This window comes from Streptomyces sp. AC627_RSS907 (assembly GCF_019049165.1).
The window spans coordinates 1-46052 of record NZ_JAGMUE010000288.1; the positions used below are offsets into that span (position 1 = coordinate 1).

Below are 46052 nucleotides of genomic sequence, written 5' to 3' on the forward strand. Positions count from 1 at the left end.
TGGGACGGCCGGACGGAGTGCCGGCCGGCGGGGCGGGGGCGGGGCGGGTGGAGGACATGGACCGTTCGACTTCCGGGTCGGAGGAGTGGGGGCTGCGGGAGGTGGGCGTCACACCTGTGCCATGCCTCCGTCCGCGAAGAGTTCGACGCCGGTGACGAAGCCGGCTGCGTCACCGGCCAGGAAGACGGCGGCCTTCCCGATCTCACGCGGGTCGGCGATGCGCCCTGTGGGGTTGCCTTCGCCCATGGCCCTGATGAGCGGGGCCACCGCGTCGGCCCCTTGGGCCTGCTCCGCGGCTCGTCGCAGGCTCGGAGTGTCCACGGCCCCGGGGCTCAGGACGTTGATGCGGATGCCGGAGCCCTTGATGTCCTGGATCCAGGCACGGACGAGACAACGGACGGCCGCCTTGGACCCGCCGTAGAGACTCATCCCCGCGGGCGGTCGTACGGAAGCGGTCGAGCCGATGACGACGATGGATCCGCCGTCCCGCAGGAGTGGCAGCGCGGGCTGGACGGTGAAGAGCACGCCCTTGACGTTGACGTCGAAGGTGCGCTCGAACTGGTCCTCGGTGATGTGTCCCAGGGGAGCGTGCGCGCCGATCCCCGCGTTCGCGACTACGACGTCCAGGCGGCCGTAGTCCGACTCGACCTCCCGGTACACGCTGTCCATGGCCGCGAGGTCGGTCACGTCGGCGACGATGCCGGTACAGGAGCCGCCGACCTGTCCGACCGCCCGGTCCAGGTCGGACCGGTCGAGATCGGTGATGACGACCTGGGCGCCGTGGGCGGCGAACTCCTGGGCGATGCCGAGGCCCACCCCGGAAGCGCCACCGGTGACGACAGCGACCTTGCCCCTTAATGTCATGTCCATGATTACTCCTGCGTCGTGGTGTGCCGGGACGGGCCGGCTGGTGCTGTGGTGTGAAGGTGAGGGCTCCTCGTGCGCGGCGTCTCGCGGAGAGGCGCGGCGGGTCGTGTGATCGCCGCTCCAGGGTGCGGGCGAAGCCGTACGGCAGGGGAGGCCGATGCTCTAGAGTGGAAGCGGAGGAGCCGCCGTTTAATAAGTGGAGGGCTCTCCACTTCGAGACACTCTAAGTGGAGGCTTCCCCGCTTGGCAAGCCGCGGCCGTTCCGGGATCGACGGGAGTCCGCTCATGACGAAGGAAAAAGGACGCCTCCTGCGGGCGGACGCTCAGCGCAACAGGGACAAGATCCTTGCCGCGGCGGTACGGGTGTTCGCCGAGGAGGGTCTCGACGCGCGTATGGAGCGCATCGCCAGGGAAGCCGGGGTCGGCTCGGGCACCCTCTACCGCAACTTCCCCACCAGAGAGGTCCTCATCGAGGCCGCCTACCGCAACGAACTCGCCAAGCTCTGCGACGCCGCCCCCGACCTCCTGGCCACCCTCCCGCCCCGTGAAGCGTTGCGCGCGTGGATGGGCCGCTTCATCGACTACGCCACCGCGAAGCTGGGCATGGCCGATGCCCTGCGCGCCCTGGTCGCGGCAGGGGTCAACCCCTACGCGCAGAGCCACGAGATGATCCTCACGGCGCTCACCTCACTGCTCGACGCCGGCACCCGAGCCGGCGTCGTCCGCAAGGACATCGGCGCGACCGACATGTTCGCCGCCCTCACCGGCATCGCCCTGGCCTCGGGCAGGCCCGAGCAACGGGAGCAGGCCGAACGCCTCCTCGATCTCACTCTCGACGGCCTCGGCGCAGGCACCTGAGCGATCGACGGCACCACCCCTGGCCTCGCAGGACACCGGGCTTCGTTACGCTTGCCGTGATCACGGGTTCTCCGACGTGACGCACTGAGTGAGGCGGCGGTCTTCGCCGGGCATGAGAGGCATGTGATGGGAGCGCCGCCGCGCGACAGGATCGCCGACCGGATCGATGCGGCGAGAGATCGGTTGTTCGTCGGCAGGGAAGCCGAACTGGGTCTGCTGCGCGAGGCCCTCGCGGGAGGGCCCGACGCCCCTTCCGTGCTGTACGTGCACGGCCCCGGAGGCATCGGCAAGTCGTCGCTCGTCCGGCAGTACGCCAAGGAGGCCGCCGCCGCCGGCCGAGCGGTCGTCCACGTCGACGGACGCGTGGCGCTGGCCGCTCCCCAGGCGTTCGAGAAGGCCGCCGAGACGGCCGCGCGTACCGCGCGGGCGCTGCTGCTGATCGACACCTTCGAGTACTGCCAGAGCCTGGAGACCTGGCTGCGCGACGAGTTCCTGCCGGGTCTGCCCGCCGACGTCCTGGTCGTCGTGGCAGGCCGGCACGCGCCCGACGTGAGGTGGTCGGCGGACCCGGGGTGGGCGGGCGTGCTCAAGGTGGTCGCCCTCGACGACCTCAGCCCGGACGAGGCGGAGACCTTCCTGGAAAGACGCGGGATCGACCCCGCCCGGCGCGGTGCGCTGCTCGCGTTCGCCGCCGGTCATCCACTCGCCCTGGTGCTGGCCGCCCACGCGTCCGCCGAGCTCGACCTGCCCTCCTCTCAGCAGTGGGAGCCCTCCCCCGAGGTCGTGGCGCCGCTGCTGCGCGACATCCTGGGCGAGTTGCCCGGCCACAGGCACCGGCTCGCACTCGAGGTCTGCGCGCAGGCGCACGTGACCTCCGAGGCACTGCTGCGCGCCATGGTCGGTGACGACGCGCCGGAACTGTTCGCGTGGATGCGTGGGCAACCCTTCATCGACCACTGCGCGGAGGGTGTCCATCCGCACGATGTCGTCCGGGAGGCGCTCGCGGCCGACCTCAGGTGGCGCGACCCCGAGCGGTTCGACCAGCTCTACCGGCGCCTGCACCGCCATCTGCTGGAGCAGGTCGGCTCAGCCTCGCCCGGCAGGCTGCTCCAGGACGTGGGCTCCCTGCAGTTTCTCTACCGGGGCGCCGGACACATGGCACAGAGCCATGCGTGGTACACCCCGGGACTGGTGGAGGACCATCCGTACGTGCCCTCGGACGAGACGGACGTCCTCGCGCTCGCCGAGCGGGGCGAGGGCCCGGACGCGGTCGGTCCGGTCCGCTACTGGCTCGCGAACCGGCCGCAGGACTTCCGGGTGCAGCGGCTGCGCGGTGCCTCAGCCGCCGTGGCGTTCTCGGCCTGGTTGCGTCCGGACCCCTTCCAGGGACGCGAGCACGATCCGGTCGCCGAGGCGGCGTGGCAGCACGTGAGCGCGCACGGCGCTCTGGCCGCCGGGGAGCACATCGTCCTCGGCCGCTTCCACGTGTACCCGCGCCAGTACCAGCGGCCCTCACCGGTGATGGACCTGATGCTCTGGCGCATGCTGGGGGAGCTCCTACGGGACTCCGACCTGGCCTGGTCGTTCATCGTGCTGCGTGACGACGGGTTCTGGGACGCCCACATGACCTTCTGCGACATGGCGCCCCTGAACCGGCCCGTCATGATCGGCGGACACCCCTACCGGCTCTTCGCCCACGACTGGCGCGAGGTGTCGCCCAGGGACTGGCTGACCGAGAAGCAGCGGACGCTCCTGACCGGCACGGACGACGAGTCCGACGCCACCGCCACAGTCCGGTCCCCGGCACCTGCGCCGTCATCGCCGGAGTTGACCCGGCCGGAGTTCGCCGCCGCGGTCCGCTCGGCCCTGCGCGACCTGCGGCGGCCGCGGGCGCTGGCAGCGAACCCGCTCAGCCGCAGCCGGCTCGTCGCCGACCACGGCATGTCCCTGCGGGACGTGCTGTCCCACGCCATCGCAGGCCTCGTCACCGGACGCGGCGGCGACAAGGCGCACCAGGTCGCCACCCTCGCCTTCCTGGAAGGGGCACCGACCCAGGAGGCGGCGGCGCGGCGGCTGAACATGCCGTACAGCACCTACCGCCGGCACCTGACGACCGCGACCTCGCGCATCGAGGAGAGGCTGTGGCAGCACGAGCAGACGGGTCTGCCGCTGCTCCCGCCCTGATACGACGCGACACGGTCACGGACGGCTGTCGGCCTCCGGCCGCAGCACCACCTTGCCCATGGTGGCCCGGGTCTCCAGCGCCAGGTGCGCCTCAGCGGCGCGGGAGAGCGGGAAGGACTGCACGACGGGACGGAAGCGGCTCCGGGCCGCCCAGTCGAGGGCGGTCTCCTCCAGTCGGCGGATGCCACCGGGCAGTGCGAAGAGGGAGGGTCCCACCACCAGTTGTGACGTGATGCCGTACTTCTCCAGCTCCGCCTCGGTGAACGTGGTGAAGTGTCCCTCGTCGGACGCCCAGCCGTAGTACAGGTGCCTTCCCCCCGGGCCCAGCGACTCCGCGGCGCCCCGGCCGAGACGGCCGCCCACCCCGTCGAGGACCACGGTGGACGGTCCGCCCAGGAGGGCCTCGCCGAGGCGTCGTTCCCAGTCGGCCCGGGTGTAGTCCACGGCACCGTCGGCGCCCTGCTCGAGCACCGCCTCGGTCTTGTGCCGGCCGCCGGCCAGGCCGACCACCTTGGCACCCGCCTGCCGCGCCGCCTGGACGAGCAGGGTCCCCATCCCGCCGGCCGCGGCGGTCACCACCACCACGTCCCCGGCCGACAGCGCCGCTTGCTCGAGGACGCCGACGGCGGTGCGACCCGTTCCGATCATGGCGACGGCGGTGGCGTCGTCCACGCCGTCCGGAACGCGGTGCAGGGTGTCGGCGGAGGCGACGGCGTGCGTCGCGTAGCCGCCGTTGCGTTCATGGCCGAGGTAGGCCACCACCCGGGCGCCGAGCCAGCCCGCGTCGACCCCGGCACCGACGGCGTCCACGATGCCCGCGGCCTCCCGGCCCGGTGTCATCGGGAGACGGGGCAGGGCCATCCCCATCTCTCTCCCCGCGCGGAGCACGGTGTCCATGAGGTGCACGCCGGCCGCCGTCACGGCGAGACGGACCTCGCCCGGTCCCGGCGAGGGAGTCCCGACCTCTTGGTACACCAGCGTCTCCGGGGAACCGAAGACGTGCTGCCTCACTGCGTACATGATGTTCCCTTTCCGATGTCCTGCCTGGTCCGCGGGTATGTCAGTGGTCCCGCCCGGTCAGCAGGGACAGGACCTCCTCGGCCGGGTTCATCGCCGCGATGTGTGCTGCCGCGCCCTGGGCGGCGGTCCGGTAGGAGGGCTGTTCCAGCACCCATGCGACGGCGGTACCGGCCTCGTCCGCGGCGCCGATGACCTCCGCGGCGCCGAGGGCGGCGGTCCGTTCGGCGTTCAAAGGCTTGTCCAGCCCCAAGGGCCAGATCACCATCGGCAGTCCCGCGCCGAGCACCGACAGCACCGTGCCGGCGCCACCGGAGGAGACGACCACGTCCACGCCCTGGAGCAGAAGGCCCATCGGTACGAAACCGGTCACCTGGACGCCGTCGCCCTCCACCGGCAGCGTCTCCCCCTCGGCCGACGGCGGCAGCGCGACCACCACGTTGACGTCCTCGCCGGCGAGCGACGCGACGATCTTCAGGAGGGCCTCGGAGTCGTCGATGACGGTGCCCAGGGTCACCAGGACCCGGGGGAGGTGCTCACGGCCGGGGAACGACGGCCGGCGCCACTGCGGGGCCGCCTCGGACTCGTGGGCCTCGGGCCGGATGGTGACACGGTCCGCCGACGGCTCCCAGTCGTCGCGCTGGAGACAGGCGGGCCAGGGGTCCACCGAAGCGGAGGGCAGGGTCAGGGAGATGCCCCGCTCCGCGGCGCGTGTCACGGCCGTCGACCGCATCGCCTCGGCCAGGGGGGCCTCCAGCGCGATGCCCACACCGTGGGACACCCACTCCACTCCCAGCTCGGAGGCGGCCAGCGGGCCGAGGAAGTCCGCCGTCTCGGCGATCACCAGGTCGGGGGCGAACGCGCGGGCCGCTGCCAGCGCCTCGTCGGCGCCCAGGTCGACCCGGGTACCGCCGAAGAACTCGCCGGCGGTCGCCGGGGACATGTCGGTGGTGGCGTCCCTCCCGGTCCGCCGCTGGAACTCCATCAGGGTCGCCTCCAGCGTGGCCCCCGCCGGGAGGACGGGAGCGGGCGCCACCACGGAGTCCAGGGACGGGTGCGTGAGGAACGCGGTCGTGTGGCCGGCCCGGCGGGCGGCCCTCTCCAGGGGAAGCAGCGGCAGCAGGTGGCCGTAGGCCGGGGTACCGGAGAACAGAATGCGCATGGAACACCTTCGACAGAGCGGTCGTCGGGCCGACGAGAAACGTGCCACGGCGAACGGCGTGGCAGTGCCCGCGAAGGTCCGGCCGTCACGGACCGGGGCCGGAGCCGGACCTCGCCCTCCCATCCTGGGGGGCCGTGACGGCCGCGAGCCCTGCTGCGGGCCGCTCGGAGATGCTCACTTCCGCCCAGGCCCGCCACCGGGCCGGGTTCACACGAGGGCCGCGAACTGCCGTGACTGCAGGACCAGCTCGCCGGCCGAGTCCCAGACCTCCGCGTCCTCGATGACGTGGTCGTCCCTCAGCGCCTTGGTGCTGGTGCGTACCTGGAGCCAGCCGGGAGCGGGGTAACCGCGGATGTGGGCCGTGAGCTGGACGGTCGGGAGCCACCCGACACGGCCGAAGGCGAAGGAGATCGGCGGCAGCGCGTGCACGGCGACCAGGAGCGCCAAGGGGTCCGGCTCACGCCCGTCGGCCAGTCGGAACCAGCCGTCGAAGTGTCCGGTGCGCGAGGGAGCACCGAAGGCCCAGCCGGCGCACTCGGGCGCCAGCCGTATGTCCATCCCGGCGAGGTGGCCGCGGTGTTCCGCCCTCCCGCCAGGGGTGTCGTCGCGGCTGACGCAGGCCGAGGGCGGGGTGATGACGGGCGGCAGCGGGGTGTCGGCGGCCGCCTGGGAGGCGAGGGCTCCGTGCGACACGAGGGCGCGCATCCGCTCGATCTCACGGTCGTCCTCCGTCCGCTGGGTCAGCGAGACCTGGCTCGTGGTGAAGCGGCTGCCGCGCTGGATGACGTCGGTGCGTACGCGGACCGGACCCGGGCGGGAGGCGGTGAGGAAGGAGGCACTGACGGAGCTGGGGAAGAAGCGCTCCGCGCGCACGGCCGTGGCCGCCGCCGTCGCGCGGGCGGCGACGGCCAGCAGGATTCCCCCGTCGATGCCCTCGGCCGTGCCCCAGACCGGTGGCAGATGACTGTCGAATGTCCCCGGCGTGTCCGCCCGTCTGACGACGGATGTGGCCGTCAGGAAATCGGTGCTGTTGGCGCTCTCCATCTGTTGCACCTCGGGATGGTATGAGCCCGGCTGCACACACATACCGAGGTGAACACCGAATGATCATCGTGTGGGCAGAGTCCGGCGGTTCCGGCGGGGCGCCGCCTTGCCCAGGGGGCGGAGGTGTGCAGAGCCCCCTTGGCCGTGACGAGTGAGCAGGGGTGAGCGGAAGTTGGCACAGGTGTGAGCGTCACCTGGCATGGACGTCGCAAACAGAAAAAGGCGGGCACTTCACCTCGCGCCCGCCTTCCGGTATGCCTTCGGTGACCGAGGTCCGGCACCCTCGGACGCTGCTGCTCCGGGCGGCACGCGGAGGGTCCGGGACCCGCTCCATCTGCCCAAACGTGGTCCGGGCCCCGGCGGCCGGCACCTCCGGCGGTTACCGTCGGTCATCGAAAGGTTTCGCGTCCGTCCGTCCCGTCAGCGGTCCCGTCCCCAGCCCGGAGCGGAACCGCGGACGGAAAGGGCGCGGCCCTTCCTCCTATAAAGTGATCGATCTGTACGACGCTCATGCGGTCCTGTGTGCGGCGAGGCACCGCGCGTGCGGGCCGAGTACGGACGTTCAGCGTGACGGTGTCACCGAAGCCGGTCAGTCACGTCGCGTGACACAAGTCGTGTGCTGCCTGGCTGACGGTGCGTCATGGGGGAGGGGCGGCGTGGGATCGACCGTGCTCCACGAGCGCACACAGACACCGAGCCGCACGGGGCGGGCAGCCCAGCGCGGTGCACAGTGAGGAAGGACAGGAACGGAATGGCGACGGAAGACTCCGCCTCCCGCTCCGCCGGCGAGACCTCTCGCCCGCATGCTCCGGTCCGGCGCGGCCGGTTCGCCGACAAGCTCGCCACGGCGAGAATGCACAACTTCGTCGGCCGTGAGGAGGAAGTCGAACTCTTCCGCCGGGCTCTGCGGGGAGAGCCGTCCGCGCCGTCGGTCATCGTCCTGCACGGACCGGGCGGCATCGGCAAGAGCGCGCTGCTCCAGCGCTACGCGGTCGAGGCCCGCGGCGCGGGCCGGCCCGTCGTGTCCGTCGACACCCGCACGATCTACCCCTCCCCGACCGCCTTCGAGCAGGCGGCGGCCGGTGCTCTGTTCCAGGACGACTGCGTCCTGCTGGTGGACAGTTTCGAGCGCTGCCAGGACATGGAGGAGTGGGTGCGCAACCGTTTCCTTCCCCGGCTGCCCACCGGCGTCCTGGTGGTCCTCGCCGGCCGGCTGCCCCCCGACCCCCTGTGGCGCGCCGACCTCGGCTGGCGCGACCTGATGAGGGTCGTCCCGCTCCCCGAGCTGGACGCGGACCAGGCGGCGGCACTCCTGGCGGGACAGGGCGCCGACCCGACCGCGCACGGGGAACTGCTCAGCTTCGCGGGGGGCAATCCGCTGGCTCTGCGGCTGGCCGCCGAGGTCGCCGCTCACGGCACCACGGACGGCACGGAGTGGGCACCGTCCCGCACGGTCATCGAACAACTGCTGTCCCACCTCGTCGGCGAGCTGCCCTCTCCCGCCCACCGCCGCGCCCTAGAGGTCTGCGGCCACGCGCTGGACACGACCGAGGACCTGCTGCGGGTGGTGCTCCCGGACGAGGACGCCACCCAGTTGTTCGCGTGGCTGCGGCAGCTGCCCTTCGTCCGCTCGGGCCGGTTCGGGGTGTACCCGCACGACGTCATCCGTGACTCGCTGGACAGCGACTTCCGCTGGCGGGACCCGGACCGGTACATGGCGATGCACCGGGCGATCCGCCGTCACCTCGTCGAGCGCATCCGCAACGCGCCCGAGCGAGAGGCCCTGAGGGCCACCGGCGCCTACAACTACATCATCTCCAGGGCCCCGTGGATCCGGAAGTTCCACGGCAGCCGTGACGAGGGGGGTGCCTACGAGGACACGGCGCGTCCCGAGGACGCCGCCGAGCTGGTCCGCATGGCGCGCGAGACCGAGGGCGAGCAGAGCGCGGCCGCGGTCGAGTACTGGCTGGCCAGGCAGCCCGAGTCCTTCAAGGTGCACCGCCGCTACAGCTCCAACGAACTGCTGGGCTTCATGGCGTGGCTGCGCGTCGAGTGGCCCGACGAGGACGTGCGGCGGGCCGATCCCGTCGTCGCGGACGCGTGGGACGCCGTCAGCGACATGGCCCCTCCGCGCCCCGGGGAGCACATCGGTGTCGCCCGGTTCATGGTGCACCGGCACACTCCGCACCGCCCGTCCCGGGCCTGGGACCTGGTCCACATGCGCATCATCTTCGAACTCCTGCGAGCGAGGCACTGCGCGTGGTCCTGTGTGGTGATGGCGGATCCCGGCTTCTGGGAGCCGCTGATGACCTACATGGACATGTTCCAGCCGCTGGGCCGGTCCGGACGGACCCCGGGACTGTTCTGCCATGACTGGCGTTCCGTGCGGGTCGACGAGTGGGCCGAGGGCATCGACGTCCGTCTGCTGAGCGGACCTCCGGACAAACCCGCGGAGGAGCCCAGGGGCGTCAGTGTGGCTGTGACGCGCGAGGAGGCCGACGCGGCCGTCCGTGAGGCGTTGCGGAACTGGCTCGACCCCGACGCGCTCGCCGTCAGTCCGCTGCTGAAGTTCCGGATCATCGAGGCCGATGACGGGCCCGAGGCGGTGGCGGCCCTGCAGGAGGTCCTGAACAAGGCCGTCCAGCGGCTGGAGGCCAACCCCCGCACCCGGCACCTGCACTCCGTGCTGACGATGACCTTCCAGTCGTCGCTGACCCAGGAGGCCGTGGCCCGCCGGCTCAACATGGCGTTCAGCACGTACCGCCGCTACCTGACGCGAGCCGTCGACGAAGTGCGGGAACGGGTGTGGCTGTGGGAGACACAGGGACACCTGCCCGACTGACCAGCGGACGCCGGCCGGGTGCGCGGACCACTGCGCACCCGGCCGGCAGAGGCCCCCTCCCGGACGCCGTCACCCGGCGCCGTCGCCGCGGGGTGTCACCAGGCCGCAGTCGTAAGCGAGCACCACGGCCTGCACCCGGTCGCGCAGCCCGTACTTGTCCAGGATGTGCGCGACGTGGGTTTTCACCGTCGTCTCGCCGATCCCCAGTTCCCGCCCGATCTCGGCGTTCGACAGCCCCCGGGCCAGCGTGCGCAGGACGTCGAGTTCCCGTGCCGTGAGGGCGTCCAGACGCGGGGGTGGTGAGGGAGCGGTCCGCGACGGCATACCGGCGAAGCGGTCCAGCAGCCGCCGGGTGACACGGGGAGCGAGTACGGCGTCCCCGGTCGCCACCATGCGGATCGCCTCGACCAGGGAGTCCGCCGGCCCGTCCTTCACCAGGAAGCCGCTCGCCCCGGATCTCAGCGCGTCCACGACGTGCGCGTCCAGGTCGAAGGTGGTGAGGATGATGACGCGGCTGGACGGGTTGTCGCGGACGATCAGCTCGGTGGCTTCCACGCCGTCCATGGTGGGCATCCGGATGTCCATGAGGACGACGTCGGGGGAGACACGTTCGGTCTCCGTGACGGCCTCCCGGCCGTCGGACGCCTCCGCCACGACCTCGATGTCGCCCTCGGCCTCCAGGATGAGCCGGAAGCCCGTCCGGATCATGGGCTGGTCGTCGGCCAGCAGTACTCTGATCGGCCGCATGGGTCTGAGTTCCCCCGTCAGGGTGTCGTCGGTCGGATCATGACAGGTCGAGCACGGCGTGCACACAGTAGCCGCCCCCGGGCCGTGGCCCCGTGTGCAGGGTGCCGCCCACCGCGGCGATCCGCTCACGCATGCCCACCAGGCCGTGGCCGGCGCCGGGCGCGACCGCCGCGGCGTCCCGTGGTGCGGGCGCGGGGCCGGCCGGGCCGTCGTCGCAGATCCGGATGGTGAGCCGCTCCGGCCGGTCCTCCCAGACGAGGTGGACCCGGACACGGGTCGGACCGGCATGCTTGAGGGTGTTGGTCAGCGCTTCCTGAACGACGCGGTAGGCCGTCAGGTGCGTACCGGCGGGCAGGCCGATCGGTGTGCCCGACACGGCGAAGGCGACGTCCAGGCCGGTGGCCCGTACCGAGTCGACCAACGAGGGCACGGCGTCGACGGTCGGCTGCGGCGGCTCCTTGGAGGGATCGCGTCCCTCCTCCTCTTCCTCGTCGGTACGCAGCACGTCCAGCAGCCGGCGCAGCTCCGTCACGGTGTCCCGGCCGGTCTGTTCCACCGCGGCGTGCAGTTCGTGGGCCTTCTCCGGGGTGCGGTCCTGCACGCGGTCGGCCGCGATGGTCTGCACGACCATGAGGCTCACGTTGTGCGCGACGATGTCGTGCAGCTCGCGGGCGATGCGCGCCCGCTCGTGCATCACCGCCGCGCGTGCGTTGGCGGCCTGCTCGCGCTCCAGCGCGGCGGCGCGTTCGAGGGCTTCGTCGCGGATCGCCGTGCGGGCTCTTGCGAGGCGGCCGAAGGCCCAGGCCGCCAGCAGGAGCACGACCACGGTGGCACACGCGGCCAGCCTGTGCCCCGCCGGCGCGAGCAGCGCCTCGGTCAGTGCGTAGAGGGGCACGAACACACCGGCGACGACGGTCGTGAGCCAGGGTCCCCGGCGTACCGCCGTGAGGAACACGGACGCGGCGACGGCCAGGTAGGTGGGACCGATCGAGGTGCCCTGCGGCCCGGCCACCTGCGGTACGTAGGAGAGCCCCTGCAACGTGGCCGCCGCCGAGGCCGTGATCAGCAGACTGACCAGGGGGGCGCGGCGGTGCACAGCGAGCGGCGCCGCGGTCAGCAGGACGAGGACGAGCCACCGGGTGTCGGGTGCGTGCAGCACCTGGTCGTCCGCCGGGATGATGCGGGGAAGCGCCAGGCAGCCGCCGATCGTCAGGAGGGCCAGCCCCGCGTCGGTCACCGCGGGTGGTATGCCGTGCCCGGTCACGGACCTGATCGCTCTCATGGTGCAACAGTAGGGCGGCTTCGGGGCCGGGCCGCCGTACGTGGGGTGGAGCCGGCCCGCCGCCTCTCGTTCCTGCTGCCTCCTCCTCAGGAGGGAGACAGCAGGAACCGCGCGGGTACGGACCCGCGCCGCCGGCTCAGCCGGCCGTGGGGTCCGGGGCGGGACCGTCGACGGCGAAGCGCTGCCGCAGGGCGGCCAGACCACTGGCGTAGAGCCCCTCGACGAGTGCCTGGGCGCCGGCGGCGTCCGTCGCGTCCTCCTCCGACTCCGCCGACCACTCGACGAACGCCTCGTCCGTGTCCACCACAGGCAGCACCCGCAGCGTCGAGACGCTGCGGCGGACCGGGAAGGGATGCTCCACCAGCGCGTAGGTGAAGGTGCGCCGCGCGTCGTCGAGGGCGGTCAGGCGCTCCAGGACCTCGGTGTCGCCACCGGCGAACCGCAGCCGTCGCAGCGCCCCGACCGAGGCCGGGCCGCCTTCCTCCAGGACGCTCGAAGCGATCGCCGGATGCCAGAGCGGCAGGCCGTCGAAGGGACGGACGACCTGCCAGACGGCGTCGGCGGGGGCGGGAACGACAGTGCTGACATACGTGCGGGCCATGAACGTACTCCGATGTGGTGGGTGGGTCGCTGCGTGCGGGGCGTGCGGGCGGTCAGACGCCCGCGGTGGCGAGGAGGTCCCGGGTCACCGCTGCGAGGCGCCGGCGGTACTCGGGCGAGAGGGCGTCCGGCTCCGAGGGGGCCGACCGGTCGAAACTGTGGAAGTACTCACCGGTCACCCCGGCCAGTCCGGGGTCGTCCACGAGGCGGCGGGTGGCCGCGACGCCCTTCTCCAGGGGTTCGTCGGCCGGGATGCCGGAGTTCTTCGTCATGGTCGTTGCCATGAAGGTGGCGGGGTGGACGGCGTTGACCGTGATGCCGGTCCCCTCCAGCCGGCGGGAGAGGTCCACCGAGTGACTGATGAGGGCCAGCTTGGAACGGCAGTAGGCGTCCGCCTGGCTGAAGCCGCGCTCATGCTGCGGGTCGTCGAAGTCGAAGAGCTGCTGGCCGACCGAGGCGACGTTGACGATCCGGGCGGCGGCTGCCTTCCGCAGCAGGGGCAGCAGCTCCTGGGTGAGCAGGACCGGGGCGAGGTAGTTCACCGCGAGGCGCAGCTCGTGTCCGTCGGCCGAGACCTCCCTGTCGGCACTGCCGGGCCGGAAACCCACCCCCGCGTTGTTCACGAGGACATCCAGGTGGTCGTACCGGGCGGTGATGTCGGCCGCGAGACGCCGCGTGGCCGAGAGGGAGGCCAGGTCGGCGGAGAAGACCTCGCCCCCGGTGACCCCGGCCACCTCGGCGAGCCGCGCCGTGTCCCGTCCGTGGAGCAGTAGGTGGTGTCCGTCCCGGGCGAGGTCCTCGGCCAGCGCTCGGCCGAGTCCGTCGGATGCTCCGGTGATCAGGATGGTGGCCATGGCAAGGCCTCTCTGCGCGGTGGGTGGGGTGATGTCGCCCTGTCGCCGGTCAGGCGCGATTCGACGGGTGTCAGTCTAGCTCAACACCTGTCGACTATGTCGACAGGTGTTGGCCGGGGCGTCGAGCTCTCCCCTCCGCCACGCCCGTGCCCCTGGTGAGGGGGACGACTACCATGGGCTGGCCGCAGGCCGGGTGCGACCGCCGCCGTCGCCTCGCATCAGGCGAGAGCCGCAGGAGTGGAAGGGACACGCACAGTGGGACGACGCCCGCAGACCGCGGCACAACAGCCGCCCCAGGGGGCCGCCCGTAGCTGGGCCCGGCCCGCCCCCCGTGGCGACGTACGGCTGGAGGCGCTGCTCAGCGCCGCCGAGGCACTGCTCGCCGAGAAGCCCTTCACGGAGGTGTCCGTCGGCGAGGTCGCCGCCAGGGCGGGCATCTCGCGGCCCACCTTCTACTTCTACTTCGACACCAAGCACTCGCTCCTGGCCGCCCTGCTGGAGCGTGTCATGCACGACAAGCTGGAGATCGCCCTGCGCGGCTTCGGTACCACCGAGACCGACCCGGACCCCCAGCGCACGTTCGAACAGAACTACGCGGAGATCCTGGCGCTGTGGCGCGAGCACTCCGCCGTGGTCGTCGCCGCGTCGGACGCGATGGCGTCCGACGCGGAGCTGCGGGAGGTGTACACCGGGCTGCTCGGACGCTTCATCGAGCCGGCCACCGCGTGGATCGAGCAGGAGCGTGCCACCGGCCGCGCCCCCGCGGGAACCGACGCGGCGACGCTGGCCACGACCCTGGTCTGGATGAGCGAGCGCAACCTCTACGCCGCCCTCCTCGGCATGGAGCCGAAGGTGTCCGACGCGGAGCGGGTGGCCGCGCTCGCGGACGTGTGGATCCGCAGTGTCTTCGGCACGGGACCCCGGACCGCCGCCTGACGGCAGGGCGGCGGCGCGGCCGGGTGAGGCCGGTGCCGGCGTCCCCGGCCGGACGTCCCTCCGTTGCAGCGACCGGCCAGGTCGAGTGCCGCGGTGAGTGCCACCGCCAGGCCGAGGACGAGGGCCGGCATCGCCGTGCCGATCGTGTCCCCGGCCCGCCGGTGGAAGGCGAGCGCCCCGGCCGTCAGCCGGGCGATGCCGACCGCCGCACCGGTCGTCAGCGGCGGGTACCGCATGCCGGGCGCCGGCCCGGCCCCGCCGGCGACCTCCAGCACGCCGATGCCCTGCCGGCCCCCGGCCGGAAAGCCCGAGCCGCCCCGCGTCCGCCCGCATCACCGCGGCTCCCACGACGCTCGCCGTGCCCGCCCCCACGTACACCGCGCACGGCAGAAGTGCCATGACCGTCGTGACGAGACGCATCGTTCAGCCTGTCCTCTCGTGGAGTCCGGACGCCGGCCGCGGTCCGCGCGTCCGCCCCTCATCGTGGTTGCCGTACGGCGCCGGCCTCGCCCAGCGGCCGGGGTGTGCGGAAAAGGAGACCGGGCGGGGACCGGGAGCTGCTCACTTACTGGTCGGATGCGGCTCGTTCGCCGGTCATGGCGCCCGACCGCCGCGCGGGGTGCGTACGTTGTCGGTGTCCGCCAGATCCCCGTCGGCCGCGTCCGGTCGTGAAGCGGCGCCGGTTCTCCGGCCGGGGAGCTGAGCCGGCCGCCGACACACCGCACGACACGAAGGATGCAGCATGGCAACCACGCGTTCCGCCCACACCGTGTGGGACGGGAACCTCACCGAAGGCACCGGAGTCGTCGCCTTGGACTCCTCCGGCACCGGCCGGCAGCCGGTGACATGGCCCTCGCGCGCGGAGGAGGCGCGCGGCAGGACGAGCCCCGAGGAGCTGCTCGCGGCCGCCCATTCGAGCTGCTTCTCGATGGCGCTCGCGCACGCCCTGACCGAGGCGGGCACCCCGCCCACCCAGCTCGTCACCTCGGCCGACGTCACCTTCCAGCCGGGTGAGGGCATCACGGGCGTGCACCTCACGGTGGAGGGCACCGTCGCCGGTGTCGACGACGACGTCTTCGTCGCCGCCGCGGAGGACGCCAAGGTCAACTGTCCCGTCAGCCAGGCCCTGTCGGGCACGTCCATCTCCCTGTCGGCCAAGCTCGTCTGAGCCGGTCGGGTCCTTCGGCGACGCCGCGCCCCCTGACGTGGGACGCGGCGTTCCGCCCGTTCGGGCCCGGTCAGATCAGGCCCTCGCGCCACGCGTAGGCCACGGCGTGCGTACGGTTGCGCAGGCCGAGTCTGCCGAGGAGACCGCCGACGCCCTTCTCGACGGTCAGGGCAGAGCAGCCGAGGGTCCTCGCCATCTCCTCGGTGTCGCATCCGTCCGCCAGCAGGCGGAGCGCGGCGATCTCCCACGGGGACGGCGGGTCCGTCCGGGCGGTGGTGGCACCGGAACGGGACCGGCTCAGCTCGGCGGTCCGCCGCAACAACCGTCCCTGGAGGTCGGGCGGCAGGGCGCCGTCGCCTCGGAAGGCCGTCAGAGCGGCCTCGTACAGGCGCTCGGAGGAGGCTTCCCCGGACCACAGGATGACCCGCACCCGGGCGGCGAGGGCTTCCAGCAGATCCGGGTCGCTCAGGTGACGCACCACCAGGACCGAGCGGGCGTCCGCTCTCCTGCCGTGTCCGTGTAGTCGCACCGCGGTGGTGCCGTCCCAGGTGTCGGCGACGAAGACGGCCACCGTGCCGGGGGTGGCGGACGCCTGGTCGACCAGACGCACGGCCGGATGCCGTTCGAGCTGACGTGTGATCGCGGCGCGGGACACGGGATCGGTCCCGAGGACGGCTACGGGCAGACGGCCATGGGCCGCGGCCGGGCGGAGGAGGCGGACGGAACTGCGCAAGGCTGAGGTCTCCAAACGGGGCCGGAACGGTTCGTGTGGACGGCACTGCTCTCCAGGACTCGGGGCGTGCTCGCGGCCCCTGCTCGCCGGGGCAGCCGGCCCGAGCGCTCGTGAGGTCGAGTGGCCAGTGTCGGCCGGAGTGACCGGCGGTCGCCACGCCAGCCTGTGTCCAGAAGGTGCTCAGCCCTGCTCTCGCCCACCCGGGGCCGGGGAGGTCCGCGCGTGCGACGCCGTGACGGACGACCGGCTCGCGTCGGCACGGATCAGCCTCTGACCAGGATGCGGCGCAGCCAGTCGAGCCGGGTGGCGCGGGCCTGCCGGGACAGGGCGGCGGCGGGGGCGAGGAAGTCGAAACCGTGGAAGGCGCCGGCCCACACGTGCAGTTCGGCGTCACCGCCGGCCGCCCAGACACGCTGGGCACAGGTGACGACCTCGTCGCGGAGCACGTCGAGAGCGCCGACCTCCAGATAGGTCGGCGGGAGGCCGGAAAGGTCCTCGGCGCGCGCGGGGGCGGCGTAAGGGGGAACGCCGGCGGCGCCGCGCAGGCCGCCGAGGACGTGGGCCCAGGCGTCTTCGTTCGTCCTCGGAGCCCCGACGCCAGGAGGGGCGGGCCGGGCAGCCGTTGCCGTGCCGGTCCGGTCGTCGGGCATCGGCGAGAGCAGCATCTGCCCCAGCGGCCGCAGACCGAGGCGGTCGCGCAGCCGCAGGGCCAGACCCCCGGCCAGTGCGCCCGCGCCCCCGAAACCGAGCAGGACGACGCGGTCGGCGTCGACAGCGAGGTCGTGGGCGCAGGTGCTCAGCCAGGTCACGGCCGTCAGGCAGTCCTCGGACGCGACCGGGAAGAGGTGCTCCGGCACGGACCGGTGATCGACGGCGACGACCGCGGCGTTCAGCTCCCTGGCCACCCGCAGGTAGTAGGCGAGATGTGGACGTGCGGGTCCCGCGTCCATGCCGCCCCCGTGGGGGAGGAGGAGTACCGGCAGTCGGCCGGTGGCTTCCGCGGGCCGGCACACCAGCACCGGCACGTCGGGTGCGGGACCCCGCACGGACGCCCGGCGCTCCTCGATGAGGAAGGCACTGTCGCGCCGGAGGTCGTCGAGGAGGGGCGTGCCGCGCAGAGGGCCGGGATCGGCCAGGGAGGCGAGTTCGGGGTCGACGGGAGGTGTCGGGCCGGGCATGGGCGGGCCTTTCGGAGGTCAGGGGGGCGGGTGAGGGGAGCGGGGACACGCGTCCCGTGGCCCTCACGTCCGCGCCGTGGGCGGTGCGGTGTGCGGAGACTTCACTGCGGCTCGGTGTCCCGGCCGGACCGGCTGGGCCGTGCGGCGAGGACCGGACCCCAGCCGAGTTTCCCCATCCGGGTGTCGCGGCCGTTGCCTGTCGAGAGCACGGCCCCGCTGCCCGCCGCTCCGCCGGACAGGTCGACGCACAGGTCCGGTACCGCGGCGATCAGGGCGTGGCCGGAGCGCCGGAACCGCCGGCCCGCGGAACCGTCGCACGGCGCGGTGGTGACAGGGGTACCGTCGCCCACCGCCCGGGCGGGTACCCGGGCGCACAGGTCGCCCGAGCGAAGCGTGCCGCCGGTCAGGGACCACCGCTGCGCGGACGTGCCGTCACAGGCGGCGACCGTCAGCGCGGAGGTCCGGGTCAGGGTCGGGCACCCGCGCGCAGCGGTCGAGAGCAGCGGGGCGCCGTCGGCCGTGCGGGCGGGCATCACTGCCGCGGCCCCTTCCGCGCCCGACGTGAGACGCACGCCGACGCCGACGGCGCACACCACCAGGCCGGCCACGCAGGCCGCCGCGACTCGCCCGGGTCGCCCGGTGCGCGGTCCTCCGGCGGCCGCGCCGGGCGGCGGGGTGCGCGGCTCCCCGTCCGGTGCCGGTGGCCGCGTCGGCACGGTCCCCGCGTCAGCGGCGGCAGCCCGGACCAGGGCGGCCCGTGCCAGGGAAGCCCTCGACGCGTCCACCCTTGCCGGATCCGGACGCCCGGAGCCCGGACCGAGCCGTCCCTCGGGCCGTTGTCGTCCGGACGCGTTCGCCGGCTGCTGTACAGGCCTGACGGGCAGTCGTGGTGGCGGCATCTCTTCCGGTTCTTCGCGGGGCCAGGGCCCGTGGCGTGATGGCGGTGTGTCCTCGGTGGTGCACCCTGCACCCTGCACCCGGCTTCCGGCTTCCGGCTTCCGGCTTCCGGCTTCCGGCCGCCGGGCACACACCGTCCGCATGGGGCGGGCTCGCCCGGACGCGGGTGACCGTGCTCAAGCACCGTCGTGGCCGTCGGAGAGACCCAGCAGGAGGGTGCGCCCCCGCTGCGTCGAGCAGTTGACGTACAGGCCGGCGCGGCTGAGCCGTTCGTCGAGGCGGGCTATCCTCGCCTGCAGCGCCCGCCTGCTCATCGGCCTGTCCACGGGACCCAGCAGGAGCCTCAGCTCGTGACAGCACCAGGGCCGCGCCGCGAGGCACAGCATGTCCAGGAGCAGCGCCTGGGAGGACTGCCGCGGTCGCAGCGGGTGGCCGCCCGGGGCGTACACCGGGGCCCCGCGACCGGGCCTCCGCGAGTCGAGCCAGCGTCGTTCGGCGGCGATCCGGCCGGCCAGTTCCCTCGAGGGCGCGGTGCGGGACATCACGTTGGCGGCACCGGCCAGCAGGAGAGGGGCGGGGTCCGACCCCTCGGGGGTGAGGACGACGACCGCCGAGAGGTTGCTGAGTGCGCGCACGCGCTGGGCCAGCGTCTCGTCCCACCGGCCGTCCGGGACGTCGAGGACGGTGAGAGACCCCTGCCGGGCGTGCAGCAGGGTGCTGTACGCCCGTTCCGCGCCCCAGCCGTGGATCAGCGTCGGGAACACATGCTGACTGCGGAGGGTGCGGAGCAGGGCGGCCGTTCGCTCGCGGTGCAGCGAGAGGACGACGTCGACAGGGTAGGTGATGGTGTCGTCGGCCTCGTCGAAAGGTCGGAGGGACGAGGCGGGCGACAGTTCGGCAAGGGGCATGTCGATGCCTTCTGGCAGGAAAGTCGAGTGCGTGTGTGGATAGGTGGACATGCTGCGCGGCACTCGTCCCCGTGTGAAGTCACGGCCATGCTCAATAACTGCTCGGCGATGTCCAGCGGCGGGAGGCGGCGGACCGGGTTGCCGGCGCCTCACCGCGCTGCTTCCACAGAGCGGACCGGGGCGTCCGCCAGCCCCGGCGCAGCGCGGAGGTCCGCAGGGCGAAGGCGAGTACGGCGGCACACACGGCACCGGTCACGCCCAACCGGCCGGCCGCGTGGAGAGCGGCGGTACCGCCCGCGCCGACGACGGCCGGGAGGACGTAGAGGTCCTGGTCCCACCGGAGGACCGGGGGTATCTCCCCGGCGAGGACGCCGCACGCGAGACCGCCGCCCACGGCAGTCGTGACGCCCAGGGCGGCGGCCGGGAGCGGTGCGAAGCCGTGGTCCAGTGCCTTGACCGTGCCGGTCACACTGAACAGGCCCAACGCGCCGGCGTCGCAGACGGTGGAGACGGAGACCAGGCGCCGGGTGGGCCGCAGGAAGAAGACGAGGACCGCGGCCACCGGCGGCACCAGGCAGTACCCGATGTCGGTGAACGCCACCGGGGGCAGACGCAGCACCAGGTCCCGGAAGAGACCACCGCCCGTGCCCGCGGCCTCGGCGAGCAGAAGCGTCCCGAAGAAGTCGAAGTCCTTGCGGACGGCGAGGAGGGCACCGCAGAAGGCGAAGGCGAAGATACCGGCCAGGTCCAGGGGGTACAGGACGGCGCTGAAAAGGGAGTTCATCGTCGAGGGGCTCGGTTCGGCTGGTTCGGTCTGGTGTCGTACGCGGGCGGTCGCGGGCCGCCGCCCGGCTCAGCGCAGTCCGGTCGGCCGGTTGAGCGCGGCCTGCACCAGCCGGTCCACCAGCGCGGGGTAGGAGATCCCGCTGGCCTGCCACATCTGCGGGTACATCGAGATGGGCGTGAAGCCCGGCATCGTGTTGATCTCGTTGATCACGAACTCGCCCTCCTCGGTGAGGAAGAAGTCCGCGCGGACCAGCCCCTCGCAGGAGGCCGCGTCGAACGCCTCGACCGCGAGCCGCTGGACCTCGGCGGTCTCCTCGGGGGTGAGCGGGGCGGGCACGACGCCGGGCGTGGAGTCGATGTACTTGGCCTCGAAGTCGTAGTACGCGTGCGCCGAGGGCGGCGGGATCTCGGCGGGGACGGAGGCCCGGGGACCGTCCTCGAACTCCAGCACCCCGCACTCGATCTCGCGCCCGCGCAGGGCCGCCTCCACCAGGATCTTCGGGTCGTGGCGGCGGGCCTCCTCGATCGCGTCGTCGAGTCCGGCGAGGCCGTCGACCTTGGTGATGCCGATCGAGGAGCCCGCGCGGGCGGGCTTCACGAACAGCGGCCAGCCGTGCTCGCCGGCGAAGTCGACGATCTTCTCGCGGGCGGCGGAGGCGTCCCGCTCCCACTCGCGGGGCCGTATCACCACGTAGGGGCCGACCTTGAGCCCGAAGGAGGTGAACAGCCGCTTCATGTAGTCCTTGTCCTGGCCGACGGCCGAGGCGAGGACGCCCGAGCCGACGTACGGCACGCCGGACAGTTCGAGCAGGCCCTGCAGGGTGCCGTCCTCGCCGTACGGGCCGTGCAGGACGGGGAAGACGACGTCGACCTCGCCGAGGGCCTTGGGCACCGAGCCCGGTTCGCTGTAGAGGACCTCGCGGTTGGCGGGGTCGACGGAGAGCACCACGGCGCCCTCGACCGGGTCGGCGAGCTGCTCCACCGTGGGCGTGCGCCGCTCGGTGATCGCCATGCGTTCGGGTTCGTCGGCGGTGAGGGTCCAGCGGCCGTCCGTCGTGATGCCGATCGGCAGGACCTCGTACTTGGTCCGGTCGATGGCGGCGAGGACGGCGCCGGCGGTGACCACGGAGACCCCGTGTTCGCTGCTGCGCCCGCCGAACACGACGGCAACCCGCGGCTTGCGCGACGGCCGGGGGAGTGAGGAGGTGAGCTCGGCCATGGCGTGCTTCTTTCGTTGTGGAGGAGCGGATGAGGGAGGTGGAGGGGCGGAGCACGGTCCCGGACGGGACGGTCCGCGTCACAGGGCCATGTCGCGGGTGACGCCCCGGGTCATCAGGGCCGACTTCAACGCCCTCACCGCGTGGTAGGAGCGTGACTTGACCGTTCCGCTGGGAATACCCAGCTCCGCCGCCACGGTCCGGGTGCTCAGGTCGAGGAGATAGACCCGCTGCAATATCTGCCGGTGGTTCTCGCTCAGATCCCTCATCGCCTCGCGGACGATGATCTCGGCCAGCACGGAGCGGGTGGGGTCGGTCGCTTCCTCGTCGTCGGTCTCGATGTCGGTCACGGCTTCGCAACGGCTTCCGTGCGACCGGAACTCGTCTATGGCCAGGTTCTTGATGACAGTCTTCAGCCAGGGCCTGACGCGCAGTTCCCTGTCCGGCTTGTTCCGCAGCTGGAGCCAGGCCCGCAGCATCGCCTCCTGCAACAGGTCCTCGGCGCGGTGCCAGTCGCCACCGAGTTTGTGGTGGGCGAACCGCCGTAGGTCCGCGGCGTGCTGCTGATATATCTCGGCCAGGGCCTCGGACGGTTCGACATCGAATGACACATCAATTCGGGACTGAACACCTGATGGCAACTCTCTGGCCTCCTCTTGCACCCCGAAACTCCGCATGGAGATGACCGGAAGCTTCATGTCATCCCGGAATTCACTGGTTCGCCAGGCGGTGATGACGTCGGACGGGAGGTCAGTCGTCGTCGATATCGAGAACTGTGTGCCTCACGGAACGCGATATTACTGAGGGTGGCTTGCGCACACCGACGAATGAGCACTGTTTGGTCATCATGTGAGCACTACCGCGCCCCGCCTCCCCCTCGGCCCGCCAGGGGAGGCGGGGCGCGGTGGCCGACGGCGTCAGCCGTTCAACGAGGCCCGGGAGACGGGGAAGTCGAAGTAGGTCGCGGGGAACGGCTCGGCGGCCAGCGTGAAGTGCCACCACTCTTCGGCGAGGTTGACGAACCCGACGGACTCCAGCGCGGTCCTCAGCCGCAGCCGGTTGGTCGACTGCGGTTCGCCGACGCGGGGGTCGAGCGTGTGGGACAGGGTGTCGAAGCAGTCGAAGCCGGTTCCCATGTCGATGGAGTTGTCGGGGAATCTCTGCTCGGCGGGTGCGTAGCAGGGGACGAGCTTCTCACCGGGCACGTAGGGGCGGGTGGTCGCGGCCGGCAGTTCCACCAGCGTGAGGTCCACCGTGCTGCCCCGGCTGTGCCCGGACTTCGCCGCTATGTACCCGTCGGTGAAGAGGTCCGACTTCTCGACCCGCGGGTAGAACTCGTCCTTCATCAGCTCGTCGTCCAGGTCCTCGGCCCACCTGACGAACTGGTCGACGGCGCGCTGCGGCCGGTAGCAGTCGTACACCTTGAGGCTGTATCCCTGCGTGAGGAACTTCTGCTGGGCCCGCGCCAGGGCCCGCGCCGCCGCGGAGGTGAGGACGCACAGTGGCTCGTCGTAGCCGGCTGTCTTGCTGCCGATGAAATTGTGGGCGGTGTGGTACCGCATATCCTGCAGGATGGACGGTGCCACGTCCTTCAGGGCGACGAATTCGGCCGGAGCTTTTTCCTCCGTCGCGGCCCGAGCCGCACCGGGTGCGCTCACCGCCGCCACGAGAAAAGTCGAGAAAATGGCGAACAGGGTCGTGAGGCGCCGACAGGCGTTGTTTTCGGAGATCACGACGAGTCACTGAACCGTATCCGGCAGGGGAAGGCAATATCAGTCCGTGCTCGGTTTCCTCGGGTGGCCGCCTTTTCCCAACCCGGCGAAGGGAGCCAGGGAGAGGAAGATGACGAGCAGGCCGAAGAGCTCAGTCGACCGGACGAGGCCGTAGTGGCCGACGAGTATCCCGGTGGCCAGTACCGGCACGCACATCGCCAAGTAGGTGATGGTGTACACGGCGGCCATCAGCCCGGCCCGCTCGGCGGCGTGTGCCCTGGCCGTCACCAGCCGTACCCCGCCCAGGAAGGCGGGGCCGAAGCCCAGGCCGGCGATCGCCGTACCCGCGTACAGGGCGGCACCGGAGTCGGCGTGTACGGCGGCAAGGGTGACGGCCACCCCGGCGCTCAGGAGCAGCGAGCCTCCCAGGGCCGTCCGTTCCGGCGTCACCCGCCGGGTGAGCAGGACGGCCGGCACGGCGCAGGCGGTGAGCAGGGACACGATCAATCCGTTGCTCACCGACGATCCGGTGACCCGCTGGATCAGGTCGGGTCCCAGGGACAGGTGGAAACCGCCCAGCGCCCAGACGGCGACGAAGACCGGTGCGGTGAGCAGGAGGGCACGCCGGCTGGAGCGGGGTGCCCGAACCCGGGGGCGCAGCGAACGCAGGGCACCGGGCCTGCGGAACCCCGGTTCCGGGACGAAGAGGAGCCCGATCGCCTGGGCCGTCATCGCGGCGAGCAGGACCCCGTACACACTCTGGCTCCGGGCGGGGAAGAGATCCAGCAGCAGGCTGGTGCCGAGGGTTCCCGACGCCATGCCGACGAGCGGAGCGACGCTGACGAAGAGGGCGCCCCCTCGCTTCGTCACATCCAGCAGAGCGGCTCCCAGTGAACTGGTCGCGGCACCGGTCGCCAACCCCTGCAAGGTCCGGGCGAGAACCAGGGACGGCATGCCGTCCGCGCGCAGGAAGAGCAGCATGGACAGCGCTTCGAGAGCGAGGGCGCCCCAGATCACCGGACGCCGGCCGACGTGGTCGGAGAGCGCGCCGACCGTCAGCAGGGACACCAGGACGCTCAGGCAGTACACGCCGTAGACCAGGGTGATGGCGCCGGATGTCAGGTGCCATCGCGTCTGGTACTCCTGGTACAGCGGAGTGGGGGCGCTGGACGCCGCGAGGAACGTGACGAGGACGACGGACAAGAAGACCGCCGCACCGCGGCCCCGCGTGCGGTGTCCGGGGGGCCGATCCGGTCCCGTCGGTGTGCGCGCCGTCTTCTCGTTCAACTGCTGGAGCATCGTGTTCCTCCTTGCGGAGAGGCAGGCATCCGGAAAGCCGGAAGAGGAGAAGTCCCGGGTGCGGACCGGGGGAGTACGAACGCACCCGGGACGAGCAGCGCCTGCCGGTGACGCGGGTGCCGTGGACGAGGCACTCACCGACGACCGCGGAGGCGTACACGGTGGGAACGGACGTCACCGGAAGCCGGTTCAATCCACGGTGGGGCCGGCCGGCCAGGCCGAGGGGGTGCGAACCGGTACGGGACCGGAGCGCACCCCCTCGGCCACCGGGTCAGGAGTGCGTGTACGGCACGTCGGGGAAGTCCAGCCGGGCTTGCCCGAGCTGCCTCTCGTACTCGTCCGTCCAGCCGAAGGCGGTCTCGGCCTGCTTCCGCAGGTCGACGCCGGCGGCCCCGCTCCAGAAGTGGATGAACTCGCCCATGTTCATGTCGCGGACGTAGGAGCCGTTGTGCTGGGTGAACTGCTCGGCCGTCAGCCGGAAGAACGCGTCGAGTGCCTCGCCCTTGCCGTGGTCGCGCCAGATGGGCAGGAACCAGTCACGGAACCAGGCGGTGTTGGCGCGCGGGAAGTTGTCGGTCTTGACGATGGCCTTGTCGTACCAGCTCTCGGCGTCGGCGGTCAGTCCGGCTCCGAGGTAGGCGTCGTACTGGTAGATCTCCGCCCACTTGCTGTCACCCCAAAGGCCGAAGGCGGGCGATCCCTTGACGCCGTAGGCCGAGAACTCGACGATGTGCGCGATCTCGTGCGAGGTGACGTTCCGCGCCTGGGAGTCGGTCTCCTTCCAGTCGCCGAGGCCTATGTCGATCACGTTGCGGTAGTCGTGGGACGCGTCGAAGACGGTCGCGGGGTGACCGCCGCCGTACTTTCCCTTGTGGAAGACGGCGGCGAGCTGCGGGTTGCTGAAGCTGCCGTAGTTCTGCTTGGTGTACTTCCAGAGCTTGGTGACGTAGTCGTTCAGCCAGGTCTGCGATCGGTCCATGTCGTTGTCGAAGTAGATCGCGACGTCCTCGTTCTCGTGCACCTTGGTGAGGAGCTGGACGTGCTCCAGCCAGTGCTCCTGCCAGGTGGCCGGCATCCCGCTCGGCGGCGTGGTCACCTTCACCGGCGTGGTGTAGGCGGACCGGCCACCGGCGTTCTCCGCCCGCAGACGGTAGTAGTAGGTGGTGCCGCCGGTCAGGCCGAGGTCGGTGTACGCGGTGGTGCCGTTCGGTACGACCCGGGACCAGTCCCAGTCGGTGCCGTTGAGGGAGCGTTCCAGGCGGAAGGACTGTTCGAGGCGGGAGTTGTCCGACCAGCCGAGGACGGCCTGGTCGCCGGAGACGGCCTTCACGGAGAGGCCGCTCGGCGCCTCGGGGGCGTCGGCCTGCGAGTAGGGGTTGCCGGTACCCAGCAGTTCCCACTCCGCCAACTGCGTCTGCCCCGCACCGTTGTTGGCGGTCACGTCGAGGCGGAAGTAGCGGAACGACCGGTCGGTGTCGAGCGAGTACGACCTCTTCTGGTACCGGCCGGTGAAGGACTGACCGCTGCGGGTGTCGAGGTCGGTCCAGGTGGAGCCGTCGACCGAGCCCCGCAGCGTCCAGTTCTTCGGGTCCCGGTCGGGGCTGTCGTTGGCGGAGGTGACGGTGTACCCCGTGAGCCTGGAGGCGCCGGCCGGCTGGTACTGGAGCCACGTGGTGGCGTGACTCGTCAGGTACTTGCTGTAAGGGCTGTTGTCCGCGGCCTTCTCCCTTCCCTCCGCCCCGCCGGTGGTGTACTGGTCCGTGACCGTGCCGGCCAGATCGGTGATGTCGAACATCCCCACCGCCACGTCGGCGGTGTTGGAGTAGTCCGACAGCCCGTTGCCCGCGCCCACCGCGCGGACCCGGTAGGAGTACGAGGTGTCGGATCTCAGCGCGGCATCGGTGTAGGAACGCACGTCCGCACCGGCGGTGGCCAGCGGCTCGAAGGGGCCGCCCGCGACGGAGCGTTCGATCTGGAAGCCGGACTCCGCGTAACCGGTGTCGTAACTTGAGTTGTCCGCCCAGTCCAGCCGGGCACCGTCACCTTCCAGTGTGGCGGTCAGCTTGGAGGGAGCCGCGGGCACGCCGTTGCCGCCCGCCCACAGCTCCCACTCCGCGAGCTGGGAGTCCGACGAACCGTTGGTCTTGCTCACCACCAGCCGGTAGTGGGTGTAGGCCGTGCCGGGCGCGACGCCGAAGCCCCGGGTCTGGTTGCGCGCGGAGAACGTCTGATCGCTGCGGGTGTCGATGACGGTCCAGGCGGAACCGTCGAGTGACCCCTGCAGCGTCCAGTCCCTCGGGTCGCGGTCGGGGGCGTCGTTGGCGGAGGTGACGGTGTAGCGGTCGATCGTCGCCGCGGTGGTCGACTGGTACTGCACCCACATCGCCGAGCGGATGGTGAAGTACTTGGTCCTGACGTCGTTGTCGATCAGCTTCGACTCCGACTCCGCGCCGGTTTCCGCGTACTGAGCGGTGATCTTGCCGCCGTTGCCGGTGATGTCCGTGCCCGGGTCCGGCGCGGTGGTCACCGTCGCGGTTCCCTCGTCGGCGTGGACGGGCGTGGTGGCGGTGAGGAGGGTGGCGCCGACCGCCCCGGTGAGGAGTGCGGCCGTCCAGGGTCTGACGGGGGTGTACCGGCTGCCGGAGCCGGCGGGGGAGAAGCGCACCTCGGGTCCTTTCCGTATGTGCTGGCTGTGCCACTGCGGGAACGGATCAGGCAGCGCCTCGGTTTACCCGTGGCCGCTCCACTTGCCTGCTTCTCCGGGCCGGGTCGGCCGGGTTCGCAGGTCAGGGACTGGAAGGTGTCCCCCGTGAGCGATGCGGCCGGAGCGGGGAGCGGATGCCCCGGCCCGGCCGCCGGGCATCAGGAAACGGCGACGCGGTACACCCGGAACTCGACGCGCAGTCCGGGCAGGAGCCTTCCCTCGCCGACGAACACCGTCTGGTTCACCCAGGCGTACCGCTCGTCCCCTGTCTCCATACGCGGTGTGATCATGAAGTACTGCTCGCCGAAGAGCGTCGGCTCGTCCCCGCCGTCGAGGACCTTCCTGATCCCCTCCGTCATCTCGATGAGCCCGAAGTACTGGACGTAGATGGCCGCGCCGTCATGGGTGTCGAAGGTGCTGCGCACGTCGACCCGGGCGTATCCGTCGTCGCCCACGAGCAGCCAGTCGCCCCCGCCGGCCGTGATGGTCCCCCTCAGTCTGTCTCCCGTGATCCCTCCTCCCACTCCCTCGGCGACGATGCGGTCGCCGAAGGGGCCTTCACCGATGTGTTCCGTCGTGAGGTCGACGTAGAAACTGAATTCCCTGACCAGAGTGGCCATGTTGTTCCCTTCTTCAGGGGGCGCGGCGGAGTGTGTGGCGGGTCGGCGGGGAGGGCAGCACACATGGCCGTCCCGTACCCGGCGCACACATCATGCGGGTGAGGCGGGTTCCGATACGGGTCCAGAAAGTGCTCACACCCTGCTCACCGGGACGCCCACCGGCAGTCCGCGGCACAAGGCCACCACGTATCAACTGTTCGGCTGAGGTGACAACGCGGACATGGGTCGCGGACTTCGCGGCTCCGCACCCCGTGGCCGGTGCATGGTGATCACACAGTCCACGACGAGGGCACAGCCGTGAGCGGTGCCCTCTCCCTTCCGACGAGGAGATTCCATGCCGTTCCATCACCGTCCCCGGGTGCGTCTGCTGGCCGTGACCGTCGCGGCGGGTGTGTCACTGCTCACGGCCTGCGAAGGCGACTCCGACAAGGACACCGCCGCGGCCGAGGCGTCGAGCACCGTCTCGGCCACGTCCTCGCCGTCTGCCTCGGCATCCGCTTCGCCCTCCGCGCCGGCGGCAGCGGAGGACGAGGCGGCCGTTTCACCGCGGGACGAGGGCCACGCGGCCGACGAGGACTCGGCGGCTGACGACAGCGCGGCCGACGACGACGCCGCGGCGGACGACAATGCTGCCGGGGTGGCCGGGGGGATCAGCGGGACGTTCGCCAACGGGGTGGTCGAATACCTGGCGCCAGGTACGTACATCGTCAGTGTGTCCGGCAAGGACCAGCAGTTCTTCGTCTCCGACAGCACCGCCGTCTACGGGGCGGGGACGCTGTGCGGCAGCTACAGCACGCGGGCGACCACCCGGTGCTCCCTCGGCGACCTGGAGCAGGCCACCGAGAGCGGGTCGGTCGCCGCGGACGTGGTCGTCACGCAGGGCGTCGCCACCAGGATCACCGAGCGTCCCGCGCCGGACGAGGGGTAGGCCTTCGACGACCCGTACGCGACCCGGTGTGCGGTCACAACGGTATCCGCCCGGATCCCGGCTGACACCCCCTCACCCGCGCGGGCCCCGCGAATACCGGCCGGGTGGCTCGTGCTCTGCTGATCGACAAGGATCCCGCGCTCCGCGACGAGGTACGGCAGGCACTGCTGCCCCTGAGGCGCCGCCGCCGGATGAGCCGAGGGGAGACCGGGGGCGTGGGGGTCCGGCACCGGTCCCGGGCCGTCGGGCCGCCCCGCGGACCGGCACCCGCCGCACGCCGGGGGAAGCCGGCGCGCGGTGCCCCGCCGGGTGTCACCCGGACGGTGACGGTGCCGTCGCCCCGTCCGGGACGGCACGCCGAGGTTTCACCGGGGGGCGGACACCGGCGTCGGCGCCGCGGAGCAGCCGCGGTGCGGTCCCGTCCCACCGGGTCAGCGACAGCCGCACCGTGCACTGGCTGCCCTGGGAGGTGACGGTGGCGCCGAGCGAGCGGGCCAGCGCCAGGGCCGGCCGGTTGTCGGCCAGCACCAGGGCGTGCAACTCGCTGTGGCCTTGCTGCCGGGCGACGGTCACCGCCTGCCTCGTCAGGGCGGAGCCGAGCCCCCTGCACTGCCAGACGTCATCGACCAGGAGGGCGAGTTCGGCGGGGCCCGGACCGGCGTCACGGTCCGGAGGGAGACCAGGTGTCCGCTCGGTGTGCAGAACATGCGTGACGGCGATGACACGGTCCGGCTCGTCGGCCGGGTGGGTGACCCAGGTGAGGCCGGCCGCCGGCGAGGTCAGAACACGCCACTCGGCTGCCGACAGGCGTCGTCGGCCGGAGAGGTAGCGCAGGACGAGGCTCTGCCGCGAGCAGCGGGCGTGCAAGGCGTTGACGGACGGCAGGTCACCGGTGGCGGCGAGCCGCGTACGGGTCGTCGCCCCGTCCCGCAGCACGCTGGTCCAGCCGGTCGCGGTGGCCGCTCCGGCCGGACGGGCGGACGTGGCCTGAACGGCCGTGTACCCGGGTGACCATGCCGTGGGGCCGCCCCTCACGTGCCCTGCCGCTGCGGGGCGTCGGAGAACCTCGTGGCCGGGGCGGCGTCCGGGGCGGAGACGCGCCCGGGGAGCGTCCGTGGTGACGGGTGGTGCGGCTCGGGCATCCAGCGCGCCGTCACGACGACGGCGACGCCCACCGTGCACGACGCGATGAGGAAGCCCAGCCGCATGGCGTCCACGTAGGCGTCCTGAGCGAGGGCCCGCAGGCCCGGCAGGGCGTCCCGCAGGGACGGGTCGCGGGCGAGGGAGTCGAGGACACCGAAGGTGTGGGTGAGGGACTGCGCCGCCGTCTCCCGCGCGGCCGGGGGCAGCACCCCCGCGACCGCGTCGACTCCGTCCTGGTAGGCCACCGACACGGCGGAGCCGAGCACGGCCACCCCGAGTGCCGAGCCGATCTGCCGCAGCGCGTTGCTCAGCCCGGCCCCCGCGGCGGCCTGTCCGGCGGGCACGGTACTCATCGCGGCCGTGGTGGCGACGCCGAGGACGAGTCCCATCCCGAGGCCGGACGCCGCGAGGACCAGCTCGTAGATCCACAAGGGCGTGCCGGCGGTCACGAACGCCTGTGCCAGGCAGGACCCGCCGATCAGGACCAGGCCGTACGACACAGTCACCCGGACCCCCACCACGTCGCGCACCCGGCCGCTGAACGACGCCGAGAGGACGGTGCCCGCGGCGATCGGCAGCGCGACCAGCCCGAGTTCCAAGGGGGAGTACCCGCGGACACCCTGCCCGTAGAACACCATGAGGAACGTTCCGCCGGTGAGTGCGAAGTACGCCAGTGCCAGCCCCAGCGTGCCGACGGCGAAGGCGGGGTCGCGCAGCAGCCGCACGTCCACGGCCGGTGTGGCGGCACGTCGTTCGAACCAGACCAGCGCCGACAGCAGCACGATGCCCGCCCCCAGCGGCAGCAGTGTTCCCGTGGCGGACCACTCCCCGCTCTCCCCGGCGTGGATGACCCCGTACACGACCAGACCGGCGCCCGCGGCGGAGAGCACGATGCCGGGGACGTCGATGCGGGGGCGGCCCGGGGCACGGGTGCCGGGTACCAGGAGCAGCAGCAGCGCCGCACAGGCCATCACGACCGGCACATTGACCAGGAAGACCGAACCCCACCAGTAGTACCGGAGCAGCACCCCGCCCGTCAGGGGCCCCAGCGCGATGGCCAGGCCTCCCAGGGCCGACCAGACACCGACGGCCTTGGCGCGCTCCCCCTCGTCGAACATGTCGTTGATCAACGCCAGTGACACGGGAGGCACCACGGACCCGCCGACACCCATCACGGCGCGCCACAGGACCAGTTCACCGGGGGAGTCGGCGAACGCCGCCAGGGCCGACGCCACCGTGAACAGGGCGAGCCCGGCCAGCAGCACCCGCCGGCGGCCCCACGCGTCGGCCACGACACCGGCAGTGAACATGAGGGCCGCGTAGCACAGGATGTACGAGTCCAGTACCCACTGCAACTGCCCGTTGGTCGCCGAGAGATCGGCCTGGATGGTCTGCAACGCCACGTTCAGGATGGTGTTGTCCATCATGACCACGAGGAAGCAACTGCCCAGCGCGACCATGGCGAGTCCGCGTCTGTCGGCCGGGCCGCGGACTGTGGTGTGGACGGTGCCCCGGACAGGGCGGAAGGCAGGCATGGGTGTCCCGGAGTACTGGGGGGCGGATGGGGGGATCGGCGCGGCAGCCGGCGCAGCGGAGGGTGCTCAGGACTGCGGCATCCGCGTCACGTTATCCGCGAGGCGGGGCCGTCACCGCAGGTTGAACAGCAGATGGACGGTTTTTGGCACGGTGGGTGGGCACTGCCCGCTGCTTCTCCGTGCCGCAGGCCTCTGCGGCTCCCGGAGTGTGCGTCCGGCAGGTTCCCGGGGTGCGCACCCGGTGACTGCTCGCCACGTGCTCGACAACTGCTCACCAGGTGTCCGTAGTGAAGTCGCGGTCGCCTGCTCCGGTTCCGCGTCGCCGAGACTGAGCACCGGGCGCGGACGAAGCCTCGACCGCACGTAACGAGACACCCTTGGGGTAAGGAAGGTGTACCTGATGAGCAGGATGCGCAGCACGGGATGCACGGCCGGCGCCGCTATGTTCGCCGCCGCGCTGCTGGTGACCGGGGCGTCGGCCGCTTCGGCGTCCCCCTCGGCGTCCGCTTCGGCGTCCGCCGAAGCGTGCCCGAGGCCCCGTCCGACGGTGGACCCGATCTGCGTCTTCGACGGGCCCCAGTTCACCGGACTGCTCGAGAACAACCCGGTGTGGACGCCCACCCTGCCCGCCGGCAAGAACGACAGGATCTCGTCGATCATCAACGATTCCGACTACCGGCTCCGTGTCTTCAAGGACAACAACTACCAGGGGGCGTGGATCGAGATCGGCCCCCACCAGAGCTGGGTCGCCTCCGCCGAGTGGGACAACTGCATCTCCGGCTACTTCATGTACTGAGCGGACCGGGCGGCCTCCCGGCGCCGGCCCGACGACCGGACGACCGGACGACCTGACGAACCGGTCGACCGGGGAGGCCGCCCGGTCCGGGCCGGAACACGAGAGTCGGCCCGGAGCCGGTGGACCGGCTCGTCCGGTCACCGGTCGCGGGTGTCACCGGGGCGGGCCGCCGGCCTGTCCGGCCGGGTGACACCTCGGTGCGCAGGCCTCACACATATCCGAAGTTCTGCGTCCACACCGGGCCCCGCGTGGTGACGCACACACCGACGCCGATCACGTGGAACTCCCGGCGCAGGATGTTGCGCCGATGCGGCGGACTGTTCATCCAGTCGGCGACCACCTCTTCCGGCGTCGGCTGTCCGAAGGCGATGTTCTCACCGCCGGGCAGCGGGAAGCCGGCCGCGAGCATGCGGTCCGCCGGCGAGGTGCCGTCCGGCGCCACGTGGTCGAAATAGCCGAGCCGGGCCATGTCCGCGCTGTGGGCGCGGGCGGACGACCGCAGACGTTCGTCAGCGACGAGAGGTTCCATGCCGCGCGCGGCACGCTCCCGGTTCACCAGCACGGTCACCGGGTTCTCCAGCGCACGTCGTACGGCGTCGCCGCCGAGGGCGGACGCGTCCGCGGTCCGGCAGGGCCGGGGCGCGCCGTCCTGACCACGTCCGGAGGGCCCGCCCAGGAAACGGATACGCCCTTTGACGCTGCCCCACTGGGAGTCCCAGCCGTCCGCGTCATGCTCGTTCGCGCTCATCCCTTCAGCCGGTCCACCACTTCCTTGGCCTCCAGTAGGCCGGCCCCCGTGGCCTCGCGGTACTTCTTCATCGCGGAGATGTCCTCGCCGGCACGGGCGAGGGCGGCCACCTCCGCCGGCACGAGTTCGTGGTCCGGCACGTTCGCCCCTTTCAGGAGAAGGTCGATCTTCTGTTCCAGGCGCACCATGCGCCGGTCCAGCCTGCGTGCCCGGCTTTCCAGCGCCGCCATCGCGGTCATTCCCACGAGAAGCACGACAAGGGCTGTGAGGACGTCCATGTGTGGTTCTCTTCCTTCTCACCGATGACGGATCTGGCCGACGGAATGTTATCGGGCACACATGCGACACCGAGCGGGCATCACACGCGCCGGCGCCTCGGACGGTGCTCGAATACTGCTTACCGACTGCTCACCGCCGGCGGCCGAACAGGTGCGCGCTCGTTCCGACGGCCTCCTCCGTGAGGAGGAGCCCGGGTGCGGGCCGGGGTGTCGGGACACCTGCCCGCCTCCTCCGTACGGCGGACTCCGCCCACCCGCTCATCTGCGCGGCGGAGCCGCCGGATAGACGCCAAGACGGAGGAATCGGCCGCGGAACGCCGGTGGACTGGGAGGACCACTGACCGAACCGATCGAAGGTCCCCGCATGCTCGGAGCACGCAGCCGCAGAACACCCCCCGGCGCGCCCATCGGAATCGACCCCGCCCGCAGTGCCGTACGTCTCACACAGGTGACCAAGGCCTACGGCCGGGGACCGTCCGCGGTCGTCGCACTGGACCAGGTCAGCACCGGCGTCACCGCCGGCACGTTCACCGCCGTCATGGGCCCCTCGGGCTCGGGCAAGAGCACCTTCCTGCACTGTGCCGCCGGACTCGACCAGCCGACGTCCGGGGTGGTGCAGCTCGGCGGGCAGAACCTCGGGGACCTCGGGGAACGGCAGCTCACGGAGTTCCGCCGGACCCGGATCGGCTTCGTCTTCCAGGCGTTCAACCTGTTGCCCTCCCTCACCGTGGAGCAGAACATCACCCTCCCCCTGCGGCTGGCCGGAACCCGGGCCGAGACGGGGGCGTTGCACGACATCGCGGCCTCCGTGGGCCTCGCGGGCCTGCTGGACCGCCGCCCCGCCGAGCTCTCCGGGGGACAGCAGCAACGCGTCGCCATCGCCCGCGCCCTCATCACCCGGCCCGAGGTGATCTTCGCGGACGAGCCGACGGGCGCACTCGACCCCGACACGGCCGAGGAGATACTCGCCCTGCTCCGGCAGGCGGTGACCGACCTGCACCAGACCGTGGTGATGGTCACCCACGATCCGGCCGCCGCCCAGCGCACGGACCGGGTGCTGTTCCTGGCCGCCGGCCGAGTGGTCGACTCCGTCGACACACCCTCCGTGGCCCGGATCAAGAGCCTCATGAGTGAGCTGCGGAGGAGTTCCTGATGCTGCGTCTCGCCCTGGCGACCCTGCGGTCGCGCGCAGGTGCCTTCGCCGCCACGTTCACGGCCCTGCTGCTGGCGGCGGCCGTGGTGAGCGCCTGCGGGGTGCTCCTCGAATCCGGGCTGCGCTCCGCACTCCCGCCGGAACGGTACGACAAGGCACCGGTGATCGTGGCCGCGAGCCAGTCCGTGGAGCTGGAGGTCGAGTCCGCGGACGGGTCCCCCTACCGGAGCGCGCAGCCCCTTCCCGAACGGCCCCGTCTCGACGCCTCCCTGGCCGATGACATCGCCGCGCTCGACGGCGTCACCTCGGTCGTGCCGGACCGCCGTGCGACGGTGCGTCTGCTGGCCGGAGACCGCTCCGTCACCGGCGCGAACGGTGCCGTGCCCCAGGCGCACACCTGGGAGAGCCATGTCCTGGGCGGGTTCCGTCTCACCGAGGGGCACCGCCCCGAGGGCTCCCGTCAGGTCGTCCTGGACACCGACCTCGCCGAGCGGGCCGGTCTCCGCGTCGGTGACGACGTCCGGCTGATGTCGACGGCCACGCCCCTCGCCTTCGAGGTCACCGGCCTGGTGACCCTCGACGGGGGCCGGACGCCCCGGCAGTCGGTGCTCTTCGCCTCCGTGGCCGCGGTCGAGGAGCTGTCGCCGGCCGCGCGCACGTCGGTCGACGCGTTCGGCGTCCTCACCGCCCCCGGCACCCCGGCGGGGCGGGTCGCCGCGCAGATCGAGAAGACGCTGAAGGACGCCAACGCCTCCGTGTACACGGGCGACGGGCGGGGCGAGGCGGAGTTCACCGACGTGGCGGTCGGCGCGGCCACCCTGGTCGAGCTGGCCACCGCGATCGGCGGCAACGTCATGCTCGTGGCCGTCTTCGTCCTGTGCGCGACGACGTCGCTCGCCGTCCGGCACCGCCGGCGGGAGATGGCACTGCTGCGGGCGATCGGCACCACCCCGCGGCAGCTCCACCGCATGATCGCCGCGGAGTCCGCCGTGGCCGGCCTGGCCGCGGGTGTGCTGGGCTGCCCGCTCGGCGTCGGCGTCGTGTACTGGCTCAGTGGCCAGTTCTCCGGACGCGGCATCGTGCCGCCGGACTTCCAGCCGGTGGTCGGACCGCTGCCCTTCCTCACCGCGGTGACGGCCACCGTCCTGACCGCGGTGGGAGCCGCCTGGTTCGCCGCCCGGCGGGCAGCGCGCGTCCGCCCCACCGAGGCCCTCAGGGAGGCGGCGGGCGAACCCGACCGTCTGGGCCGCGGGCGGCTGGTGACCGGCGGGGTGCTGCTCGCCCTGGCGGCGTCCGTACTGGGCCTCGGCCTGGCCTACCGCACCGACTTCCTGACGCTGGTCGGAATGGCCAATTCGCTGGTCCTGCTGCTCGTGATAGCGGCAGCGGTCCTCGGCCCACTGCTGATCCGCGCCGCGACCGCCCTGCTCGCCCCGCTGCTGCTGCGCACCGGAGCCGCCGGCTGGCTGGCGGCGGCCAACTCCCGGGCGCGCGCCGCCGGGACCGCGGCGGCCATCACCCCGCTGATCCTGGCGGTGTCCTTCGCCGCGACCGTCGTCTTCACCCAGACCACCCAGCTCGACCGGTCCGCCCAGGAGATCCGCTCGGGAACGGTGGCCGACCAGGTGCTGACCTCCGCCGACGGGGTGTCCCCGGACCTGGCGCGCCGGGCCGCGGAACTGCCCGGGGTGTCGGCCGCCACCGGGATCGTCCGTTCCAAGGCCGTGGGCGTGGGCTCCCTGCTGGGCACGGAGGAGACCGTCTCCCTCACCGCACAGGGCCTCCAGCCGTCCGCCCTGCCCGCCACGATCGACCTGGACGCCCGCGAGGGCGACCTCTCGGCCCTCGCTCCGGACACGGTCGCACTCAGCACGACGGCGGCGTCGTGGCTGGGTCTGGGTGTCGGGGACCGGGCCCACCTGTATCTCGGTGACGGCACCCCCTTCACGGGCGAGGTGATCGCCGTGTACGGGCGGGGGCTCGGCTTCGCCGACCTCACCTTCGACCACGATCTGCTGCTGTCGCACACCACCGCGGGCGTCGACCAGTCGGTACTGGTCCGGTCCGCGTCCGGGGCCGGCGATGTCGCGGACCAGCTCTCCACGCTGGCCCACGCCTACCCGGGTACGGCACTGAGCGGCGCGCTGGCGGCGGACGACCTGGTGGCGGAGCAGAGGGCGTTGGCGTGGGTGAACTATGTGGTGGTCGGTCTGGTCATCGCCTACACCGCGCTCACCGTCGTCAACACCCAGGCGATGAACACCGCCGCCCGGCGCCGGGAGTTCGCCCTGCTGCGGCTGACCGGTACCACCCGCGCGCAACTGCTCGGGATGGTGCGCCGGGAGAGCGGCGCGGTGGTGATCGTCGGAGCGGTCCTGGGGACGCTGCTCGCCGCCCCGCCGCTGGCGTTGGTGTCGCTCGCCCTGACCGGCGGACCGATGCCCACGGTGCCGGTGGCGGGCTGGCTCGTCATCGTCGGCACGACGGGTCTGCTGGCGGTGGCCGGGGCGATGCTGCCCAGCCGTCTGATGCTCCGCGCCCGGCCGGTCGACGCCATCGGGACGCGGGAATGACCGCATGACGAGCGCTCGCGGGGGAGGGGCGGACTGACCGCGTGCGTCCCCCGCCGGCCCTTACAGGTGAGTGATCCAGTGCACATGACGGAACAACCTGTGTGCCCCCCGGGCGGTGCGGGGGTCCGAGACGGGCTCCCGGACGCTCCTGAACCCCCGTTCATCGGCAGGGAGACGGAGCGTGCGGTGTTCCGCTCGGCGCTTCGCGGTGACCGCGAGGCGCCGGCGGTGCAGTACCTGCACGCGATGACCGGTGCCGGGAAGAGCGCGCTGCTGAGGCGGTTCGCGCTCGACGCCGCCGGGGCCGGCAGAACGGTCCGCGAAGCCGACGGAAGCCGCTTCGCCACCCCGCGTGCCCTGTCGGCCGCCCTCGGCGGCATCGAGGACCTGACCGGTCCGGTGCTGCTCGTCGACCAGGTGGACCGGTGCGAGGGCCTCGAACCGTGGCTGCGCGAGTGCCTCCTGCCGTCCCTGTCCGAGGACGCGGTGGTCGTCCTCGCCGGCCGCCGGCGACCGGATCCGGCCTGGACCGCCGATCCCGGGTGGGCCCGCCATGCCCGTACGCACCGGCTCGCACGCCTGGCGGACCACGAGGCGGACCGTCTCCTCGACGGCCTCCGCGTACCACGGCCGCTGCGCACCCCGGTCAAGGCGTTCGCGGCGGGCCACCCGCTCGCCCTGCGTGCCGCCGCGGCCGACGCGCTGGCACGTCCCGTCCCGTCCGCAGGGGCGAAGGACACGTGGGCCCCCGCCCCTTCCACCACGTCCTTCCTGTTCGGCCGCCTGGTCGGCCCGGCGCCGACGGCCCTGCACCGCCGGACACTGGCCGTCTCCGCCGCTGCGGAGGTCGTCACGGAGGGATGCCTGCGGGCCGCGGTCGGCAGCCAGGCCACGTCCGCGTTCCAGTGGCTCCGCACCCGGCCCTACATGACACCCGTCTCCGGCGGGCTGCGGATGTGCGAGGTGCTGATCCACGTCGTGCTGGCCGAGAAGGCGCGGGAGGGAGCGACGCGCAGGAGCGCATACTTGCCTTACTGGTAAGTTAAGTTTCATGAGTCCTCGAAGGAGTGCCCGCAACCAGCTCATCGAAAGCGCCGAGGAGATCTTCTCCAGCCGGGGCCTCGGCGCCACCGGCGTGGACGCCGTCGCGCAGGCGGCCGGTGTGTCGAAACCAACGCTGTACGCGCACTTCGCCGGCAAGAGCGAGCTCGCCGCGACCGCACTGCGGCACCGGCACGACCAGGCGGCCGCGGAACTGGAGGAATGGCTGGCCGGCGTGGAAGATCCCGCCGCCCGGCCGCAGGCGGTGTTCTCGTGGCTGGCACACCGGTACGAGACCAAGGGCAGGCGGGGCTGCGCCTTCCTCAACGCCGCGGCCGAGGTGGTCGACCCCGCGGACCCCGTACGCCAGGCCGTCCGGGGGGAGAAGCGGTGGCTGCTGGGCCTGCTCACCACCCTGTGCGCCGAGGCCGGGACGCCGGCACCCGAACGGCGGGCCTCCCAGCTGCTGCTGCTCATCGACGGAGTGGCCGGGCGCGTGGTCGTCGAAGGGCCGGAGGCCGCCGCGCGGGCGGTGGCCGACGCCGCCGACGCCGCGGCCGCGCTGCTCGCCGCCGACACGTCATGAGGCGCGCCGGGGACCGGGTCGCGCGCCGCGCCGTCCTCCTGCTGTCCGGCTTGGCCCTCTACGGGGTCAGTACGGCCCTGCTGGTCCGGGCGGGGCTGGGGACGGACCCCTGGACGGTCCTGACCCAGGGCGTCGCCCGTACCACCGGGCTGACGCTCGGGATCGTGGCCGTCCTGGTCTCGGCCGTCGTGTTCGTCCTCTGGGTCCCCCTGCGGCAGCGCCCCGGCATCGGCACCCTCGCCAACGCCGTCCTCGTCGGCCCCGTCCTCGACCAGGCGCTGCGCGTACTGCCCGTTCCCGGGCCCTGGCCGTGGCGCCTGCTGTTCCTCTTCGCCGGCGTCGTCGGCACCGCGGTGGCCACCGGCCTGTACGTCGGGGCCGGCTGGGGGCCGGGCCCCCGGGACGGACTGATGACCGGACTGGCGCGGCTGGGCCTTCCCCTCCTCGCCGCGCGAACCCTCGTGGAGGCCTCGGTCCTGGCGGGGGGATGGCTGCTCGGCGGCACCGTCGGCATCGGCACGGCGGTGTTCGCCCTCGGTATCGGGCCCCTCGTCGCCTTCTTCCTGCCGCGGCTCGCCCTGCCGCCCGCCCAGCCGCGAGCCGCCCCTACGACGGGCTCCCCGAGAACTGGGTCCCGATGGTCCGCAGCAGCGCGAGCGCGTCGTCGTCCGACGACCCCGGAACAGCCGTGTAGAGAACGGCACGCAGATCACTGCCCTCGACGGTGAGCACATCGCAGTCGAGGGTCAGGGGGCCCACCTGCGGGTGGAGGATCGTCTTGCGGCTGGAGGCGTGGCGGGCCACGGCGCGCTCCTGCCACAGGGACTCGAACCGGGGACTCGCCCGCCGCAGGTCGGCGATGAGGCCGCGCAGCAGCGGATCGTCCGGGTGGCGTCCGGCCGCGGCACGCAGGTCGGCGGTGGCCGCGGACTCGAAAGCGGCGTCCTGCCCGGCAGTGGCGACGACCCGCGACGGGACGCCGGTGAAGTGCCGCCACAGCAGGTTCTGGTCGCGTGCCGGACCCGCGGACAGTTCCCCGAGCAAGGCGATGAGCAGGGGATTGGCGGCGACCACCTGCCAGGCGGCGTCCAGCACGAGGACCGGGGTGTCGGTCATCCGGTCCAGCATGCGGCGTACCCCGGGCGGGATGTGCCTGCTGATGCCGCCGGCGCGTGGATCGGCGTGCCCCGCCAGCCGGAACAGGTACGCGTTCTCGTCGTCGGACAGGCGCAGCGCCCGGGCCAGCGACTCCACCACCGACGGCGAGGGGTTGCCCGCCCGTCCCTGTTCGAGGCGGGCGAGGTAGTCCACCGAGAGCCCGGCGAGCAGCGCCACCTCCGCGCGCCGGAGACCTGGTGCGCGTCGTCGGCCTCCCGTGGGCAGGCCGACGGTCCCCGGGGTGAGGCGGTCGCGCCAGCCGCGCAGACAGCGGGCGAGTTCTTGGCGTTCCATGCCTCCATGGTCCCCCGGTTCGCCCGGACGAGGGTCGCCCTGTCGGTCCTAGCCAGACGCGGTCTCTGGTACCGGGCCGACGCGTCGCCCATCGTCGAGGGCAACGGCCGGCACAGACGCTGTGCGCCACCACGGCCGTTCCTGCGTCCTCACCTTCTCGGGAGTCACCCATGACCACGCATTCCCACCGCGATCCCGCGCCGCTCACCCTCCGGGCCCGGCGCCTCCAGGACAAGGTCCTCCTGGTCACCGGCGCCTCCGCCGGGATCGGCGAGGCCGCCGTGCGGCGCTTCGCCGCCGAGGGCGCGACCGTCGTCGCCGGCGCCCGCCGCGTCGACCGCCTGGAGAAGCTGGCCGCCGAACTGTCCACCGGGGCCGCCCAGGTGGTCGCCGTCCCCCTCGACGTGACCGATGAAGCCTCCGTCGAGGCGGCGGTCGCCACCGCGGTCCAGCGCTTCGGCCGCCTCGACGGCGCCCTGAACGCCGCCGGGGTGACCAGTGACGGAACCCCCGTCCACGACAAGCCCACCGACGTCTACGACCGGATCATGGAGGTCAACGCCAAGGGCGTCTTCCTCTCGATGAAGTACGAAATCCGCGCCCTGCTCGCCCACGGCGGCGGATCGATCGTCAACGTCTCCTCCATCGGCGGCATGGTCGGCGTGGCGGGCATCTCCGAGTACGTCGCTTCCAAGTGGGCGGTCAACGGACTCACCAAGAGCGCGGCCCTGGAACTCGCCGCGCACAACGTGCGCGTCAACGCCCTCGCGCCGGGCTCCACGCGCACGGAGATGTGGGACATGCTCCCCGCCGCGATGCAGGACCACCTCGCCGCCATGTCGCCGATGAACCACGTGGCCCTGGCCGACGACATGGCCCGTGCCGCCCTGTTCCTGCTCTCCGACGAGAGCCGCTGGACCACCGGGGCCGTGCTCCCGGCGGAGGGCGGCCACCACGTGGGCCGCTGACCCGGCCCGCCGACGCCCGCGCGTGAGCAGAAGACGGACAGCAAGCGGCCGACCGTCGCCTGTGGCTCGAGGGCTTTGTCCACGGGCAGGGCGATGCGGACCCGCTTCGCCCATGTCCGGCGCTTCGAGCACGACGTGCCCGTCCGCTTCGAGACCGTCCTCGACACCCACACCATGGTGCGTGCCATGGGACACCTGCCCGCCTGAGCAGAGGTGAGCACGCTCTGAGCCACGGATGACCTGGTCGGCCGCGGTGCGCGAAACCTACGCTCCTCCCAGCCCGTCCTGCCGTCCGGGCGGACGGGCTGACGCATGCACGTTGCTCGATCTCACCCAGGACAGGTGCGGACATGACTGCCACGACGAACGAGGGAGCAGCGTCCGAGCTGCCGTTCTCCTTCTCCCACACGGCCTTGGTCGTCGACGACATGGAAGCGGCGGTGAAGCGGTTCTCCGATGTTTTCGGTGTCGCCTTCACCACGCCCGTGACCAGTGTCTTCCCGTATGTGCGGGGGACCGACGGGGTCACACAGGAGACCGTGCGGACGTGTGTCTCCCTCACCCAGGAGCCCTACTTCGTGCTCGTCGAGGCGCAGGACCGGGAAGAGGGTGTCTACGCGAGGAACCAGGCGGGCTCCCTCGCCTACTGGGGCTGGTGGGAGGAGGACACGGAGGCGCGGCTGCGGCATCTGCGGGCGGAGGGCGTGGGGATCACCGCGACCTACGCGATCGGACCCGATGCGCCGCCTTCCATGATCATCACGGAGCGCGACCTCTGCGGTACCCGGCTCTGTTACGTGGGCGCCGTGCTGCGGGACGACTGGGCCGACCGGGTGGAACGCGAACACGGCGGTGGCCGGCTGCCCGAGTCGTACTACCACGTGGGCATGGTCGTACCGGACATCGACGCGGCGGTCGAGCGGTGCGCCGCGGTGCTCGGGGTGCCGTTCACCGAGGCGGCCTGGACCGAGAGCCCCCACCAGGTCGAGGGCGACGTGGTGCACACGCCCTTCCGCCAGCGCCAGGCGATCTCCCGCACGCGCGAGCCGTACATCGAGCTGATCGAGGCGACGGGTGACGGCGTCTTCGCACCGGACCGCGCCGGAGCGCTGATGTACTACGCCTGCTGGGAGCCGGAGATGGCCCGGCGCCTCGAGCGGCTCACGGAACAGGGCTTCGCCATGGATGCCGTCATACGGATGACCGCCGACTCCGACCCGATCGCCGCCATCACGTCGCGTGACGCGACCGGCATCAGCATCGAGCTGGCGCACCCCGGCGCGAAGCCCGTGATGGAGCACTGGGCGAGCACCGGGCGGCTCCCGCAGTCCTGACGGCCGGCCGGGGCGGTGGTCCGCCCCGTACCGACACGGCACGGGCCGGCGCGCACAGTGCCGGCCCGTGTTCGTGCTCCTCCGGCTCAGGGCACGACGAGTGCCTTGACGACGCGCTGCCGGGCCACGTCCTCCAGTGCGTTCTGCGCCTCCGCCAGGGAGTACTCGCGGCTGATGAGCTCGGTCCAGCGGAACCGGTCACGGTAGCGGGCCATCACCTGGACGGCCCGGTACAGGTGACCGGCGTCACTTCCCCAGCAACCCCGGACATCGAGGTGCTTCTGGTTCAGGTCGAGATGCGGGTTGAAGGACGCGGCACCCGCGTCCGTGTACTGTCCGACCACCACGTACCGTCCCGCGTCCCGGGTCAGGCGCATGCCCTCGGGCACCGCGTCGGCGGCACCCGTCGCCTCGATCGTGACGTCGGCGCCCCGCCCTCCCGTCAACTCGAGGACCCGCTCCCGTCGTTCGTCCACGGTGGTGCGGGTGATGTCGATGACGGCGTCGGCCCCGAACCGGGACGCCGTGCGCAGCCGGACCTCGGGCCCGCCCACCACCACGACCCGGCCCGCCCCCCGCAACTGGGCGAGCACGGCGGCACACAGGCCCACCGGACCGGCGCCCTGGACCACCACGGTGTCACCGAAGGTGATGTCCGCGAGGGTGACCGCGTGCAGGGCCGTGGGCATGCCGCACCCGCCGGCCAGGAACTCCCGCCAGCCGAGCTCCTCGGGGAGCGGAATCACATGCACCCCTGGCTTCAGGTGTATCTGCTCGGCCCAGCCGCCGAACAGTCCCTCGTCCGCCGACAGAGTCACGCCATATACCTTGCGTTCGGGGCAGCGCGTGGTGGCGTGGCCCACGGTGCAGTACCAGCAGCGGCCGCACGTCCCGTACACGTCGAGGAAGGTGACCACCTGGCCGATGGCGAGCGGCGCCCCGGACACGTCCCGCGGCGTGCCTCCGCGCGCGTCGACGGCGGCGACGCGGCCGACACTGACGTGACCCGGGATGATGGGGTAGGGGACTCCCGCGAGCTGTCCCTGCCACAGGTGTGTGTCGGTCCCGCAGACCTCGCTGCCCAGAGTCCGCAGGAGAATGCCGCCCGGTTCGAGCGCGGGCGGATCGATGTCCCGCAGCTCCAGCGGCGCGCCGGGCTCGGGCATGACGACGACGGCGACCATGATGTCTCCCTCTCAGACGGTAATGACGGTCAGTGCGGCGTTCCGGTGCCGCTCGCGGATCTCCTTCTTGTCGTGCTTCCCGGTGGAGTTCCTGGGGATCGACGACAGGAAGGACCAGTACTCGGGTACCTGCCAGCGCTGTTCCAGCCGCTCGGTGAGGAACGTCTTGAGCAGCGCGGCGTCCACGGGCTCCGCCCCCAGGACGACGCACGCCAGGGGGCGTTCTCCCCAGGTGTCGTCGGGGATGCCGACCACGCAGGCCTCGACCACCGCGGGATGGTCCGCGAGGTGGTTCTCCAGCGCGAGGGAGGAGATCCACTCGCCGCCCGACTTGATGACGTCCTTGAGCCGGTCGGTCAGATCGAGCCGGCCGTCGTCGAGGATGCGCCCCACGTCACCGGTCCGGAGCCAACCGTCGTCGAACGCGCTGTCGTGTGTCTCGTCGTCCCCGTGGTAGGAGGCGGTCACCCAGGGCCCCCGCACCTGTAGTTCACCCACGGCCTGCCCGTCCCAGGGCAGTTCCCGTCCGTCGGCACCGATCAGTCTGGCCTCCACGGACGGGGTGAAACGGCCCTGGGTCACCTGCGTGCCGGCACGGCCGTGCGGGCCGTCCGGCCGGTAGAAGGAGCCGAGCGGCGAGGTCTCCGTCATGCCCCATGCCTGCAACAGGGCGATGCCGTGCCGGTGCGCGTAGGCCCGCACCATGGACGCGGGAACGGCGGCACCCCCGGCCACGATCTCCCGCAGGGACGACAGGTCGGCCTCGGGGTTCTCCTCGGCATGGCGCAGGAGGGCGCCCCAGATCGTCGGGACGCCGGCGCCCTTCGTCGGCCGTGCCTCGGCGATGAAGGCGGCGAGCGGCGCGGCCGCGAGGAACCGGTCGGGGAGCGCCAGCGAGGCACCGGTGAGGAACGCCGCGTAGGGGAGGCTCCACGCCAGCACGTGGAACTGCGGGACGACGGCCAACGCCATGTCCTCCCGGGAGAGCGCGAACGCGTCGGGCAGACACGCCTCGACCGAGTGGAGGTAGACCGACCGGTGACTGTAGACGACCCCCTTGGGGCGGCCGGTCGTCCCGGAGGTGTAGCACATGGCGGCCGCGGACCGCTCGTCGAGGTCCGGCCAGTCGTAGGTGTCCGCGGCCTCGCCCAACAGGTCCTGGTAGTCGTGCACTTCGGCCCCAGCGGCAGCTTCCCGCAGCGCGGCGAGGTCGGCGGGACCGTTCACGATGACGTGCCGCACCGCTTCCAGGTGCGGCAGCAGGGGCAGGAAGGACGGCACCAGCGAGTGGTCGACGATCACGTACGCGTCGCCGGCGTGACGCGCGATGTGTATGAGCTGTTCCGCGGGCAGCCGGATGTTCAGCGGATGCACGACGGCGCCCATCGCCGGTACGGCGAAGTACGCCTCGACGTGCTGCTGGTTGTTCCACATGAAGGTGGCGACCGGATCGCCCTCGCCCACGCCCAAGGCGCGCAGGGCGTTCGCGAGCCGGGCGGCGTTGCGCGCGGTCTCCGCGTAGGTCACCTCTTCGTGCCGCGTGCCCCCGGGTCCGGCGGTCACGATCCTGCCGTTGGCGTGCACCCGTGCTCCGTGCTCCAGGATGCGTCGTATCTGCAGGTGCGTGGTGTGCATGGTGCTGCGCATGAGGTCTCCGGGGTGAGGGGTGAAGTGGTTCCGGTGCCGCTCCGGCACGACGGCCGCCGGGTCGCACAGGAGGGACCGGGCGGCGGACCGCTGCTCCGCGAGCCTAACCAGAGCGGCAGTCCTGAGGACGTCCCCGCAGGTCGGGAGAGCTGTTCGAACATTGCTCTGTTCCTGCTCACCACACGTCGCGAGGGGCTTCGGCGCCGTCGCCCGGTGATACCTGTGGGCCGATGTGGTGGAACCGGAAGTACGGGAGCGGCGCGGCGGGCATGTGGCTGCGGGCGCACCTCCGTCGATCTCGCCGGCGTTCGCCGGCAGCCGTCGTCCTGTGCGCCGTCGGGGGTGTCTGGCTCGGTTGCCTGCTGGTGACCGTGCTGGCGTTCGCCCTGGCACGGCCCGGGTTCGAGGGGCTGTGGGGCGAGGCGCTCGCCGCCCGCGCAACCGAGGACTCCTACTCGCCCGACTGGTTGCGCGTCGTTCCTCCCGTGCTCCTCGCGGTGCCGCTCGGCGCGCTGGTCATCGCCGCGGGCAGTGCGGTGGTGCACGCGGACGCCGCCGCCGGTGTCAGTGGCGGGGGAGACCACCGGCGGCTGTCCGTGCGGGAGGCGTGGCGGCGACTGCGGCCCGTGGCCGCGGGCATACTCGTCCTCTACGCCCTGCGTGCCGCACTCCTGCTCGCGGCGACGCTCGCCGCCGGGGTGGCGGCCGTGGGGGTGGCATCCGTCCTGGAGCTGTTCACCGGTCTCGCCCCCTTCCGTATGGGCGGCCCGTTCGAGACACCGGCCGGGCTCGCGTCGATGCTGGCGCCGGTGCCGGTCGTCCTGCGCCTCGGATTCCTGCTGGCTCCCGCCGCCGTCGCCGGTGCGCGGCGACGGCCGAGGAGCACGGACCGGCCGGGGCAGCGCGTCAGGCGCGGCTCCAGCGCTGGTTGGGCTGACCGTTGCAGAGCCAGGTCGTGACCTTGGTGCCGTCGGACTTGCCGTGCCATACGTCCAGGCAGTGCCCGGAGTACGTGGAGACCAGCTCGCCCGCGGCGTTGAGCTGGAACTGCTGCCACGCCTCACCGTTGCA

At 72.1% G+C, this 46052-nt stretch carries 41 protein-coding genes and 1 pseudogene; 14 read left to right on the top strand and 28 right to left on the bottom strand.

Annotation, left to right across the window (positions count from 1 at the left end):
* Nucleotides 1-108: 108 nt before the first annotated feature.
* Complete coding sequence (locus KUM32_RS33795) at nt 109-870, bottom strand: SDR family NAD(P)-dependent oxidoreductase (protein WP_217145739.1); 762 nt, start codon at nt 868-870, stop codon at nt 109-111.
* Nucleotides 871-1152: 282 nt separating this feature from the next.
* Here KUM32_RS33795 and KUM32_RS33800 point away from each other — a divergent pair, with 282 nt between their 5' ends.
* The gene (locus KUM32_RS33800; protein WP_217145740.1) at nt 1153-1725 is read left to right on the top strand and encodes a TetR/AcrR family transcriptional regulator; all 573 of its coding nucleotides are present in this window, start codon (nt 1153-1155) and stop codon (nt 1723-1725) included.
* Between the two features lie 126 nt (nt 1726-1851).
* Entirely contained in the window at nt 1852-3909 is a 2058-nt protein-coding gene (locus tag KUM32_RS33805; protein ID WP_217145741.1) for an AAA family ATPase, read from the top strand.
* Nucleotides 3910-3924: 15 nt separating this feature from the next.
* On the opposite strand, the gene KUM32_RS33810 is transcribed toward KUM32_RS33805, so the two are convergent.
* The 3 genes from KUM32_RS33810 to KUM32_RS33820 all read right to left on the bottom strand — a co-directional run bounded on the left by KUM32_RS33810 (nt 3925) and on the right by KUM32_RS33820 (nt 7132).
* Nucleotides 3925-4929, bottom strand: coding sequence for a zinc-binding dehydrogenase (locus KUM32_RS33810; protein WP_217145742.1), 1005 nt, complete (start codon nt 4927-4929; stop codon nt 3925-3927).
* A gap of 40 nt (nt 4930-4969) precedes the next feature.
* A complete protein-coding gene (locus KUM32_RS33815; protein ID WP_217145743.1) occupies nt 4970-6088 on the bottom strand; it encodes a glycosyltransferase in 1119 nt (372 codons plus the stop codon).
* A 207-nt stretch (nt 6089-6295) separates the two neighbouring features.
* Entirely contained in the window at nt 6296-7132 is an 837-nt protein-coding gene (locus tag KUM32_RS33820) for a thioesterase family protein (protein ID WP_254406526.1), read from the bottom strand.
* Between the two features lie 751 nt (nt 7133-7883).
* Here KUM32_RS33820 and KUM32_RS33825 point away from each other — a divergent pair.
* Complete coding sequence (locus KUM32_RS33825; RefSeq protein ID WP_217145745.1) at nt 7884-9974, top strand: AAA family ATPase; 2091 nt, start codon at nt 7884-7886, stop codon at nt 9972-9974.
* A gap of 69 nt (nt 9975-10043) precedes the next feature.
* Here KUM32_RS33825 and KUM32_RS33830 read toward each other — a convergent pair whose 3' ends face one another.
* From KUM32_RS33830 to KUM32_RS33845, 4 genes are all read right to left on the bottom strand, one after another.
* On the bottom strand, nt 10044-10721 hold the full coding sequence (locus KUM32_RS33830; protein ID WP_217145746.1) for a response regulator transcription factor: 678 nt from the start codon (nt 10719-10721) through the stop codon (nt 10044-10046).
* Nucleotides 10722-10758: 37 nt separating this feature from the next.
* A complete protein-coding gene (locus KUM32_RS33835; RefSeq protein ID WP_217145747.1) occupies nt 10759-12003 on the bottom strand; it encodes a sensor histidine kinase in 1245 nt (414 codons plus the stop codon).
* 136 nt (nt 12004-12139) lie between these two features.
* The gene (locus KUM32_RS33840) at nt 12140-12604 is read right to left on the bottom strand and encodes an SRPBCC family protein (protein WP_217145748.1); all 465 of its coding nucleotides are present in this window, start codon (nt 12602-12604) and stop codon (nt 12140-12142) included.
* 52 nt (nt 12605-12656) lie between these two features.
* Nucleotides 12657-13457 (bottom strand): SDR family NAD(P)-dependent oxidoreductase, encoded by an 801-nt coding sequence (locus KUM32_RS33845; RefSeq protein ID WP_217145749.1) that lies wholly within the window; start codon nt 13455-13457, stop codon nt 12657-12659.
* A gap of 255 nt (nt 13458-13712) precedes the next feature.
* Here KUM32_RS33845 and KUM32_RS33850 point away from each other — a divergent pair, with 255 nt between their 5' ends.
* Nucleotides 13713-14393, top strand: coding sequence for a TetR/AcrR family transcriptional regulator (locus KUM32_RS33850; protein ID WP_217145750.1), 681 nt, complete (start codon nt 13713-13715; stop codon nt 14391-14393).
* Here the strand turns inward: KUM32_RS33850 and KUM32_RS45480 are convergent.
* Nucleotides 14279-14689 (bottom strand): annotated as a pseudogene (locus KUM32_RS45480) (DoxX family protein); the annotation flags it as partial. The gene KUM32_RS33850 and the pseudogene KUM32_RS45480 overlap by 115 nt on opposite strands.
* 446 nt (nt 14690-15135) lie before the next feature.
* Between KUM32_RS45480 and KUM32_RS33860 the strand changes: the two are divergent.
* Nucleotides 15136-15561: an OsmC family peroxiredoxin gene (locus tag KUM32_RS33860; protein ID WP_217145752.1), complete on the top strand. Its 426-nt coding sequence runs from the start codon at nt 15136-15138 to the stop codon at nt 15559-15561.
* 70 nt (nt 15562-15631) lie between these two features.
* Here the strand turns inward: KUM32_RS33860 and KUM32_RS45085 are convergent, their stop codons facing one another.
* From KUM32_RS45085 to KUM32_RS33915, 11 genes are all read right to left on the bottom strand, one after another.
* The gene (locus KUM32_RS45085) at nt 15632-16216 is read right to left on the bottom strand and encodes a LuxR C-terminal-related transcriptional regulator (RefSeq protein ID WP_217145753.1); all 585 of its coding nucleotides are present in this window, start codon (nt 16214-16216) and stop codon (nt 15632-15634) included.
* A gap of 341 nt (nt 16217-16557) precedes the next feature.
* Nucleotides 16558-17472 carry an alpha/beta hydrolase gene (locus KUM32_RS33870; protein ID WP_217145754.1) on the bottom strand — a complete coding sequence of 305 codons (915 nt, stop codon included), beginning with the start codon at nt 17470-17472 and terminating at the stop codon, nt 16558-16560.
* 101 nt (nt 17473-17573) lie between these two features.
* A complete protein-coding gene (locus KUM32_RS33875; protein WP_217145755.1) occupies nt 17574-18005 on the bottom strand; it encodes an RICIN domain-containing protein in 432 nt (143 codons plus the stop codon).
* A gap of 540 nt (nt 18006-18545) precedes the next feature.
* A complete protein-coding gene (locus KUM32_RS33880; protein ID WP_217145756.1) occupies nt 18546-19277 on the bottom strand; it encodes a hypothetical protein in 732 nt (243 codons plus the stop codon).
* Between the two features lie 91 nt (nt 19278-19368).
* Nucleotides 19369-20061 carry a trimeric intracellular cation channel family protein gene (locus KUM32_RS33885; RefSeq protein WP_217145757.1) on the bottom strand — a complete coding sequence of 231 codons (693 nt, stop codon included), beginning with the start codon at nt 20059-20061 and terminating at the stop codon, nt 19369-19371.
* A 69-nt stretch (nt 20062-20130) separates the two neighbouring features.
* Nucleotides 20131-21282: a D-alanine--D-alanine ligase family protein gene (locus KUM32_RS33890; RefSeq protein ID WP_217145758.1), complete on the bottom strand. Its 1152-nt coding sequence runs from the start codon at nt 21280-21282 to the stop codon at nt 20131-20133.
* A 78-nt stretch (nt 21283-21360) separates the two neighbouring features.
* Complete coding sequence (locus KUM32_RS33895) at nt 21361-21891, bottom strand: sigma-70 family RNA polymerase sigma factor (RefSeq protein ID WP_217145759.1); 531 nt, start codon at nt 21889-21891, stop codon at nt 21361-21363.
* A 306-nt stretch (nt 21892-22197) separates the two neighbouring features.
* Nucleotides 22198-22974, bottom strand: coding sequence for a M15 family metallopeptidase (locus KUM32_RS33900; RefSeq protein ID WP_254406530.1), 777 nt, complete (start codon nt 22972-22974; stop codon nt 22198-22200).
* A gap of 78 nt (nt 22975-23052) precedes the next feature.
* Nucleotides 23053-24291: an MFS transporter gene (locus KUM32_RS33905; protein WP_217145760.1), complete on the bottom strand. Its 1239-nt coding sequence runs from the start codon at nt 24289-24291 to the stop codon at nt 23053-23055.
* Between the two features lie 271 nt (nt 24292-24562).
* The gene (locus tag KUM32_RS45090; RefSeq protein ID WP_217145761.1) at nt 24563-26956 is read right to left on the bottom strand and encodes a discoidin domain-containing protein; all 2394 of its coding nucleotides are present in this window, start codon (nt 26954-26956) and stop codon (nt 24563-24565) included.
* Between the two features lie 197 nt (nt 26957-27153).
* Nucleotides 27154-27615, bottom strand: coding sequence for a DUF3237 domain-containing protein (locus tag KUM32_RS33915; protein ID WP_217145762.1), 462 nt, complete (start codon nt 27613-27615; stop codon nt 27154-27156).
* 334 nt (nt 27616-27949) lie between these two features.
* Between KUM32_RS33915 and KUM32_RS33920 the strand changes: the two genes are divergently transcribed.
* Nucleotides 27950-28543 (top strand): hypothetical protein, encoded by a 594-nt coding sequence (locus KUM32_RS33920; protein ID WP_217145763.1) that lies wholly within the window; start codon nt 27950-27952, stop codon nt 28541-28543.
* Nucleotides 28544-28855: 312 nt separating this feature from the next.
* On the opposite strand, the gene KUM32_RS33925 is transcribed toward KUM32_RS33920, so the two are convergent.
* The gene (locus KUM32_RS33925) at nt 28856-29479 is read right to left on the bottom strand and encodes a GNAT family N-acetyltransferase (RefSeq protein ID WP_308408782.1); all 624 of its coding nucleotides are present in this window, start codon (nt 29477-29479) and stop codon (nt 28856-28858) included.
* 95 nt (nt 29480-29574) lie between these two features.
* On the bottom strand, nt 29575-31221 hold the full coding sequence (locus tag KUM32_RS33930) for an MFS transporter (protein ID WP_217145764.1): 1647 nt from the start codon (nt 31219-31221) through the stop codon (nt 29575-29577).
* Nucleotides 31222-31621: 400 nt separating this feature from the next.
* On the opposite strand from KUM32_RS33930, the gene KUM32_RS33935 reads away from it, so the two are divergent.
* Nucleotides 31622-32017, top strand: a complete 396-nt coding sequence (locus KUM32_RS33935) for a peptidase inhibitor family I36 protein (protein ID WP_217145765.1) — start codon at nt 31622-31624, stop codon at nt 32015-32017.
* Between the two features lie 208 nt (nt 32018-32225).
* Here KUM32_RS33935 and KUM32_RS33940 read toward each other — a convergent pair whose 3' ends face one another.
* The gene (locus KUM32_RS33940) at nt 32226-32765 is read right to left on the bottom strand and encodes a CAP domain-containing protein (protein ID WP_217145766.1); all 540 of its coding nucleotides are present in this window, start codon (nt 32763-32765) and stop codon (nt 32226-32228) included.
* Complete coding sequence (locus KUM32_RS33945; RefSeq protein ID WP_217145767.1) at nt 32762-33043, bottom strand: hypothetical protein; 282 nt, start codon at nt 33041-33043, stop codon at nt 32762-32764. Before KUM32_RS33945 ends, KUM32_RS33940 begins: the two co-directional genes overlap by 4 nt.
* A 364-nt stretch (nt 33044-33407) precedes the next feature.
* Between KUM32_RS33945 and KUM32_RS33950 the strand changes: the two genes are divergently transcribed.
* The 4 genes from KUM32_RS33950 (at nt 33408) to KUM32_RS33965 (ending at nt 38396) form a co-directional block, all read left to right on the top strand.
* Nucleotides 33408-34196, top strand: coding sequence for an ABC transporter ATP-binding protein (locus tag KUM32_RS33950; protein WP_217145768.1), 789 nt, complete (start codon nt 33408-33410; stop codon nt 34194-34196).
* Nucleotides 34196-36769: an FtsX-like permease family protein gene (locus KUM32_RS33955; protein ID WP_217145769.1), complete on the top strand. Its 2574-nt coding sequence runs from the start codon at nt 34196-34198 to the stop codon at nt 36767-36769. Before KUM32_RS33950 ends, KUM32_RS33955 begins: the two co-directional genes overlap by 1 nt.
* 186 nt (nt 36770-36955) lie before the next feature.
* A complete protein-coding gene (locus KUM32_RS33960) occupies nt 36956-37810 on the top strand; it encodes a hypothetical protein (RefSeq protein ID WP_217145770.1) in 855 nt (284 codons plus the stop codon).
* Between the two features lie 10 nt (nt 37811-37820).
* On the top strand, nt 37821-38396 hold the full coding sequence (locus KUM32_RS33965; protein ID WP_217145771.1) for a TetR/AcrR family transcriptional regulator: 576 nt from the start codon (nt 37821-37823) through the stop codon (nt 38394-38396).
* Between the two features lie 606 nt (nt 38397-39002).
* On the opposite strand, the gene KUM32_RS33970 is transcribed toward KUM32_RS33965, so the two are convergent.
* Nucleotides 39003-39848, bottom strand: coding sequence for a helix-turn-helix transcriptional regulator (locus KUM32_RS33970; protein WP_217145772.1), 846 nt, complete (start codon nt 39846-39848; stop codon nt 39003-39005).
* 170 nt (nt 39849-40018) lie between these two features.
* On the opposite strand from KUM32_RS33970, the gene KUM32_RS33975 reads away from it, so the two are divergent.
* The gene (locus tag KUM32_RS33975) at nt 40019-40816 is read left to right on the top strand and encodes an SDR family NAD(P)-dependent oxidoreductase (protein ID WP_217145773.1); all 798 of its coding nucleotides are present in this window, start codon (nt 40019-40021) and stop codon (nt 40814-40816) included.
* Nucleotides 40817-41166: 350 nt separating this feature from the next.
* Entirely contained in the window at nt 41167-42150 is a 984-nt protein-coding gene (locus KUM32_RS33980; protein WP_217145774.1) for a VOC family protein, read from the top strand.
* Nucleotides 42151-42236: 86 nt separating this feature from the next.
* Here KUM32_RS33980 and KUM32_RS33985 read toward each other — a convergent pair whose 3' ends face one another.
* Both KUM32_RS33985 and KUM32_RS33990 read right to left on the bottom strand, forming a co-directional pair.
* Entirely contained in the window at nt 42237-43334 is a 1098-nt protein-coding gene (locus KUM32_RS33985; protein WP_217145775.1) for a zinc-binding dehydrogenase, read from the bottom strand.
* 12 nt (nt 43335-43346) lie between these two features.
* Complete coding sequence (locus KUM32_RS33990; RefSeq protein WP_217145776.1) at nt 43347-44981, bottom strand: long-chain-fatty-acid--CoA ligase; 1635 nt, start codon at nt 44979-44981, stop codon at nt 43347-43349.
* A gap of 230 nt (nt 44982-45211) precedes the next feature.
* On the opposite strand from KUM32_RS33990, the gene KUM32_RS33995 reads away from it, so the two are divergent.
* Complete coding sequence (locus KUM32_RS33995; RefSeq protein WP_217145777.1) at nt 45212-45940, top strand: hypothetical protein; 729 nt, start codon at nt 45212-45214, stop codon at nt 45938-45940.
* Here KUM32_RS33995 and KUM32_RS45485 read toward each other — a convergent pair.
* Nucleotides 45888-46004: an RICIN domain-containing protein gene (locus tag KUM32_RS45485; RefSeq protein WP_374227581.1), complete on the bottom strand. Its 117-nt coding sequence runs from the start codon at nt 46002-46004 to the stop codon at nt 45888-45890. The two genes, KUM32_RS33995 and KUM32_RS45485, sit on opposite strands and share 53 nt — an antisense overlap.
* Between the last annotated feature and the right edge of the window lie 48 nt (nt 46005-46052).

Excerpts from the sequence above, each read along its gene's own strand:
- KUM32_RS33815 (WP_217145743.1), bottom strand. The coding sequence starts at position 6,088 with ATGCGCATTCTGTTCTCCGGTACCCCGGCCTACGGCCACCTGCTGCCG.
- KUM32_RS33905 (WP_217145760.1), bottom strand. The coding sequence starts at position 24,291 with ATGCTCCAGCAGTTGAACGAGAAGACGGCGCGCACACCGACGGGACCG.
- KUM32_RS33860 (WP_217145752.1), top strand. The coding sequence starts at position 15,136 with ATGGCAACCACGCGTTCCGCCCACACCGTGTGGGACGGGAACCTCACC.
- KUM32_RS33930 (WP_217145764.1), bottom strand. The coding sequence starts at position 31,221 with ATGCCTGCCTTCCGCCCTGTCCGGGGCACCGTCCACACCACAGTCCGC.
- KUM32_RS33875 (WP_217145755.1), bottom strand. The coding sequence starts at position 18,005 with ATGCCCGCCCGCACGGCCGACGGCGCCCCGCTGCTCTCGACCGCTGCG.
- KUM32_RS33890 (WP_217145758.1), bottom strand. The coding sequence starts at position 21,282 with ATGGCCGAGCTCACCTCCTCACTCCCCCGGCCGTCGCGCAAGCCGCGG.
- KUM32_RS33845 (WP_217145749.1), bottom strand. The coding sequence starts at position 13,457 with ATGGCCACCATCCTGATCACCGGAGCATCCGACGGACTCGGCCGAGCG.
- KUM32_RS33945 (WP_217145767.1), bottom strand. The coding sequence starts at position 33,043 with ATGGACGTCCTCACAGCCCTTGTCGTGCTTCTCGTGGGAATGACCGCG.
- KUM32_RS33965 (WP_217145771.1), top strand. The coding sequence starts at position 37,821 with ATGAGTCCTCGAAGGAGTGCCCGCAACCAGCTCATCGAAAGCGCCGAG.
- KUM32_RS33915 (WP_217145762.1), bottom strand. The coding sequence starts at position 27,615 with ATGGCCACTCTGGTCAGGGAATTCAGTTTCTACGTCGACCTCACGACG.
- KUM32_RS33885 (WP_217145757.1), bottom strand. The coding sequence starts at position 20,061 with ATGAACTCCCTTTTCAGCGCCGTCCTGTACCCCCTGGACCTGGCCGGT.
- KUM32_RS33955 (WP_217145769.1), top strand. The coding sequence starts at position 34,196 with ATGCTGCGTCTCGCCCTGGCGACCCTGCGGTCGCGCGCAGGTGCCTTC.
- KUM32_RS33840 (WP_217145748.1), bottom strand. The coding sequence starts at position 12,604 with ATGGCCCGCACGTATGTCAGCACTGTCGTTCCCGCCCCCGCCGACGCC.
- KUM32_RS33835 (WP_217145747.1), bottom strand. The coding sequence starts at position 12,003 with ATGAGAGCGATCAGGTCCGTGACCGGGCACGGCATACCACCCGCGGTG.
- KUM32_RS33825 (WP_217145745.1), top strand. The coding sequence starts at position 7,884 with ATGGCGACGGAAGACTCCGCCTCCCGCTCCGCCGGCGAGACCTCTCGC.
- KUM32_RS33800 (WP_217145740.1), top strand. The coding sequence starts at position 1,153 with ATGACGAAGGAAAAAGGACGCCTCCTGCGGGCGGACGCTCAGCGCAAC.
- KUM32_RS33920 (WP_217145763.1), top strand. The coding sequence starts at position 27,950 with ATGCCGTTCCATCACCGTCCCCGGGTGCGTCTGCTGGCCGTGACCGTC.
- KUM32_RS33820 (WP_254406526.1), bottom strand. The coding sequence starts at position 7,132 with ATGGAGAGCGCCAACAGCACCGATTTCCTGACGGCCACATCCGTCGTC.
- KUM32_RS33805 (WP_217145741.1), top strand. The coding sequence starts at position 1,852 with ATGGGAGCGCCGCCGCGCGACAGGATCGCCGACCGGATCGATGCGGCG.
- KUM32_RS33975 (WP_217145773.1), top strand. The coding sequence starts at position 40,019 with ATGACCACGCATTCCCACCGCGATCCCGCGCCGCTCACCCTCCGGGCC.
- KUM32_RS33880 (WP_217145756.1), bottom strand. The coding sequence starts at position 19,277 with ATGCCCCTTGCCGAACTGTCGCCCGCCTCGTCCCTCCGACCTTTCGAC.
- KUM32_RS33830 (WP_217145746.1), bottom strand. The coding sequence starts at position 10,721 with ATGCGGCCGATCAGAGTACTGCTGGCCGACGACCAGCCCATGATCCGG.
- KUM32_RS33795 (WP_217145739.1), bottom strand. The coding sequence starts at position 870 with ATGGACATGACATTAAGGGGCAAGGTCGCTGTCGTCACCGGTGGCGCT.
- KUM32_RS33870 (WP_217145754.1), bottom strand. The coding sequence starts at position 17,472 with ATGCCCGGCCCGACACCTCCCGTCGACCCCGAACTCGCCTCCCTGGCC.
- KUM32_RS33935 (WP_217145765.1), top strand. The coding sequence starts at position 31,622 with ATGAGCAGGATGCGCAGCACGGGATGCACGGCCGGCGCCGCTATGTTC.
- KUM32_RS33970 (WP_217145772.1), bottom strand. The coding sequence starts at position 39,848 with ATGGAACGCCAAGAACTCGCCCGCTGTCTGCGCGGCTGGCGCGACCGC.
- KUM32_RS33940 (WP_217145766.1), bottom strand. The coding sequence starts at position 32,765 with ATGAGCGCGAACGAGCATGACGCGGACGGCTGGGACTCCCAGTGGGGC.
- KUM32_RS33950 (WP_217145768.1), top strand. The coding sequence starts at position 33,408 with ATGCTCGGAGCACGCAGCCGCAGAACACCCCCCGGCGCGCCCATCGGA.
- KUM32_RS33810 (WP_217145742.1), bottom strand. The coding sequence starts at position 4,929 with ATGTACGCAGTGAGGCAGCACGTCTTCGGTTCCCCGGAGACGCTGGTG.
- KUM32_RS33985 (WP_217145775.1), bottom strand. The coding sequence starts at position 43,334 with ATGGTCGCCGTCGTCGTCATGCCCGAGCCCGGCGCGCCGCTGGAGCTG.
- KUM32_RS33980 (WP_217145774.1), top strand. The coding sequence starts at position 41,167 with ATGACTGCCACGACGAACGAGGGAGCAGCGTCCGAGCTGCCGTTCTCC.
- KUM32_RS33990 (WP_217145776.1), bottom strand. The coding sequence starts at position 44,981 with ATGCGCAGCACCATGCACACCACGCACCTGCAGATACGACGCATCCTG.
- KUM32_RS33995 (WP_217145777.1), top strand. The coding sequence starts at position 45,212 with ATGTGGTGGAACCGGAAGTACGGGAGCGGCGCGGCGGGCATGTGGCTG.